This is a genomic window from Bartonella sp. PS7NMGDW, assembly GCF_042193585.1.
Taxonomy (GTDB): domain Bacteria; phylum Pseudomonadota; class Alphaproteobacteria; order Rhizobiales; family Rhizobiaceae; genus Bartonella; species Bartonella grahamii.
This window is the reverse complement of the sequence record NZ_JBHILX010000002.1, coordinates 1-57,671: the sequence shown is the minus strand read 5'-3', so window position 1 is coordinate 57,671 and position 57,671 is coordinate 1. Positions and strand designations below refer to the sequence as shown.

The following is a 57,671-nucleotide window of genomic DNA, read 5'->3' as shown; positions in this document are numbered from 1 at the left end:
CTATACAATGGCCAAAATCATTGAAGAAACACAGCGTCCAGCTTTAATCTTAGCACCAAATAAAACTCTAGCAGCGCAGCTTTACGGAGAGTTTAAAAGTTTTTTTCCCCACAATGCCGTCGAATATTTTGTTTCCTATTATGACTATTATCAGCCAGAAGCCTACGTTGCACGCTCTGATACCTATATTGAAAAAGAATCCTCAATTAATGAACAAATCGACCGTATGCGCCATGCTGCAACACGTGCTGTCCTTGAACGTGATGACGTCATTATTGTCGCGTCTGTATCGTGTATTTACGGGATTGGTTCAGTAGAAACTTATACTGCTATGACCTTCAAAATAGAAAAAGGTGATAAACTCAATCAACGAAAACTCTTGGCTGATTTAGTCTCTCAACAGTATTATCGACAAGATATCAATTTCATTCGTGGTTCCTTTCGTGTTCGAGGGGATACAATCGAAATTTTCCCTGCCCACCTCGAAGATCGTGCTTGGCGTATTTCGCTCTTTGGCGATGAAGTGGAAACAATTACGGAATTTGATCCTCTAACGGGACAAAAAACAGGCGATCTTCAATCGATTAAAATTTATGCCAACTCACACTACGTAACACCACGCCCAACACTCAATCAAGCGATGAAATCGATCAAAATGGAACTCGCTCAACGCCTTGATGAATTGAACGCAGCTGGACGTCTTTTAGAAGCACAACGTTTAGAACAACGTACAATTTTTGATTTGGAAATGTTGGAAACCACCGGCTCATGCTCTGGAATCGAAAATTATTCACGCTATTTAACAGGACGAAAACCCGGAGAACCACCACCAACCTTGTTTGAATACATTCCAAACAATGCTCTTGTTTTTATCGATGAAAGTCACGTAACCATTCCCCAAATTGGAGGCATGTACCGAGGTGATTTTCGAAGAAAAGCAACCCTAGCAGAATATGGGTTTCGCCTACCTTCCTGTATGGACAATCGCCCTTTACGCTTTGAAGAATGGGATGCCATGCGCCCACAAACTATTGCCGTCTCTGCAACACCAGGACGCTGGGAAATAGAACAATCTCATGGCACTTTTGCAGAACAAATTATTCGTCCAACAGGGCTCATTGATCCGCCAACAGAGGTTCGTCCAGCCAGCAATCAAGTCGATGATGTTGTAAATGAAATTCGTAAAACAATTCAAAAAGGCTACCGTACATTGGTGACAGTTCTCACAAAGCGTATGGCCGAGGACTTAACTGAATATCTCCACGAACAAGATATTCGTGTACGCTATATGCATTCTGACATTGATACATTAGAACGCATTGAAATTCTACGCGATCTGCGGCTTGGCACCTTTGATGTCCTCATCGGTATCAACTTGCTCCGAGAAGGCTTAGATATTCCAGAATGTGGTTTTGTTGCCATTCTAGATGCTGATAAGGAGGGCTTTTTGCGCTCTGAAACTTCCCTCATACAAACAATCGGACGTGCTGCACGTAACGTAGATGGCCACGTTATCCTCTATGCAGATACAATCACAGGCTCCATAGAACGAGCCTTACAGGAGACACAAAGACGTCGACAAAAACAAATAGCCTATAATGAAGAACACCATATCACACCCAAAAGTATCAAAAAAAATATCGGAGATATTCTCAATTCAGGCTATGAAAACGACCATATTCGCACAATTACCCCTGATGTCATCGAGAAAAAAAATATGGTTGGCAACAATTTAGCATCTCATATTAAACACCTTGAAAAATTAATGCATGAAGCAGCTGCTGATCTCAACTTTGAAGAAGCAGCACGCCTTCGCGATGAAATCAAACAATTACAAAAGATAGAACTAGAAATCGCTGAGAACCCCTTAACTCATCATAGCGAACAATCTACCCTTGAGCCCGTATTACAACCAAGTCTTTTCTCCAAACCAGACCTTGCACACATGGGACCAACCATGGATACTGGTATTTTGGAAAATCGAAAAGGAAAATCTGGTAACCCCCCCCCTAATCAAGCAACAATAAAACGAAAAAAAACGCAACCAACAAAGGAGTAAGAAATTTCAAACCGCCTAAAATAATCTTCAGCTCTTCTAAAAAAACAACTAAAGCTCAAAAGCAAACAGCATTATCCGCAAAACAGACAACCTCAAACATCAAGGGAGCTCCAATTTATCTAAAACACCATGAGAGAGAACTTTTTACAAAAAATGCCTAAACTTTATTAACTTTTTAAGTAATTTTTCTTGTTAAACCGCGTTATAAAAAATTCTAAACTCTAAAAAAGCAGACAAATTTAAAGAGAATGTTTTATATATATCAAAAAATTACTTACAATATATTATCTTTATACAGTTATACTCTGATATCGAACTCAAATATTATTTAGACTCACAAGAGAATATTCAAATATTACACTGTACTATAACACAAATAAAGTAAAACAAGACTTTATCGTAGAACCATAAACTCATGATAAAAAATGATAACTTTTATTCATACTCCTATTATTCAATTTATATTGTATCAAGTGATGCAAAAAATATCCCTAAATAAAGAGTTTATATTCCATAGTAAAAAATCGGGTACTCTTACTACAAACTTATTAATTAACCTCAAGCATAGTACATTAATTGAAATCAAAATTCTGTCATTATTTTATTTTACTGTATCTGAGATGGGTTTAACTAAATGAATTTTCATTTGTTTTGCCACAATAAAGTCCAAAATTATTCAGGCTCTATTCAGTTTGAAACATGTAGGATGTGAAAAATACGAATTTACACAAGGAGCATCATTATGAAAAAGATGATCAGGTTAGCGGTATTATCAGCAATGTCAACTGCAACCGTTTTCATGCCGCTAAATACAACGCTTGCGGATATGGCATGGTATCAAATGAGTGAAATGAAGAGGGAGTCTGGTTTACCGTCTCGCAATTTTAGCTCCCATTCTTTTCATAGTAAACATCACTCTTTTGATGATCCCCACAAGCGTCATTATTTCAGCCAGACATGGAGAGAACAACAACATCATCATGTTGAAAGCAAAACATATCATTATGTCGAACGTAAAAAGACAAAACACAGTAATATTCAAGGAGATGCTTTAGCATTGGGCATTCTTGCTCTTGCAGCAGGTGCAGTTCTTAGTAAAGTTTTTAAAAAACCAGAACAGCCACAAATTGTCTATCAAGACGTACCACAAAATCAGGTGATTTATCAAGTGCAGCAAACGGTGGAATATGAGCCAGTACAACAATCATCAGAATCTGATTGGCTTCAATATTGCAAGAAAAAATACCGTTCCTTCAACCCTAAAACAGGTACTTTTCGAGGCCGTGATGGCTTAAATCATGTCTGCTATGCTCCAGTAAATTGAATTAACATTGAGAAAAGCCCGCTCTAAAGCGGGTTTTTGATGCCCTCCCCCTTAAATCTCTTGAAGAAAAGGATTATTTTTGGCGCTCATAGCCTATGCTACTTTTGGGACCATGCCCACAGATAAAACAAACATCATCGCCTAAGGGAAAAACTTTTTCTCGAAGGGATTGCATCAATTTTTCATGGAAGCAGAATGGGATGCCATGCGCCCCCACAAACTATTGCCGTCTCTGCAACACCAGGACGCTGAGAAATAGAACAATCTCATGGCACTTTTGCAGAACAAATTATTTGTCCAACAGGGCTCATTGATCCACCAACAGAGGTTCGTCCAGCCAGCAATCAAGTCGATGATGTTGTGAATGAAATTCGTAAAACAATTCAAAAAGGCTACAGCACATTGGTGACAGTTCTCACAAAGCGTATGGCCGATTAAGCAATTTTTCTTGTTAAACCGCGTTATAAAAAAATCCCTAAAAAAGTAAAAAACTTCTAAACTCTAAAAAAGCAGACAAATTTAAAGAAAATATCTTATATATATAAATTCCTAAAATATATTATATTTATACATTTATACTCTGATATCGAACTAAAATATTATTTATCCTCACAAGATAATATTAAAATAGGACGCTGTTCTATAATACAAATAAATTAAAATAAGACTTTATCATAGCACCATAAGCATATGATAAAAAATGATAACTTTTATTTATACACCTATTATTAAATTTATATTGTATCAAATGATACAAAAATTATCCCTAAATAAAGAGTTTATATTCCATAGTAAAAAATCGGGTGGGGTCAATAAAAACTTATTAATTAGCCTCAAGTAGAGTACATTAATTGAAATCAAAATTCTTTCATGATTTTATTTTACTGTACCTGCAATGGGTTTAACTAAATGAATTTTCTTTTGTTTTGTCACAATAAAGTCCAAAATTGTTCAGGCTCTATTCAGTTTGAAATGTGTAGGATGTGAAAAATACGAATTTACACAAGGAGCATCATTATGAAAAAGGTGATCAAGCTAGCGGTATTATCAGCAATGTCAACTGCAACCGTTTTCATGCCGCTAAATACAACGCTTGCGGATATGGCATGGGATGTTACTCACTCTATCACGAGAGAAATAGATGATATGATGAGGAAGATGCGTAAAGAAAGAGATGATGCGACAAGGGAAATGGATAAGGAAATTGATATGTGGCGTTCCAGTTTTTCTAGCTCCCGTTGTTCTGATAGCAAAAATGTCTGTCATTCTGATGATTTCCAAAAGTTTGTTGATGATTTCCGCAAGCGTTCTGAAGAAAACTCTAGAAGATTTGAAGCCAAACATAATAGGACAGAACAACAACATCATCATCATCATCATTATCATCATGTTGAAAACAAAACATATCATCACATTGAGCGCAAAAAGACAAAACACAGTAATATTCATATAGACAACTCAGGAGATGCTTTAGCAGTGGGTATTCTTGGTACAATTTTAAAAAAACCAGAACAGCCACAAGTGGTTTATCAAATAGTACCAAAAAATCAGGTGATTTATCAAAAAGTTCCGCAAAATCAAAGAGTTTATCAAGTGCAGCAAACGGTGGAATATGAGCCACTCCAGAAATCATTAGAATCTGATTGGCTTAACTATTGCAAGAAAAAATACCGTTCCTTCAACCCTAAAACAGGGACTTTTCGAGACCGTAATGGTTTGGAACACATTTGTTATGCCCCAATAAATTAACTTCTGTTCTACTAAAAAAGTCTTAAATGGCACAAAAAAACGCTTCAAAGCGTTTTTTTGTTTGCTCATATATTAAAATCTTGAAGAAAAGGATTATTTTGGCGCTCATAGCCTATGCTACTTTTAGGACCATGCCCACAGATAAAACAAACATCATCGCCTAAGGGTAAAACTTTTTCTCGAAGAGAGTGCATCAATTTTTCATGAGAACAGAAGGGGAAATCAGTGCGTCCAATAGAACCACGAAAGAGCACATCACCCAAGAGAGCTAAGCGTTCTTTTTCATTGAAATAAATAACATGACCAGGAGAATGTCCTGGGGTGTGAAAAACCTTAAACACATGTCCAGCAAAATGAACGCACTCACCATCTTCTAACCATTGGTCAGGAATACAGATGCATGCATCAGTGATGCCGTAATTTTTTGCGCTTTCGCTCACGGCATCCATCACAGGCTTATCATCGCAATGTGAACCGATAATTTTTACATTAAGCGCCTCTTTCGCTTGCATTGCTGCTCCCACATGATCAAAATGACCATGTGTTATCCAAATAGCCTCAACGATAACGCCATTCTTTTCGATTACGTCTTGAATCCGCGGCCAATCACCACCGGGATCAACGAGAACCCCCATTTTACATTCACTATCAAAAAGCAAAGTGCAATTTTGTTGGAATGTCGTAACTGGAATAATATGTATATTAAGACTACCCATAATATCCTTTTCAAAAATAACTTTTTTAAATTTATAAATAAAACTTTCTCTCCTTTAAGGTAAAGGTGCTGCTCGACAGCTTTATACAACTTATGTAAACTTGCATTTTGTGTAAACTAAATTTTTATCAAGGTTTTTAAGAATGTCCGATCATGTTCAAGTTTTGTGTGATGACGCACCTCACCTTCTTGTGATTGATGACGACACTCGTATCCGCAATCTTTTATTTCAGTTTCTCATTAAAAATGGATTTCGTGTTTCAGTTTCAGCCAATGCTAATGAAGCAAGACGACTGTTGGCAAGTTTAGATTTTGATCTTCTTATTGTTGATGTCATGATGCCTGGTGAAAACGGTATTGATCTTACTCATTCACTCCGGCAAACAAAGGATGTTCCTATCTTCATGCTAACAGCTTTATCAGAAATAGACAATCGTATCCATGGCTTAGAAGCGGGTGCAGATGATTATCTTGCTAAGCCTTTTGACCCTCGTGAACTTCTTCTTCGTATCAATGCCATTTTACGGCGTGGTTTTCCCCCTCACCAACCCAAAATTGAGCAGATCGTTTTTGGACCTTATATATTTTCAATTTCACGGCGCGAACTCAAAAAAGGGGGAGAAATTATTAAATTAACAGATAAAGAACAAGAAATGATGGTCATTTTTGCCGAAAATGCAGGCAATACAATTCCGCGCCATAAATTCGCGACCGATGACAGCAATATAAGTGAACGTACCATTGATGTACAAATCAACCGCCTTCGTCGTAAAATCGAAAAAAACCCACCACTGCCTATATGGCTCCAAACCGTGCGAGGAATAGGGTATAAACTCTCTATTGAATAGGCACAAGAATGATCAAACCTTTAAGATTTTTTCTTCGATGGTTAACGAAAAAAATGCCTAAACGGCTTTATGCCCGCTCTTTGATCATTATTATCGCTCCTATGGTGCTTCTGCAAACAGTCATTGCTTACGTTTTTATGGAACGCCATTGGCAAATGGTAACCGAGCGTCTTTCAATAGCTGTCGTGCATGACATTTCAGCTATTATCGATATCATTGAAACATATCCGCAACAAGATAACTATGAAGATATCAAGCGTATTGCACAACAACGCATGGGATTAAATATTTCTATCCTGCCCCCTTCCCCTCTTCCCCCTCCAGGACCTAAACCATTTTTCGCAATTCTTGATTATTTTCTGAGTGAAGAAATCACCCGCCAAATTAACCGCTCCTTCTGGATTGATACAGTAGGCGATTCTAATCTTGTTGAAATCCGTATCCACCTTGGTCACAACATCTTACGCGTCTTTGCTCCACGCAGCCAAGCCTACGCTTCCAATACTGCTATTTTTTTAAGCTGGATGGTAGGAACAGCGCTTGTTTTATTGCTGATAGCAATTTACTTTTTGCGCAACCAAATCAAACCCATTCAACAATTGGCTGAAGCAGCAGAAAGCTTTGGACGCGGTCGTCCTTTACCAAAAGGATTTCAACCACAAGGAGCTGATGAAGTCCGTCGTGCTGGCATTGCTTTTTTACGTATGCGAGAACGTATTGAACGCCAAATCGAACAACGCACCATGATGCTCTCAGGAGTAAGTCATGATTTAAGAACCATTCTTACACGCTTTAAACTTCAGCTAGCATTAGTAAATACTGACTTTGATATTAAACCGCTTGAGCAAGATGTAAGTGACATGCAAAATATGTTAGAAGATTATCTTGCTTTTGCTCGTGGTGAAGGAAGTGAAAGTGTCAAGACTTTTGATTTAAATGCTCTTATGCAAAAATTCTCCGCCGATGCTCATCTTCACAAACGTCAATTTTCTTACACCATTGAAGGTCCTACAGAAATACAAGTACGTCCCCGTGCTTTCATACGCTTGGTCAGCAATCTTGTATCAAATGCATTTTGTTATGGCACAACCGTTACACTAACAGCTAACTCTCAACAAGAATCTTTTATATTAATAATCGATGATAATGGACCTGGAATTCATGAAAATATGCGCACAGAAGTTTTTAAGCCATTCTTTCGACTTGATAAAGCGCGAAATCAAGATGCAAGTGGAACAGGACTTGGTCTTTCTATTGCTCAAGACATAGCACGCAGCCATGGTGGCAATATACAATTAGATGAGAGCCCACTCGGAGGATTACGCGCTATTCTTGATATCCCCCTATGAGCAATATTTCAGCAAACCATCTGTAAAAATAACAGACTGTGTATTTTAGGCATTCCCTACAGTTTCAAACAAAGTGTACTGCAGTGCCTTGTAAGCACTTTCTCCCGACAAAGCAACCATCTGAAATGCAACATAATGGCTTTCACAGACTTTAAGTGCATGTATCAACAATGTTTCAACCTGTATATGAGATGGATGCATCCCACCAGCCAAAAGAAGACCTTGCCGATAAATAACTGAACTATTCCTTTGCCAGTAATCAAAATGTCCCAACAACAACTTTTCATTAATTGCTAGCAATAAGCGCTGTATTTCAGCTGTTCGAGCATTTTTAATAAAAAGATCAAACGAACAAGCCAAATGAAGTGCTTCATGCTCTTCCATCCATGAAAAAGCAAGACGATAATTTGCGCGCTTTCCTTCCACACAAACGCTAATTTCATCTTGCGCATCCCGCTCAAACGACCAATCATATTCACAGGCAATCTGTTCGATAAAGTCAACAGGGTGCTCTTTTCTCTCTGTGGCCCAAAATGCAAGCCTCATCACAATCCTCAATCATCTTAAAAACATTGTCAACAGAATATAAACCGCCTAAACTGTAACAATATTTTGCTACAATCAGAACCTTTACACCAAACAAATACACATAAAAACATCGACAGTACACAAACACCCAGAACACAATCGCGCTGTTTAGGGCAACCTGATAGTCATAAAACGAATCATCAAGTCTTTTCAGTGTATTGATACAATTTCATAGCGCCAGCCCCCCTGATTCAAAAAAATGTATTTCACCCCAAAAAAAAATCAAAAATAAATAAATGCTCCGCTCTAACAGACTCAAGATTAAGCATTTTTTAGTTTCACGCATCATATTGAAAAACTGGGGATATTTTTTGAAGATTCTTTTTTTAAGAACCTATTGTACTTTTTTGTGTCTGCGTTCTTTTTCAATCATCTTTTTCTAAATCATCAAGGCGCCTTTTCAAATCAGCATTATCAGCATGGATTTTCAGCACCATCTCCTTAAAAGTCTCAAACTCTTCGCGAGAAACAAGATCAAGTTTGTTTGCTATCTTTTCAGCCTGCACACGAAAAGCTGTTCCAGCTTCACGTCGTATACCTTGCGCAACGTCAGCAGCATCTGTTGCTAATTTTGCTAATTCATCAAGAATACGATTTGATCCATTACGCATAACATTTTTCCTTAAATTTTAATTATTGACGCACGCATTATAGCGTATTCTCATAACATTTAGATACTGTAATTTGTTCCTTTTACCCTATATTTTATATACTGTGCCGATTTTTCATGACTATTTTGTTTAAGATTTTTTAATATTCCTTTTATCACCATATTTTTTTTACCGCGATAAACCAGTGGAAATCTATCCCCCTTTCTGACTAGCCTCCCTACTGACTTGACCATTGCGCATTCATCTGTCATTTCTGACCATCAGAGTCACTTCATATTCATCTCGTATAATGTAAGATGCTTAATTCATGAACAATCTTTCTTGTCCAGCCATTGCTTTTCCGTCTTTTCTTGATCCTGTCATTATCCAGCTAGGTCCCATAGCACTTCATTGGTATGGACTTGGTTACGTGGTGGGGATTCTTTTTGCTTGGTGGTATGCGCAAAAATTATTAAAAAAAACATCTCTATGGTATAGAGACCACCCTCCTATGGATAAAGAAAAGATCGGAGATTTTGTTGTCTGGTCTGCCATAAGTGTTGTTGTCGGAGGGCGTTTAGGACAAGTTCTTGTATGGGATCCCATTTACTATTTTAACCATCCAAGTGCTATCATTGCCGTATGGGATGGGGGAATGTCCTTTCATGGCGGACTTATTGGTATTATCATTGCTATGGTCTGGTTTGCCCGCAAAAATCATATTAACATACGAGCCATGTTTGATATCATTGCTGCAGGTGCTCCTATTGGTATCGGCATTGTACGAATTTGCAACTTCATTAACCAAGAGTTATGGGGCAATATTACTACACGTCCTTGGGCTGTTTGTTTTCCTCTCGATCCTCACTATCTACCGCGCCATCCAAGCCAACTTTACGAAGCTTTCATGGAAGGATTTCTTCTCTTCATCATCTTATGCCTTATCATTTTTGCCTTCAAGGCATTAAAGCGCCCTGGAGCTGTTGCAGGAACATTTATTATAGGCTACGCAGTAGCACGCAGCATTTCTGAAGTTTACCGTGCGCCTCAAGAAGATCCAGAATGGTTTTCGACTCTTTTCCATTCTACTGGTTTTACCTATGGCATGGCTTTATCTCTTCCCATGCTTCTTTTAGGGTTTTATCTTCTTCTCCACGCCTTTAAATATAAATCGACAGAAAATGACCAATCTAAAAGAAAAAATTAAAGAAATTATTGCCCTTAATGGACCAATCACTGTTAGCCAATATATGACGTTGGCACTTACCGATCCTCAATTTGGTTATTATCAAACACAAACACCTTTTGGACGTGCTGGTGATTTCATTACAGCACCCGAAATAAGCCAATTATTTGGAGAGATGATTGGGATTTGGACTCTCGCAAGCTGGAACGCTCATGGTTGTCCTCACCCTTTTATCCTCGCTGAAATAGGTCCAGGACGTGGAACTCTCATGGATGATGTTTTGCGTACCATTCAAAAATTATCTACGACAGCATTTAATGCAGCTGAGGTTTTTCTCCTTGAAATAAGTGAAAAACTCGCAAAAGAACAAAAAAAGCGCCTTTGCCCTTATCAAAAACAAATCCATAGCATTGAAAATTTTAATCAAATTCCTTCAAAACCTCTCTTCCTCATAGCTAATGAATTCTTCGATACACTCCCTATCAACCAATATATTAAAGTCAATGGAGAATGGAGAGAACGCTGCATCACAGTCAATCAAGATGGAGATTTCATCTTTATTGCTGCCCCACATAAACTTCCCTCTTCTTGTCTACAAACCTATTGTTCTAAAGGGCCTGACGGAACAATTTTTGAATATTCCCCCTTACGGCATCAATTCATGCAACAAATCAGCCACCATTTAGTACAAGTGACAGGTTCTGCTTTACTTATCGACTATGGTGCTGCTGATCTTGCATTTGGCGATACACTGCAAGCACTGTCAAAACATAGATTTCGTGATATTTTTGATGCCCCTGGTGAACATGATTTAACATCCCATGTTGATTTTTCTTTTTTAAAAAACACAGCCCTTGAACAAGGTTGTTTTGCTGAAATCTTCGAGCAAGGAGATTTTCTTTTAAAAATGGGGCTACTGGAGCGCGCAAAACAGCTTGGAGTTGGCAAAAGTGCTCCTTTGCAAGACAAAATCCGCCAGGACATCGAACGGCTTGCTGGTCAAGATCAAATGGGAAAATTATTTAAAGTTTTACATGTTTGTGATAAAAACATCTCCATACCTCCCCAATTTTGATGATCGGCGCTTTTGTCAATAAGCACATCAGTATCTGAAATATTCATTGACTAAAATAAACATCTCCACCCTCGCTTCCAATAATCTCCATAAGGAACTTTTATGAAATCTATCCCTCATCCCATTCTTGCAAAAAATCTTTCTACTTTACAAACCCATGGGATAGAACATGGTTTTTTTACTCGTCAAGGTGGTGTTTCAAAAAGCCTTTACCAAAGCCTTAATGTTGGCCAAAGCTCAAATGATCACCCTGAACATATTACACAAAACCGCACTTTGGTCGCTCATTATTTTGATGTTGAGGTACAAAATTTAGTCACTGTCAATCAAATACACTCTTGTGAAGTCGTTGTCGTTGATAAAGCTTTTATCGGCTCCCCTCCTAAAGCCGATGCTCTCGTTACCACCACACAAGAACTCGTAATCGGCATTCTTACAGCAGATTGCGGACCCATTCTGTTTGCTGATCCACAAGCAGGTGTCATCGCTGCAACTCATGCTGGCTGGCGCGGAAGCTTAAATGGAATTATCGAGAAAACAATTGCTGTTATGGAAAAACAAGGAGCCAAAAGACAATCAATAACAGCAGTCCTTGGACCTTGTATTGGTCCTTGCCACTATGAAGTAACAAGCGAATTTTACGACCAATTTATTGATTGCCACAGTAAATACCAAAAATATTTTATAAAAAAAGACAAAATAAATCACTTTTACTTTAATCTGTGGGCATTCATTATGCATCAACTCATAGAAGCAGGCGTTAATGCTTCTTGTGTAGAGCTTTGCACCTACAAAGATGAACAGCGTTTTTTCTCCTATCGCCGTGCAATACACCGTAGTGAACCTGATTACGGACGGCAAATTTCTACTATTATGCTAAAAAATAAAAGATGATCCCCTTTTATTTTTTAAAACAATACCAAAACTGCAAAACTAAACTTTTTACCCAAATGTAAAAATAAATCCTATTGTACTTTGCTTTGCTTTTTTTACAAAATCATTTACCAGCCCATAAAATATGATAGCATTTGCTCTGAATCATTTTCAATGTTTAGTTATAATGATTGAAAGCAAGATTATACTTCTTTGTTATTTACTCCCCTTCATTCATCTTAAATATGAAACATTCCCCATATTGAAAGCATTTTTTTATAAAGTAATAACCAAAAAGCTTAATCAATACGTATTTCTTTGTCGCATGGAGAAAAAACTTTGCTCTAAAAGCAACAAACTTTTGGAAAAAGAGAAAACATACCGCATAGCTCTTTAACAATAATCGATAAAATTGTAAGGCTTTTGTAATCGTTCTCTTGCAATTTAATAAAAAGAAATTAAAAACCGTGTCGCATTCCCACCATGATGATTTAGAGGTTCTACTATGAAACTTTTCTGCGGAAATTCTAATCCACGCCTAGCTGAAGATGTTGCAAATTATTTGAACATCCCCTTAGGAAAAGCCACCGTAAAACGTTTCGCTGATCAAGAGATTTTCGTAGAATTGCATGAAAATGTGCGTGGACAGGATGTGTTTGTTTTGCAATCTACATCCTATCCAGCCAATGATCACTTGATGGAATTACTCATCATGATTGATGCGCTTCGTCGTTCTTCGGCACGTCGCATCACAGCTGTTATCCCTTATTTTGGCTATGCACGCCAAGACCGTAAACCTGGTCCGCGTACTCCCATTTCCGCAAAACTTGTTGCCAACCTGATTACTGAAGCAGGAGCCCATCGTGTTTTAACATTAGACCTTCATGCAGGACAAATTCAAGGTTTTTTTGATATCCCTACGGATAATCTTTATGCTGTTCCCGTCATTTCTCGCGATGTCAAAGTGCATTATTCTCTTGAAAATGTTATTGTTGTTTCACCTGATGTGGGTGGTGTTGTACGCGCACGCTCGCTCGCCAAGCGTTTGAACAGCTTGCTTGCTATTGTAGATAAACGTCGTGAACGTCCCGGTGAATCAGAGGTTATGAATATCATTGGAGATGTATCGGGAAAAGATTGCCTTTTGCTTGATGATATTGTTGATTCAGGTGGAACTTTATGCAATGCAGCAAGTGCTCTGCTTAAACATGGTGCCAATAGTGTCACGGCTTATATCACGCACGGTGTTCTTTCTGGTAATGCAATCGAACGAATTACCAATTCAGAGATGAAAGAATTGGTTATTACAGATTCAATTATGCCAACACAAGCTATTGAGAACGCCCATAATATTCGTGTTTTGCCCATTGCCGACCTTATTGGGGAAGCAATAGCAAGGACAGCAGCAGAACAATCGGTTTCCAGCTTATTTGGTTAAAGTGGTTCCTTGGGGTCTCCGGGTGCTGTTTCAACACCAAGATCAGGAAATGCAACAATACGTTGACCACTAAAATGCGTGTGAATAACAATAAGTCCACGCTCTTCAAAGTAGGTTAAAAGTCGGCGTGCACGGCTTAAAGAATGAGTTCCATAAAGACGTGCTAAAAATGCATCCGATGGACATGGCTTTCCCCCTAATGCAGCCTGTGCTACATTCAAGAACACTCCTTGGACATCTTCTTCTAAACTTTCTGATATCTGCAAAATATGTTTCCAATGTTCACTGACAGCCGTTTGTTCATCAACAAAAGCCTGAGCAATAGCCAATTTACGCCGAAACTGTGAAAGATTAAAAGGAACCTTTGACATACCATGGATACGACAACGAACTGAAAAATCTTGATAAAGCACCGCTGTTGAACGATAAAAAGCCTCAGAATCTTCAAGAATTTCCCGAATAATATGTTCTGCTTGGCCGTCACGCTCAACATCAGAAAGTTCAGGAAATAAACTCGGGGTTTCTTCCAACAACTCTTGTTTTTTATGCACTACCTCCTCTAACATCTCGTGCATTGATTTTTCCCTCATCGGCTCTCGTATTTGTTTAAATGGCTTTAAAATTTCCTCTGGTGAAGCAGTAAAAACGAGCTCTTGCACATCATCCCGCTCTGTTGGAAGTGGCATTAATTTAGGGCTAGAAGAGCGTGCCAAAGTTTCAACAGAACCGATAATGATTGGTAAGGGACGTCGTGATAAAGCGGGACCTAAAGCTATAAAATTCCCCCGCTCAAGATCTCTAAACATTTCCGCTTGGCGGCGCTCCATTCCCAAAAGATCAGCAGCGCGCACCATATCAATATCTAAAAAAGTCCGCCCTATTAAAAAGTTTGAAGCTTCAGCAGCAACATTTTTGGCCAACTTAGCCAAACGTTGTGTCGCAATAACACCAGCAAGACCACGTTTACGCCCTCGACACATAAGATTGGTCATAGCACTAAGAGAAATCTTACGTGCTTCATCAGAAACTTCTCCTGCCGCAGTTGGAGCAAACAATTGTGCTTCATCGACAACGACAAGCATAGGATACCAATAATCACGTTCCACATCAAACAGTGCCCCAAGAAAAGCCCCTACAGCACGCATCTGTTGTTCAGTATCCAAACCTTCAAGATTAAATACCACTGAAACCCGATGTTGGCGAATGCGATGAGCAATACGAGTCAATTCTAATTCACTACGTTGAGCCTCTACAATAACATGACCGAATTTATCTGCCAAAGTTACAAAATCGCCTTCTGGATCAATTACACAATGCTGCACCCACTTAGCACTTTGCTCCAAAAGACGGCGTAAAAGATGTGATTTCCCTGAACCGGAATTACCTTGTACAAGAAGACGTGTCGCCAATAATTCTTCCAGATCAAGAAGTGCTGGCATCGATTTATGCAAAGCACGACTCTCTGACATCTCACCCAAGGCAATCTCAACCTTCATAACATCTCCAGTGTTTGATTTTGAACATATCAGTGCCAGCGCATATTGGTTGATTCTCCATCCACACCGTAATTTGTAACATTTCCTCCTTTTTAACGGTAGAAATCATCGATTTTTCCCACAACTCTTGCATCTATGAATAGTTTGAATTATAGAACAAGCTTCTGCGTAGACACCCTTGGAGGCAACGCAGAATGGAGCGATCGCTGTTGGTTAGCGCATATCTTCATATCCATGCAAAAACTATTATTGTTTTTGAAGGATCTCCAATCATGTAAAAAGGACTTAAATTATGAGCAAAAGCTACACTCTTAAGGCCGAAAAACGCGAGCGGGTTGGTAAGGGGTCCTCCCGTGAACTTCGCCGCAACGGTCTTATTCCTGCTGTCATTTATGGTGAAAAACAACCCCCTTTGGCAATAACAGTTCCCTATAAAGAAATTTTCTACAAAATTCATGCCGGTGGTTTTCGTACCACCATTGCAACGATTATTCTTGACAAGCAAAAAATTATGGTTTTGCCAAAAGATTATCAATTAGATCCCGTGCGTGACTTTCCCCTCCATGTAGATTTCTTACGCATTTCAGCAAAATCCGTTGTAGAAGTGAATATTCCTGTCCACTTCCTCAATGAAGATACAGCACCTGGACTTAAAAAGGGTGGTGTCCTCAATATTGTTCGGCACGAAATTGAATGTACTGCTCCAGCAAGTGCTATTCCTGAAGCTATTGAAATTGATCTCGCCAGCTACTCTATTGGTGATTCTATTCACATTTCAGCAGTGCAACTGCCAAAAGATGTGACTCCCATCATCCAAGATCGAGATTTTACCATTGCAACCATTTCAGCTCCTGCTGGCATGGATGTCAGTGATGAAACTTCTGAACAAGAAGACGATGAAGAAAACACGCAAACTTCATAAAACTCAAAAGGCGGGAATTTTTTCCGCCTTAATTTATGAGACATTATCTTACTCATACTTTGACTGAAGATGCACATGTGGCTTATTGCTGGTCTTGGCAATCCTGGTTTACAATATCAAAATAACCGCCATAATATCGGTTTTATGGCTGTTGATGCCATTTATCAGTCCTTCTCTTTTTCTCCATGGTCGAAGAAGTTTCAAGCAGAAATCTCCAATGGTTTCATAAATAATGAGAAAATTTTTCTTATAAAACCGCAAACTTTTATGAATCTTTCTGGTCAAGCTATCGGTGAAGCTTTGCGATTTTATAAATTAGATTTGAAGAATTTGATCATCATTTATGATGAGTTAGACCTGTCACCGGGAAAAGTTCGTATAAAAATTGGTGGAGGAAATAATGGGCATAATGGTATTAAGTCTATTGATGCCCATTGTGGTACTAACTATTGTCGTATACGCATAGGAATTGGTCATCCTGGAAAAAAAGAACTTGTTCATCAGCATGTTCTGGGAAATTTTACCAAATCTGATCAAGAATGGTTATCCCCTCTCTTAGAGGCAATTGCAAAAAATATCGCTCTCCTTATAAAAGATGATAAATCCCTCTTTATGAATGAAATTTCACAAACGATAAAAAACAATCAAAGCCATTGACTTGCGTATCACAGTCGCGTGAAGCATATGGATAAGAACTCTTGAAAAAAGAAAAAAATGCCTCTTATAAACTTTCTCAAAGGCAAAATCTGTTGGCAACGTGAGAAGCTAGAAAACAGAATAAGAATACAAGCTTATGTACACTTTTGAAAAAGAAAGGCTTATCTTCTCTTTTGAGAGAAAGAGAAGATTGAACAGCAAACCAAAAGATTCAAATGGCTCTCTCCAATCTTCTCCCCTAAATTAAAAAAATTCATTTGGCTGAATGGTCGACTGTAGCGGATCATAGCCATTTGATTGTTGACTATAAACTGTAGGAATACTCCTATTGTTTTGTAAGACCACAACACGCGAACCAACGGGAACACGATCATAAAGATCAATAATATCTTGATTAAGCAAACGAATACACCCACTTGAAATAGCACGCCCAATTGACCACGATTCGTGTGAGCCATGAATACGGAAAAGTGTATCTTTCCCATTTTTGAACAAATAAAGTGCCCGCGCACCTAATGGATTATCGGGTCCTGGTGGCATTCCTTTCCCAAGATGACCATAACGTTCTGGTTCTCGAGCCATCATAGCTGCAGTAGGAGCCCAATTTGGCCACCGACGCTTGCGCTGTACAACCCCTTCACCATCAAATGCTAAACCTTCCTTACCGACCCCAATCCCATAACGCAAAGCCTTTCCATTTTCACCAATAAGGTAAAGAAAACACTCTTGCGTATCGATAACCAATGTTCCAGGTGGATAAGATGTATAATAAATCACTTCTTGTCGCCAAAACTTTGGATCAATTGTCGCAAGATCAACAGCAGGTAACAAATAGGTCTCATTCGTTACAGGACCGTACAAAGCCTGTATTTCTGGTGGAATGTATCGAACTTGTTGAAAAGGAACCGATGACATATCTGACTGATGTGTAGCACATCCAGCTAAAGCCAAAAGTGCTGCAATTAAAAAGGCACAACGAGATAACACTCTTCTATTTTCTCCGATTAATTATTTATGCAGATTTGCATATCATGAAAAACTTAGCACATTATTAACATTAATTCGAAGTTTTCTTATCCTTGAGACTAAGGAGAGCATTAAGATAAGAAGAACTAAGGTAAAAAAGCAGATTATCTGTTACTTTAGACTTTTTTCTCACTTATCGCAACACAAAGACTATAACTCTTCTGAAAATATGCTATAAAAAAGAAGCTATCTTGACTATAAAATCAAAAGAAAAGAAAGACTCTCATGGGCTTTAAATGCGGTATTGTCGGATTACCTAATGTTGGGAAATCAACTCTTTTTAATGCATTAACAAAAACAGCCACTGCACAGGCTGCCAATTATCCTTTTTGTACCATTGAACCCAATACCGGTGAAGTTGCTGTTCCAGATTTACGAATGGAAAAAATTGCATCAATCGCTGGTTCAAAAGAAATAATTCCTACACGCATTAACTTCGTCGATATTGCGGGGCTTGTACGAGGAGCTTCAAAAGGCGAAGGTTTAGGAAACAAATTTTTAGCCAATATTCGCGAAGTCGATGCCATTGTCCACGTTTTACGATGTTTTCAAAATGAAGATATTACCCATGTAGAAGGGCGTATTGATCCTGTTTCTGATGCCACAACCGTTGAAACCGAACTCATGCTTGCCGATCTTGAGAGCCTTGAGCGAAGAATCGTACAAATCCGTAAACGTGCAACAGGAAAAGATAAAGAAGCTCTCACAATTTTACCCCTTATGGAAAAAGCATTAAACATACTGCAACAGGGAAACCCTGTCCGGTTATTACTCAAAGATATCTCTTCCGATGAACACCCCATTCTTAAGAGTTTGAATCTTTTAACCTCCAAGCCTGTACTTTATGTTTGTAACGTAAGCGAAAATGACGCCGCTCATGGAAATAGCTTTACCCAAACAGTTGAAAAAATGGCAACAGAGCAAAATGCGCAAAGCATTATCATTTCTGCTTCTATCGAAGCGGAAATCACACAACTGAGTGATGCTGAAGCATCAGAATATCTCAATGCTCTAGGACTCTTCGAACCAAGTTTAAATCGCCTTATTCGTGCTGGCTACTCTTTGCTTGATCTCATTACTTACTTCACCTGTGGGCCTAAGGAAACACGAGCATGGACAATTACGCGTGGTACAAAAGCTCCCCAAGCAGCTGGCGTTATTCACTCAGATTTTGAGCGCGGTTTCATTCGTGCCCAAACCATCAGTTACAATGACTATATTGCTCTGGGTGGAGAAAGTGGTGCAAAAGAAGCAGGAAAAGCCCGCGATGAAGGAAAAGAATACATTGTACAAGATGGCGATGTCATGTTATTTAAACATAATACTTAAATCTTCACTCTGTCTTAATAGTTTATCTTGAAAACTTTGTAATAGGTCCTTGGAATCTTGTAGCAAAAGCTGCCAAGAATTTTTTGAACAAAAAAATGTTGCTAGCATATTATTATGATAGCAACAGTTTTATCCATTAAAGAATGGACATATAAAATTAGCGCGCCCAACGCCCTTCGTATTTAAATGTTGGAGCGTCCTTTAAAGAATCCTTTGTCGCATTTGTAATGAGTTTCCATTTACCATAATCATTTGTCATCTGGATTGTTTCTGGAGAAACGACTACATAACTCTCGCCTATGCCAAGAAAACCACCAACAGCAACAACAAACCCTGCAATATTATTTTCACGCAAAATAATATCTTTTACTTCACCAATATTTTCATCTTCTATATTATAGACATTGGCGCCTATAAGGCTGGAAGCAACAAAATCCGTTGCTAAAGGTGTCACATAACGCACAGACTTATCTACCCCCACCTGTACAATACCCGTAGAAGAGATCATTTCAGGTTTTGAAGGCACTTCAAAAGACTGGGCGTAAGTACTAGAAACCATCAAAATTGACATAAGAGTAGTACATGCAATTTTTTTCATTTTAACATCTCCGTTTTTACTTTGCTTTTACTTTATAAAATCTCAATGCATCATAAACAGATTTGTTCCTTATGCTCTTTATACTCTATACTCTTTCAAGCCTTGTCGCTTTATCATTTTCTCTTTATTTCGTCTTTTGTTTCTTTCTCTAACTCTTCTTCTAAACCACACCAAATACGATTTTTTAAAATATAAACAAGCCCTGCAAAAATGATTAAAAATAAAATAACACGAAAACCGGTTTTTTTACGAATTTCCATATGAGGATCGGCAGCCCACATCAAAAAAGCAGAAACATCGCGCGCGTAATGTTCAATGATTTCTGGAGTTCCATCTTCATAAGCAACCATACCATCACTCAAAGGAGGAGCCATAGTTAAAGAATTCCCGCCAATAAAATAAGGATTATACCAATAACCATCCGCAACTTTTATCTCCTTCGGTGCCTTCTGATATCCTGTTAAAAGAGCTGTAATATAATCTGGACCAGCTGTATCATAATGAGTCAATGCATCAGTAATTAAAGCAGGAAAAGGCAAAGATACACTACGTGCACGTACCATCAATGACAAATCTGGAGGATAAGCACTATTCAAAATAAATCTTGCTTCTTCTTCATGCGCAAAGGGAGAAGGGAAATAATCCGTTGCAACCCCAGCACGTTTAAAAAATTTTCCTTCTCGATTAGGACCATCGCGCACTTCATATTGCCCCGCCAAAGCTTTAATCTGTTCTTGATCATACCCAAGAGCTTTTAAATTGCGAAAAGCCACATATTTTAGCCCATGGCAGCTGGAACAAACTTGTTTATAAACCTTTAACCCACGCCTCAATTGCGCCTTATCATAAAGCCCAAATGGACCTGAAAAACTCCATTCTTGTTTTTTAGGAATCCTTAAAGGAAAAGAAATAAATTCCTCCTCCTGATCAGAGGCATCTCTCGCTAAACTCTGAGCAGAAAAGCTCATAGCAACGATAACAATCAGTCCGACAAAAACATTTACCATAGTCTCTTTTTTTTCTGTTTTAAATCTTGCATAATTGAAGAAGGAAGAGAACAATTTTTTTCAAAGGCTGGCAAAGTAGGCAAAATAACCAAAAAGAATATAAAATAATAAACCGTAGCCAATTGCGTCCATAAAAGGATTTTGTCATTTATTTCTCTTGACCCCAACCAACCAAGGAAAACGACATCAATAACCAACGCCCAAAAGAAAATTTTATAAACAGGTCGATATCTTGCTGAACATATTTTAGAGCGGTCTAACCATGGCACAAAAATTAAAATGCAAATCGAACTGACGAATAAAACAAAGCCCACAAAAGTGGAAGGGAAAATACCAATATCAAAAGTTATAGCACGAAGTATCGCATAAAAAGGCAAAAAATACCATTCTGGAACCACACGAAGAGGTGCTTTTAAAGGATCTGCCACATTATAATTTTCAGCCTGCCCCATATAATCGGGCATATAAAACAAAAACCAGGCAAAGAAGATCAGAAAAACAGTAATAGCAAAAATATCTTTGATAAGCGCATAAGGTGAAAATGGAACCGTTTCCTTATCTGATTGTATAGCAAGACCCGTTGGATTGCCTTGCCCAACACAATGGATTGCCCAAATATGCAGCCCCACAAAAAGAAGCAAAACAAATGATAAAACATAATGGAAAACATAAAAACGATTCAACGTTGGTTGTCCTACGCCATAACCACCCAGAAGTGTCTCATGCAACCATGTCCCCACCAAAGGTATCGTTTTTAAAAGCCCTGCAATCACTGAAGCCGCTGAAATAGACATCATCCCCCAAACAAGCACATAACCAAAAAATGCTATTGCCATCATGATGATATAAATAAAAATACCTGTAACCCACACCATTTCTCGCATATTTTTATAAGAACCATAATAAAGTCCACGTGCCAAATGGATATAAACAGCAATAAAAAAAAACGAAGATCCTACAGAATGCCATGGACGAAAAAGCCAACCAAACTGCCCTTCACGCCGAAATCGTTCACTAGTTTCAAAAGCCAAATGAATATCTGGAACATAATGCATAGCCAAGACAATACCAGTCAAGAGCTGTGATAAAAGCATAATGGTCAAAATACCGCCAAATGTGTAAAAGTAATTAAGATTACGCGGAACAGGAAAAATTATAAATGTATTATAAAAAAAACGAGGAAGAGGAAAACGCTTATCAAACCAACGAGCAAGAGCATTTTTAGGACAATAAGGAGGAAAGCTTGTCATAACCTTATCCTATTTTGAGCAAAGTATCAGAAAGAAATTGGTAAGGTGGAATAGCCAAATTATAGTTAGCTGGACCTGACCGCACTCTTCCAGCAGTATCATAAACAGACCCATGACAAGGACACAACCATCCTCCAAATTTACCCGATTGCCCAAGTGTTACACAGCCTAGATGCGTACAAAGATTAATAACAATAAGCCAATTTTCACGTCCTTTACCTGCTGAACGCGCAAAATCTGTTGCTTCTTTTTCACCTTCAAGATTAGGATTTCGCGCTTGACGGTCTTTTAGAAGACTTAATTTAGTAGCGCGCGCATCAGCAATTTCTTTTGTCGTACGATTTCGAATAACAACAGGCTGTCCTCGCCACTTTACCGTCACCGACATCCCCTCTTCAATACCAGAAAGATCAACCTCAACAGAGGAAGATGCCAAAATAGCTTCATCTGGACGCAACTGACGGATAAAAGGCCACGCAACCGCTCCCATTCCAACTGCTCCTGCAACAGCTGTTACCAAAAACAGAAAATCCCGCCTCGTTTGCTCAACCATGGCCTTAACTTAAAGAGACTATTTGCTAAAACATTCTTCTACCATACCCTCTCCCATTGTACAATGCTTGATCACTGAGTTGCCTCAACCATAACAACATGCCTGTAAAAAACTTCTGCCATTTGTATGGTCTATACAAAAAACTGCTTTATAATGATAATTCATCGTTTTACAGAGTGAATGAAATACTGAAACACCGTAAACTTCTTTCATTTCAAACCTATTCATATTAATCAATCAAAATTACTCCCCCGCCTGTGAAAAATGGAGATAGCGTGTAAATAAACACTCCTAAAGAAAGAAACATAGTCTTGTTATGACCAGGTCTCAGTAAATAAGTTGAGCTTATCGATTATTTCTTTAACACATTTACAGCACCTCTCCCTCCCTCAATTCCAACTGGTTGAATGAGTATTTTTTCCGCTTCTGCTTTTGCATAAAAAGCATATTTTGTTGATTTTCATTAAAATGGATGATCTAACCTTATTAAATATCCCACTTTTCAACATAATGAGCCAATCCATTTCATGTATCGCTCAATATAAAGGAAGTCCCTAATAGGGAGATTCTCTCTTATCCCAAACAAACCTGTGTACATAACTTTTTCCCTGAAATTTAAAGTGAATAAAAATTAAACGTAAAAAAACATGTATTTCTCAAAGCATATTTTTCGAATAAATTGTGGCGCTTCTTTACAAAGTCGAAAGAAAAATCATATTACAGAGAACATGACACTTCATATAGCTCTTTTCCAACCTGATATCGCTGGTAATACTGGAACGATTTTACGTCTCAGCGCTTGTTTTGGTTTACATGTGCACATTATTGAACCCGCAGGCTTTAATCTGTCGGATCGTAATCTCAAACGCGCAGGATTGGATTATCTCGAATATGCTTCCTTAGAACGACACATCGATTGGCAACATTTTATAAGCTCCATGAAACACTTTAACCGCCGTCTGTTGCTTTTAAGTACAAAAGCAAAAACATGCTATACGCAGATATGCTATCAAAAAAATGATGTTTTACTTTTTGGTCGTGAAACAGCTGGGGTTCCCGATTATGTTCATGAAGCTGCCGATTACACATTGAAAATTCCCATGCAACCACAGGCACGCTCTCTAAATCTCGCCATGTGCGTAGCCATAACAACGGGAGAAGCATTACGACAAATTGGTTATCATGAAAGAAACTGTAATCTATAAAAACACAACAATTCCATTAAAATCTTTAGTAGAATATAATGAGTAATTAAAAGCGCATAAAGTTCAATAATACTTTTGGAATAACTTACAGAATGCCTATAAAAACCCATAAATTATCACGAAAACAATATACAACATATAAAGAACAGTTAGAGCGTATAACGCTTATCATTTTCCAACAATCAAGTGCTGATAAAATAAATATTTCTTAGTGCTCATCACATCCATTTCATATCACCACCTATGAATGATTAAATACTCCTCATAGTAAAAATCCATTGGACATCCCCCTCTTTATGCTCATACAAAGTGCAAACCGCTATCATTATTCTTTTTATCCGTTTTCACTTTCAAAATCCTTATCTTTGAAATGGTTCATACGAGACTTTTTTTCTCTCTGTAATCATTTTTCCTCACACGGATTTCCCCACTTGTAATGTGTAAGGCTATAATTTTGATTGATGTAATAAGAACAGGTTTGAAATAACCTTACAATATTCAGAGCTCTTGTTTCACATGACGAATAATGAATTATTATTATAAATCAATTTTTTCTAATAATACATGACGATCCATTAAAAATCCGCTTTCAACCCATATCATTTCTAACTCTTTAAGCTTTTTTCCTAAAAGCACACCTTTAGCAAAACCTTTCTTTATTAAATCGTTACCATTAATGGGAAAAGTTGGAATCTGCCATTTTTTGGCAAGTTGATGAAGCTTGACATAATCCTCTGCTTTTTGCAAAGCATCACTTTTTTCCAGATTATCGAGATGTGATGCAGCGACAGACAACGATAATTGATCTAAAACTGGCTGTCGTCCATGAAAATAAATCAGTTTTTGCACAAAATGATCAGAACTGTTTTGGTTTATTATTTCTAACTCTGCCCATTCTTTTAATCGCGTTCTTTCTTTATGGGAAAAATGCAAGCGCTGTGCCATTTCATGAAGACGTATGGGGTCAGGAGGAAGAAGGCTTTCTAGCCGTAACAATGGATCAACTTTCCAACCAAGAGCGTGTTCTGTCTTCACCAATGCGTGAATTGCATCAATACCCCATCGTTCTGTTTCAGGAAAAATGAGTGCCAAAATTCTGCTTTGTCGCATCCATAACAGAGCACGCGTTGGATCAAACGCCGTAAGAAGCTTTTTCATTTCTGCCCAAATACGTTCAGAAGAAAGTTTTTTTAAACCGTCTTTTAAACGAACACATGCCTTCAATCCTTGTACATCAGGTCGCCCTGCTCCATACCATGCAAAAAAGCGAAAAAAACGTAAAATACGCAAATAATCTTCGCAAATACGATCTTCTGCAATCCCAATAAAACGAACTGTTCGGCTAGCAATATCACTCAAACCTCCCACATCATCATAAAGATTGCCAGCAGCATCACAATAAAGCGCATTTATCGTAAAATCCCGCCGTTCAGCATCTTTTTTCCAATCACGACCAAATGCCACTTTTGCATGACGACCATCTGTTTCAATATCGCAGCGAAGCGTTGTAACCTCATAGGAACATGAATGAGCAACTACTGTTATTGTACCAAAAGTAATCCCTGTAGGAATAGCTTTAAATCCTGCTTCTTCTACACGTGCAATAACCTGTTGCGGCAAACAGGTTGTTGCAATATCAATATCACTAATAGGCTGCCCTAGCAGTTGATTGCGCACTGCTCCCCCTACAATACGCGCCTCTTCTCCCTCCAAAGACAAAACACGAAGAAGTGTTTGGATATCCCTTTGTTGTAACCACGCAACCTGTTTGAAGTCCTGTCTTATGTTCACCCTTTAACCTTTCAAAAAAGTTGTCTTCATTGCTTTAAAGAACTCTCTTCATACAACAAAATTTTTAAGACATCCCTTATAAAACACGTCTATTCCTTCCAAAAAACTTTTCTCTTCTTGTATACGAATATGAAAAAATGGCATATGATACTTCATTTCTTCTCATTTTCTGTTACAAACAATAAGATATCCATTATCATGCAGAGAAAATTACCATTTTTGCGACAAACGCCTTAAGGAAGAAATATGAGTCAACATGATCCATCATCCAATTCTGTAAAAAAGGTCAATATCAATCATGAGGCTCAAGTCATTATTGATGATATTGATACGGCACACAAAGAATTGGATATTTTACAACAAGAAATTGACAAAGTTATTTTTGGGCAAAATCAGGTAATCGAATATGCTTTAATCGCTATTTTTGCTGGTGGTCACGCCCTTCTTGTTGGTGCTCCAGGACTTGCAAAAACACGTCTTGTTGAAACATTGGGAACAGTCTTAGGGCTTGACGAAAAACGCATCCAATTTACTCCTGACTTAATGCCATCGGATATTATTGGTTCTGAAATTATGGATTCCGATAAAGACGGTAAACGTTCTTTTCGATACATTCAAGGTCCTATTTTCACGCAACTTCTCATGGCCGATGAAATCAATCGTGCTTCTCCACGGACACAGTCAGCCCTTTTACAAGCTATGCAAGAATATCATGTTACTGTTGCAGGGAACCGTTATGATTTGCCACAACCTTTTCATGTTCTTGCAACGCAAAATCCTCTCGAACAAGAAGGAACCTATCCACTTCCTGAAGCGCAACTAGATCGCTTTTTGATGCAAATCGATATTGACTATCCTGACCTCACAACAGAGCGACGGATCATTTTAGAAACAACAAAAGAAAAGAAATCAAATGCAAAACCAATTTTATCTGCCAAAAAATTGCAAAAAATTCAAAATATCGTTCGCAAAATGCCTCTTTCAGAAAATGTGATCGAAGCTATTTTAAAAATTGTCCGCTCAACTCGCCCTCATAAAGACAATAGCCTTGCTAATACTTATGTTTCTTGGGGACCTGGTCCACGGGCATCACAAGCCCTTTCACTTTGTGTTCGCGCCCGTGCTCTTTATTATGGACGCTTAGCCCCCTCACTTGATGATGTTGAAGCATTGGCCTATCCCGTATTACAACACCGCATGGCTCTTAATTTTTCTGCCCGTGCTGAAGATATAACCGTAAAAGATATTATCAATAATCTTGTGAAAGATGCTCTTTGAATGGCTATTGGCAAAAAAGTTTTACAAAAGCCTCCATTGTCGCTGGCAAATGAACTCCATAAGGATATTGGCAAAATGCCATATTTCCTTTTACAAGCGCGTCATATCGCTAATACACTGATAACCGGATGGCATGGACAACGTAAACGCGGTAATGGGGAAAACTTTTGGCAATTTCGTCCCTATATGGAAGGAGAATCCATTACCCGCATTGATTGGCGTCGCTCAGCGCGTGATGAAAATACGTATCTCCGCGAACACGAATGGCAAATGACACAAATCGTTTGGCTCTGTCCCGATCAGAGCGCATCAATGCATTACTGTTCGCGCTTTTCTAAAATCTCTAAAGGTAATCATGCCATTATTCTTACCCTTACCCTAGCATCACTTCTTGCTCGCAGTGGCGAACATATTGCTATTCCAAACTTAATGTCCCCCACAATGACATCAAATGTCGTAGAGCGAATAGCCTTTGCTTTAGAAAATCATTCAGATGAAAATTCATTTCCGGATTTTTCAACGATTACACGCTTTTCACATGTCGTTATAATGAGTGATTTTCTCGACTATCCTGAAAAAATCATCCAACATTTAACTGTTTTAACTACAAAACAGGTGACAGCTCATTTAATTGAAATTTCTGATCCCGCAGAAGAAAGCTTTCCCTACACAGGCCACACAGAATTTTTTGATCCTGAAACGAAAGAGAAACATGTTTCCACAAAAGCAGAAGATCTTCGTAAGAACTATTGTAAACTATATCACGCAAGGCGACAAGAATTGGCAAATTTTTGCGCACGCCAAGGATGGTCTTATCATGTTAGTACAACGGATCAACCTTTAACAGAGACCATTTTTTATCTTGCAAATACAATGGGCGGCTCTCCATTGCAAAAAAGGGGGACGCTTTGAGTTTTTCTGCTCCCTTTCTGTTACTAGGGCTTTTATTCCTACCGGTCATTTGGTGGCTGTTGCGGATAACTCCTCCATCTCCGCGTAAAGAGCTTTTCCCTCCGTTACGCTTCTTACCCAAACCGACTCATCAGCAAGAAACAGCAAAACATACACCTTGGTGGTTGCTCTTGTTGCGTTTAACCATAGCGGCACTTGTTATCATAGCTTTAGCACGCCCCACGTGGAATCAAAAACCAATCAGCTTTTCGGGATCTCAACCCCTTGCACTCATTATTGATAATGGTTGGGCTTCTGTAAAAGAATGGAAAAAGCGCATCTCTATCGCTGAAATGCTCCTTACACAGGCAGAAAAACAGCAAAAAAATATTTACCTTGTTGCAACGGCTGAAAATGATATCTCCAATATAGAGCCCCAACCAGCTAAGATTATAAAACAGCATTTAATGCATTTGCAACCGCGTCCTTGGTCTGTCAACCGTGTGCATGTCTTAAAAAAACTCAGAAAAATAACCAAAGGAAAACCTCTTGATATTGCTTATTTAAGTGATGGATTACAAACAAATGAAGATGAGCAAACTTTTGCTTTGCTTGAAGAATTAAAACCTGAAAAATTCTTATGGTATTTGGCGGATATTTCCGATTTAATCGGTATAACATCCGTAGAAAATAATGATGGAAGTATGGTCGCGCGTATTATCCGCTCAACAACACACGGCAAAACTTCCGCTACACTCAACCTCTACGATTCAAACAATCAACTTCTCGGTCAATTTACGAAAAATTTTTCTGAAGGAGAAACAACAGCTCTTGTCCCTTTTGATGTACCACTTGAACTACGCAATGACATCGCTTGGATAAAAATGAATAATCAAAACCATGCTGCTGCAACTTTCTTGGTAGACAGCCATAATAGGATAAGCCGTGTTGCTCTTCTATCACCCGATACCAATGAAATGGCACAGCCTTTACTTTCTCCATTTTATTACATTATCAAAGCATTACAGGAATATACACAGCTTATAACCGCCGGTGGAAGAGAGCTTTCAACGGATATTGATTATTTGCTTAAACAAAATCCATCTGTTTTCATTATGAGCGACATGGTTAACATGCCTGAAAAAGCAGAAAAAAAACTTTCTGATTTTGTGAATAAAGGGGGAACACTCATCCGCTTTGCAGGAGAAAAACTCAGTAGTGCAGAACATTATGATAGTCTCCTTCCGATACCGCTGCGTCAGGGTCAACGTTTCCTTGGAAGTATTATGTCTTGGACGAAACCACAAAAGCTTGCTCCTTTTGCAAAAAATAGTTTTTTCTTTGATCTCCCTTTTCCAGAAGATGTCTCTGTCTCGCGCCAAATCCTCGCAGAACCAGCCCCAGATCTTTTTGAAAAAACGTGGCTTAGCCTTGCGGATGGAACCCCTCTTATTACCGCAGCAAAACGTGGTAAAGGAACCCTCATTCTCATTCATGTTGCTCCTGACCCAACATGGTCTAATCTTCCTCTTTCTGGCTTTTTTGCACAAATGTTGCAAAAACTAATCACATTAGGGTCTCACGAAAACACCAACCTAACACATAGAGAAAAAAGAACAATGGTACAAAACCCGTGGCGAACCATAGCCGCTGACGGACAATTACAAGTACCGCCCTCTCATGTTGTTCCACTGGTCTTTGACTCTCAAAATCCACCCCATCCTTCCTATAATACTCCCCCAGGACTTTATGGTGTCAAAAGCGATTTTTATGCACTCAATCTCTTAACTCATTCGTCGCACTTGATGAAACAATCATCATTGCCAACTTCTCTTAATAAAAGCCCTTTATCTTACGATACAAAAGAAAAAAATCTTATCGGTCCACTTTTAGGATTAGCCATCTTATTATTCGCCTTTGACAATTTTCTCATTTTATGGATGGGAGATATTTTTTCTTTCATGAAACGGCGTAATATATTTCTCCTCCCTTTTATAAGTCTTATTGCCTTATTTTCATATGATCCAACACTTCATGCACAAACGAAAGAAAATCATCATGATAGTGTACAAGCTGCTGGTGCAACACATCTTGCCTATGTTATAACCAATAATCATGAAATTGATACAACGAGTAAAAGTGGTCTAGAAGCGTTAAGTCAATTTATCGCAGAACGTACAATGCTTACCCCAGGCTCTGTTACAGCACTTGATCTCGATAAAGATGAACTCTCTTTTTATCCTCTTATTTACTGGCCAATTGATGTTAAGAGTCCTATACCTACCCCCAAAAGTCTTGAAAAAATAAATAACTTTATGAAACATGGGGGAACAATTTTATTTGACACACGCGATCAGATAAAGAGTAATCTTAATCTTGAAGGAGATGCCACTCCAGAAACGCAACGATTACGAGATATCTTAAAAGAGTTAAATATTCCATCCATTGAGCCAGCATCAACGGATCATGTTGTTGCACGTTCTTTTTATATTATGCCAGATTTTCCTGGTCTCTACCGTGGTTCACCTTTATGGATTGAATCCTCATCAACAAACAAAAAAAATAAAAATTCTCTTGCTAGCGGTGATAATGTAAGTTCTCTTCTCATCACCGCCAATAACTTTGCCGGGGCTTGGGCACTCGATGAAAAAGGGACATGGAAATATCCCCTTGTTCCCAATGATCCAATGCAACGTCTATGGGCATTTCGTGCAGGTTTAAATATTGTCCTTTATGTTCTTACAGGAAACTATAAAGCGGACCAAGTTCATGTTCCAGCACTCTTGGAACGCTTTAAAAGAGAAAGAAGGCAATGATATCATTTTTCACTTTTCAGCCTTTTTTACCACTCATTTGGATTCTGTTCTTAAGTGGAATATCAATGCTTTTTGTCGTTGTTGGTCTTGTTACGCAACGTCAAGGTTCTTTATTTCGTCTGATGGCATTAAGCGCCCTCATCCTTGCTTTGCTCAATCCAATGATCATAAAAGAACAGCGCGAACCACTGAAAAGCACCGTAGGTATTGTTATTGACCGCAGCAAAAGCCAAACATTTGGAACACGTACAAACGACAGTGATGAAGCGCGCGCGCAATTAACGCAAGCATTAGCGCATTATCCACAATTTGAACCACGCTTTATTGAAGCTGGAAAACTTGCTGATAATCAGTATGCGCCCTCAACGAATTTGTTTGAGGCTTTAAAACAAGCAGTATCTGATGTACCGCCCTCTCGTTATGCAGGAACCATTTTTATCACCGATGGACAAGTGCATGACATTCCTGACCTATCAGACCTTCATCATGAAGCCCCTCTCAATGCCCTGATTACAGGGCACTCAGATGAATTTGATCGCCAAATCAAGTTTATTTCTCCTCCACGCTTTGCCCTTGTCAACAAACCACAAACGCTCTCCATTTTGGTAGAAGATAAAGGGCCAGCCCAAAAAACAATACCACAGAAAGCAAATATTACATTAAGCGTCAATGGGCAAGACATTGGCCATTATTCTGTAACTCCTGGCGTGATTTTTCAAACTGAAATTACCCTTCCTCATGCTGAAAAAAATATTATCCAAGTGATAACCGATCCACACAAAGGTGAACTAAGCTTTGAAAACAACCGCGCCATAACAATCATTGAAGGAATCAGAGAAAATTTACGCGTTCTTCTTATTTCAGGTGCTCCTTATAATGGAGAACGGACATGGCGAGACCTTTTGAAAGGTGACTCCAATATTGATCTTGTTCACTTTACTATTTTACGTCCTCCCACCAAAGCAGATAATACGCCCTTAAGCCAATTATCCTTGGTGGTCTTTCCGACAAGAAAACTCTTTGTTGAAGAGATTAATAACTTTGATCTCATCATCCTTGATGGCTACCAGCACTCTGCTGCTCTACCCTTAATCTATTATGATTATATCGCCCAATATGTACAAAAGGGGGGTGCATTGCTGATGGTAACAGGACCTGAATTTACAAAAAACAACTCACTTGCGAAAACACCTTTAATAAGCATTCTACCGGCATTGCCCAATGGAACTATTATTGAAAAGCCTTTTCGCCCCACATTAACCAAAGAAGGTGAGCGCCATCCTGTCACAAGGGGACTTGCAACACTTAACCTTCCAGCTTCTCAATGGGGGCAATGGTTGCGACAAATTGCTATTCAAAACATAAATAACGGAATCGCCCTCATGAAAGGAGCCGATGAACAACCACTTTTACTTCTCGCGCATGTTGATAAAGGACGTGTAGGCATGTTGCTCTCCGATGAAAGTTGGCTTTGGGCACGAGGTTTCGAAGGCGGCGGTCCTTATGCAGCTCTTTATCGTCGTATTGCCCATTGGCTCATGAAAGAACCAGAGCTTGAGGAAGAAAAATTAAGTGCAACCAGCAGCCATCATCATTTAACAATTCGCCGCCAAACTCTAAAAGACCATCCAGAACCCGCTGAAATAACCTTTCCTTCTGGAAAAAAAGAAAATATCACTCTCACCAAAGAGCAAGAAGGTCTCTTCAGCGCAACCGGGACCACTGATGAAACAGGAATTTTTACCATTAAAAATGGCGATTTAACAATACTTTCTTCTGTAGGGATACTCGATAATCTTGAATTGTTTGACTTAATTTCAACACAAGAAAAACTAGCTCCCATTATTAAGCACACCGGTGGTTACATCGGACGGTTACACCCTGAGGGAAAAGAAAACATTCATCTTCCTCCATTCAAGCTGATTCAATCAAAAATAAACCCGTCTTCTTCCCCAGCACATTCAATTGTTCTGAAAGAAGCGACAGAAACCCGTTTAATTAATACCTTTTATTTTTCGATATTTTCTGGTTTCTTGGCGCTGCTTGCTTGCCTTTTACTGTTGAGCAGCATGTGGTATCGTGAAAGCCGTTGAAAAATCTGAAATTTCATATAATAGTCTTAAAATTCAGCTTATTTTTTTGTGTATTTTCTTGTCTTTTACAATTAGATAAAAACATTGATCTATAATGATAATTTATCATTATTGTCATATTGAGTTATTATTCCCTGTAGGGTTTTTCTTTTTTGTAATACTTTCTATATTAAATTAATTAAAATCACTCGCTTGCACATCATTAAAAGAGATCTGTATGAATAAACACCATTGAAGAAAAGAGTAAAGTACCTCTTATGAATCCTCTTAAAGCAAGGATTTTCACAAAATTGGGAGGGAATAGTATGATGGTTTTACTTTGCACCTTGTATAAATGTAAAATGGTGGCGCATAATAAGCCTTATAAACGAGACTTTTCATAGAATTGAGAACTTTCGTGAAATGCGATCAAGCGCACTGGGAAATATCTCTTCAAAACAAATATATGAATGTACAACACAATGATATTTTATTTGGGATCTTCTTCTTGAATCGTTCTGTTTTGCGTGAAAAAATCTCCCGTTAAAAGCAATACATGGCAGCCAAAAACCGTAAAAATTCCTGATAAATACAATACATTCTTTTGCATTTTATACTGAATAATTAGATTTTTTATGATAATGTGTGGTCGTATGAAAGCTGTTTAAAAGTCTTAAAACTTTATGACCATCATTTTAAAGTCTATCCCATCATAGAAAAAACATATCGGCTACCAAGAATGATATGTTGTATTATGTTGTTCTTTTCATAAAAAATACAATACAGCGTTAATTCTTAAAAGAATTTTCTCATATTTTCAACAAGCTATTTTTCATTTTACAATCCTTCTTGCCTTTAAGTATCAACTTATCTTATGCTTATTATCTAAATCATTTTTAATACTCTACGAGCTTTTATGTTTTATCTTGCCCATATATCGGATGTACATCTTTCCCCTCTCCCGCAACCTTCCCTTTTTGAACTTTCTGGAAAGCGTCTTACCGGTTATCTGAATTGGCAAAGAAAACGTAAGAGTCAAATGGTAACAAATGTCCTAGAAACTTTAATAGATGTCTTGAACAAAAAAAAACCTGATCATCTTGTGATCTCTGGTGATCTTGTTAATCTTGCTCTAGATAAGGAATTTGAACAAGCACATCGTTGGCTACTTAACTTAGGACAACCTCAAGATATTTCCTTGACATTTGGAAATCATGACGCCTATGTCCGCGGTGCTTTCCAAAAAGCATGTACTCTTTTTAAACCTTGGATCACAGGTGATGTCCCTCAAAAAAGCGCCTTTCTTTTTCCTTATATGCGCATTCGCAAAAATGTCGCCATCATAGCAACTTCTTCAGCCATCGCGACACCACCTTTTCAAGCTTCTGGTTATTTTGGTAAAATGCAAGCGCAAACTTTACCGCTCTTTTTAAAGGAAGCAGCACAGCGTAACCTTTTTCGTGTCGTCATGATTCACCATCCCCCCTTTCCCAAGGCAACATCTTGGCATAAAAAACTACGAGATATAAAACGTTTTCTAGACGTTATCAAATATCACGGTTGCGAACTTATTCTTCACGGACATACTCATTTACCCACATTGAATTACATTGAAGGACCAATTAAAAAAATTCCTATTGTTGGTGTTCCTTCCGCATCACAAGCTTTTGGTGATAAAAAACCACCCGCAGGCTTTAATTTATTTTCCATTGAACACTTACAAAATCAATGGCACTGCCAATTGCAACGTTATAGCATTATCAACCCTCAAAACGAGATTGCATGTATTGAAACAATTAATCTTTAAACACCTTCATAGTTGCCAAAACAACCAAAAACGAAAATATTTTTATTTCATATCCCTTTGGAAATCATAATTCTTATTTCCCTTTTTCTCCTTAAAAGACAAAGTTTCACTTTCTCTGTCGATAAATTAATTTCTCTCAGAGAATTCTATCTGCTACCCCTCTTATATGACTGGCTTTACAAGCTCATCGGTCTACTTCCTTCCCGTCCTAAAGGACGAAAACTTCTACCACACCTGATCTATAAATAATCCAGATTCTTGTCGCACAGATTCCACCTGCTAATTGTGCATGTGATTGACTTCACAAAGTTCTACACACAAATCATGCCTTGAATTTTATCATACACTCCTCCAAAAGCATCTAATGCGCAAAATCCTTATACCACTACAGTGATGTATATTCTATAGAATAATAGAGAACCTCATTCAGATTCTATACCTGAAAATCAATAACTAAAGTATATAATTTCAATAACCAAACATACTTGTAGTTCATGAACAAATGATGTTGATTGATTTATCGTCAATACAGATTTATCGTAAATATATTTGAAATAATCCCCTACTATTTCATTCGACATTTATTATCGTACATTTAAAAGATTTATAAAAATAATAGATTCTATTTCTATAATAGGCATAGTTAATAATGTTTTTTATGTCTCGATAAATTCATAATTTGCTATCTATTTTTTCCTATAAATCACTTTATAATAATCTTTATAGATATTTTATTAATATAAATTATTATTATTAAGTTTTATTGCGGATGTAGTTTTACGTGCTTTAACGATTTTTTGTTATTAAATAAATATCTTACGACAATGAAAAACAGAAACGTCGATTGTATGAGAGGTATTTCAAATAAAACAAAACGCAATTAAGTTGCCAATTCATGTGTTTGTTTTAAAAAAGCATCTTTTAAAGCACCCAAATCCATTTCCCACAGCACCTATGAATAACGTAATGATAAGTCCATTTAGCAGCACCATCTTTACGTTTATGAAAAAGCCAGCTAGTATCAAAATCTCACACTTTGCCAAGTCCCAATGCAACGACAGCCTTTGGCACTTGAGAAGGTTCATAAGGAGTATTTTTATTCTTTCTTTCATGTTTTTTATCTCACGGCTCTCCCTCCTTTTGACGTGCAAAAGACATGGTTTTCACTGGTTCAACATGGTATAGGTTTAAAATGAGAAAATCTTATGATACTTAGGTCTCTCACTCAACATGAAAAAGTAAATTATATTTATAAATAAACGTATTGTTCGAATAAAATAGTAACTCTTTTGAGTGAAGGATATTTCACTGCACATATCTAAAAAATAAAAGCCTCATTCTAAAATGAGACTTTTGAATTTTTAATTCGGCAAAAACTAAAATTTATAAGCTACACCCACGCGGAAATCGTTTGTCTTGTAGCCCATTTCAAATTTATCATGCACGAACTTCTTCTTACCAAAATCTGAATAACGGTATTCTGCACGCACAATAACATTATCAGCCATTGCAAAATCAACACCACCTCCGAGGGTATAACCAATCATGGTCTTTTTTTCATCATGCAACCAATCAGAAAAATTAACTGCTCTGTTGTTGCTGTCAGCAACTAACCCAAAAATATTCTGAAGTTGCGTATAAGCAATCCCTCCAGAAACATAAGGCATTACACGCTCAATCGCAAAACCAACTCTCACCCGCGTAGCACCAGCCCATTTTTGTTTTAAAGTATGACGTACAGCTTCAATAGGTATTGTCGAATCCTCCTCATGAGAATCTCTTGTTAGATTTGCTTCTTCTGAAGAATTTTCTTCAGTTTGACTTTTTTTGGGTCGATTAATATCTTTTGTACCCTTTTTATCAGACCACATAATATCCGTATCAATACCTATAATAAAACCATTATCGATATCAATATTGGAACCTGCATAAACTCCCCCTATAAAACCAGAAAGTTTAGGTAAATCCTCCTTTCCAATTGGATTCCATATCCCCGTCTCATCTTTTAAATAACTTGCAGTTGTTTTACCTGAAAAGCTACCAATCTGTCCTCCAAGATAAAATCCTGTCCAAGAAAAAGCAGGAGCTGCAATAACAGGAACGGGCTGTTCAGGAGTAACCATATCCGCCGCCTGTACTACAGAAATTGAAATTAAAGAAAAGATAGATGTTGAGACTAAATACTTTGTAATCATAATTGCTCCCCTAAAAGCTAATGTGATACATAAATAATAGTAAATAGTTTCACAGTTTTTTTTTAAAATCTATAGCAAAAATGACACAGTTATAAAAAAATAAAATTAGTTTTAATAAATAATATTATAAAAAAATTTAAATATGCTTTATATTTCCATTAATTATTACATATTAGCTTTTATAGCTTCATATTAATCATGATTATACAAATAATTATAATATCAATTTTTTGAAAAAATGAGATATGTAATCAATAAAGATTTTTATCATATTGATTTTAATATTTTGGTATTATTAGTGTAATGAGACATAATCTCTATAAGTTTTTATATAAATATGTACGATAAAAACACTCTTGCATATATTTTTGTATTGAATATCCCTTAATTCATAAATGTATCTGATATACCGCTGCTTAATAAATGACCCATATGCTTTTATCATACACATGAGATAAGGCTCATAAAGAATATCATTCACTAAACTCGTCACTCATCGCTTTTTGTATAAAGAATGACACATCTAACAGAATTTTTTTTTCATCACACTTGAGAAACCAGTAGAGAACTTCACTCTAACCCTCTCAAGTGTGTAATGAAATAAAAGACAAAAATTAATATATAAAAACGGAATTAATAATTTTTATTATTCTTATAAAATTATTTTAATGTTTCATGATTTTTGTAAAAACTGAACAGACCAATTGCCCAGTTTCTGCAATTAGTTTTTCAACACGAAGCAAATCAGGTTCCCCAACACTATTTAACAAAAGGTCACTTAATCCAGGTGGCATATCATTGGGATCAAGAGAATCATTTAAGCAAAGCCGTATAATTTGACTCAAATTTGTATAAAGATGATAGGCATAATGTAAATCAGCAATACATGACTGATTAAGAAAACTGTCTGGTAAGTGATCTAAAATATCAGCTGTTGTTGCTCCAATTTGAAACTCAATGACATGCGTAATAAGAGAAAATTGAGCAATAAACTCCAAATCCATAATGCCACCAGACATCGTTTTTAAATCCCATTGATTTTTTGGCGGCTTTTCTTTTGCAATCAAGGAACGCATTTCACATACTTCTTTTGCAACTTCCTTCTTATCACGAGAAATAGCAATAATTGCACACACTTCATTTTCTAGCTTTTGTAAAAAATCAGGATCTCCTGCAATGCCTCGAGCCCTTGTTAAAGCAAGATATTCCCATATCCATGCTTCTTGGCGATAATACTTTTTAAAAAATGGAAAAGAAACAGCAACAGGTCCTTTATTGCCTAACGGCCGTAACCTTAAATCAACGACATAAAGAACACCTTGGCTTGTAAGAGTGGATAAAGCAGAAATGAGGCGCTGTGCTAAACGCGTATAATATTGAGAGATATAAAGAGGCTTTTCTCCATCAGATATTTCTGCATCATCATCGTGTTCATAAAGCAAAACGAGGTCAACATCGGAATCTGCTGTTAATTCGCGACTTCCAAGCTTCCCCATACCCAATATGCCAACACGCCCCCCTTTAATACTACCATGAAGACGAGAAAATTCCTCTTGAACGGCAGCAAATGTTTTTGTAATCATAAGATCAGCAAGCGCAGTAAAAGCAAAACCCGCTCTTTCTCCTGTAATTGCACCATTCAAAATTCGAATACCAATTAAAAAACGTTGTTCATCTGCAAAAATTCTTAAATGGTCGAGAATTTCCTCATAAGAAAGAATATTTTCAAGAAAATATTCAAGCCGTTTTTCTAAATACGCTTTTGTTGGTAATTCTGAAAGAATATTCGGATCTAACATTCCATCAAAAACATGGGATCTGCGTGTAATAATTTCTGCAAGACGTGGAGCAGCACCCATAATAAGGACAAGCATATCCAAAAGAGAGGGATTAGACTGTAAAAGACTAAAAAGCTGAATTCCTGAAGGTAAGCCCTGTAAAAAACTATCAAAACGCAACATCGCCTCATCAGCTCGTTTTGTCCCACCAAAAGCTTTCAAAAGAGCTGGTGTTAATTCCGTTAATCTCTCGCGTGCTTCGGCTGATTGCGTTGCTTTATAACGACCACAATGGAGAGTGCGCATAATACGACAAATATCACTTGCTCTTTCAAAGCCTAAACGGCTTAACGTTATTAATGTCTCCGGATCATCTTCTTCACCTGTAAAAACTAAATTACCAATTTCTAAACCAAGTTCTTGCTCATTCTCAAACAGTGCTGCATAATGTTTTTCAACAACCTGAAGTGTTTTTAATAAATCACGGATAAAACTGTTACTGTCTTGATAACCCATTAAATAGGCAACACTCGTGAATTGAGCAATATCATTTGGAAGAAGGTGTGTTTGTTCATCGAAAAGCATCTGAATCCGATGTTCCACATTTCGAAGAAAAGCATAACTTTTTATAAGACTATTTCTTGTTTTCTCACTAATCCAACCAAGCGTGTGAAGTTCTGCTAACATTGCAACTGTCTGACGTCCACGTAATTGAGGAAAACGCCCACCGGCAATAAGCTGTTGTGTCTGAACAAAAAACTCAATCTCACGAATACCACCACGACCTAACTTTATATTATGCCCATAAGCTGCAATTTGACCGTAATTTTTATGCGCATGAATTTGACGTTTGATCGAATGAATATCAGCAATAGCAGCGTAATCTAAATATTTCCGCCACACATAGGGAAAAAGCTCTTTAAGAAAGTTAAAACCTGCCCTCTTATCGCCAGCAACTGGACGTGCTTTAATCATGGCTGCTCGTTCCCAATTTTGTCCACGCCCTTCGTAATACCGCAAGGCAGTCCTTACTGGTAAGGCCAAAGGGGTTGATCCTGGATCTGGACGAAGCCGAAAATCAAGACGAAAAACATATCCTTCCGCAGTGCGTTCTTGAATGATACGGATTAATCGGCGTACCATTTTAGAAAATACGTCAACACTTTCAGAAAGATTACCAATATGAGGTGATGTTTCATCAATGAAAACAATAAGATCAATATCAGAAGAATAATTAAGTTCCCCTGCTCCTAATTTTCCCATCCCTAAAATAATTAAACCACAGTCTTTTTCTGGATTCTCACGGCTTAATAAATTGATCTTACCATGATCATGCGCTTCTCTTAATAGAAAACGCAGCGCTACACTTAATGCTGCTTCGCCCAAACGTGTCAACCAAGCACATGAAACTTCGTAAGTAAAAACACCACTCAAATCAGCTAAAGCAATGAGAACATGCGCTTCTCTTTTTTTGCGCCTTAAAGCAGCCATTAATGAAGTTTCATTTATAGATTCATCCTTATCAATAGCCGTAATATCATCTATAATTTCGCTCAGCCTTGTTTCTATATCAACATTTAATAAAGCACTAAGATATGATGGATTGGCAATTAAAACCTCACGCAAAAAAGGAGATAAGGTCATAACTGAACTGATAAAATCAATCTGCGTTCCACTCTCTAAGATAAGGGAAATAAGAGATTCTAAACCTTCTTCCCTTGCTTGTTCTTCCATGTCTTTTAACCATTGGGAACCACTTTTATCGAGAGGGCATAAAGGGAGAAGCTGTGTTTTTAAAAAAGCTTGTTTCGTCTGCGCTCCCTTGAAAAGCATTTTGCCTTCCTTTCTATTGCTTTATACTTTTAAAATAGTTGTTACGTATGAAAAGAGAAAAGTGAAGAAAAATATCTTTAAGGAAATAACAAAACAGCCCTAAGCCCTGGATTTGCATTTTCAAGTAACAACTCACCCCCGTGAAGCTTCATAACTGCTTTTGCTATACTTAAACCAATCCCAAACCCAGGTTGTGTGCGGCTTTCTTCAAGACGAACAAATCGTTCTGTCACTTTTTCAAGTTTATCCTCTGCTATTCCTGGTCCATTATCGCTCACAACAACTAATAAATGTTCATCACGATATTCCATTGATAAGCAAACCTCCGCTTTCCTTTCACCTTTAGACGCATATTTAATGGCATTATCTATAAGGTTAAAAATTGATTGTGCAACAAGCTCACGATTCAACTTAAGGTCTTTATTAAATATATTCCCCAACCGAAGTAAAACACCTGACTCTTCAGCAAAAGGTTCGTAAATCTCAACAGCATCTTCAAGGATCAGTTTCATATTCATCATTTCAAGATGCTCAATTGCATTGCTGGCCTCAATACGTGAAATCATTAAAATCGCATTGAACGTACAAATAAGTTGATCTGATTCTGCAATAACCCTATCAAGGACCTGACGATATTCAAGCTTTGTCTTATTTCCTGAAAGCGCCTCTTCAGCGCGATTTCTAAGACGCGTTAACGGCGTTTTCAGATCATGAGCAATGTTATCTGATACTTGACGTAAACCAATATTTAACTCTTCAATGCGGTCTAACATAACATTAAGATTAGCTGACAATCGATCAAACTCATCCCCTACTCCAGAGACAGGTAAACGCCCACTGAAATCACCATCCATCAAGCGCTGTGATGCAGCCGTTACATGATCAATCCTTTGTAAAGCTCTCCTGCCAACAAAAAACCATATGAGTAAAGCGCCTCCAACCATTGCAGCAAGTGCAATGACCACAGCTTTACGAATAACCACTGCAAAACGTTCTGGCTCATCCAAATCGCGTCCTATAAGAATCTTCATAGCATTAGGTAAATCAACAATAACCGCCAAAGCGCGATGTTCACTTGTTTTGCCATGTTCTCCAAAACGGGAGTATAAAAAAGAGGTAGAAATAAAACCACTCTGATTCAAAAGACCTAATTCAATACGTGCTACATTTCCTGCTAAAATACGCCCCATAGAATCCGTGACAAGATAAAGAAATGCTCCTGGTTGTCTTGAACGATAATCAATAGTGCGCATTAATAAGGATAATCCCCCATAATTATAAGCATTTTCAATATACTTTAATTCTTCATGTAAAGCCTGTTCAGTTTGCTCTGTTAACAATGAAGCAGAAAATGCCGTCATATAAATAGAAAGCCCTGTTGCCACCAATCCAAACAATAAAATGTAAAGTGCTGAAAGCCTTAGCGCCGTCGTGCGCATTATATTAATCAAACGATTCATGCTTTGTTATCTGGTGCTTTCAGCATATATCCAGCTCCACGCACGGTATGGAGAAGGGGAACATCAAAATCTTTTTCAATTTTGGCTCTCAAACGGGAGATATGGACATCAATGACATTCGTTTGTGGATCAAAATGGTAATCCCAAACATTTTCCAAAAGCATAGTGCGTGTAACAACCTGCCCCGCATAGCGCATCAAATATTCAAGTAAACGAAACTCTCGTGGTTGCAATAGAATGTTTCTATCACCCCGTTTTACCGTATGTGCTAGCCGATCAAGCTCAAGATTACCTACACAATAAACAGTTTCTGCTTCTTTAGGATTTTTCCGCCGTTGTAAAACTTCAACACGCGCAAGAAGTTCAGAAAAAGCATAAGGCTTTGTCAAATAATCATCTCCCCCTGCACGCAACCCCGTTACACGATCATTGACTTGCCCTAAAGCAGACAGAATAAGAACCGGTGTTTCATTGCCTTTAGCGCGCAATTCAGCAATAATAGAAAGACCATCACGATGCAAAAGCATTCGATCAACAACCATAACGTCATAATTTTCCGTGGTCGCTAAAGCGTATCCCGTATCCCCATCATAAGCAACATCAACGGAATGCCCTACTTCCAAAAAAGCCTTTTCGAGATAATGCCCCGTCTCATGATCATCTTCAATAACGAGTATCTTCATAAAACGTATCTCCATTACTTTATTATGTTGTAGGACAAATGTTTAATAAACATTTGTCCTACAACTAAAGCCTTATTTTTTCAAAATTGGTAGAGCAACAAAACGATTTTGATCATTTGTTCGCACTTGTAAGAGTATAGCCTTTCGTCCTAACTGCTGAGCATTTTTGATTGTACTAACAATATCAGAGACTCGTTTAACCGGTTTATTATTTACTGTCACAATGATATCACCAGGACGTATCCCTTTATCTGCAGCATCTGAATCGGTATCGACCTCCGTTACGACAACCCCTACACCATCATCAGAGGGTATAACAATCAGACCATAATCTTCCAATGTTTCATCTAAATCACCCCGTTCATTTGAATATTTTGAAGCCTCTTTCTTACTTTCATCTTCAGACATTGAAGCGAGCTTAACCTTGATACTCTCCTCCTTACCTGATCTCCAAATCCCTATAGTTACCGTTTCTCCTGGTTTAATATTTGCAATACGTTTCGCCAGCTCACGTGTATCAGCAACCTTTTCATTATTCACTGAAATAATTACATCACCCGCTTTAATACCAGCCTTTTCTGCCGGTCCTTTTAACGGATCAGTAACCAAAGCACCTTTGGCTTCTTTCAAACCTATTGAATCGGAAATCTCCTTTGTTACCGGCTGAATCTGAACACCTAACCAACCACGTTGAACTGAACCTTTTTCAATAAGTTGTTGTACAACCTGTTTTACAGTCGCTGCCGGAATAGCAAAAGCAATCCCAACATTTCCTCCAGAAGGAGAAAAAATTGCTGTATTAACCCCAACAACCTTTCCATTAAGATCAAACGTTGGACCACCAGAGTTTCCTCTATTAACAGCAGCATCAATCTGAATAAAATCATCGTACACACCAGTGCCAATATCACGTCCACGTGCAGAAACAATACCTGCTGTCACAGTTCCACCAAGGCCAAATGGGTTCCCAATGGCAACAACCCAATCCCCAACACGAAGCTTTGAATCATCACCAAAATCAACATAGGAAAATTTTCTTTTATCACTCACTTTTAATACGGCAAGGTCGGTTTTGGGGTCTTTCCCAATGAGCTTTGCATTCAATTCTGTACCATCATCAAGAACAACAGTATAACTTGTTCCATCAGAAATCACATGATCATTGGTCACGATGTACCCATCAGACGAAATAAAAAAACCCGATCCAAAAGCAACAGGACGGAGTCTTTGCGATTGGTGGGGAAATTTATTTTTAGGTTTATCAAAATCATAAAACTCTTTAAAAAATCTTTTTAAAGGATGCTGGTCTGGTAATTGATCAAGTCCTGGACCACTAAAAAAGTTGCTAAAGAACCTATCTTCTTTCTTTTTATTGCTCTTTACTTGTACTGCTACAACGGCTGGTTTCACTTGAGCAACAATATCGGCAAATCCCTGTTGTTGTATTAACGAAGTAAATACAGAACTTGCATGAGCCTTTGTTATCCACAAGCTTGATGTACATCCACTAAAAAACAGTGCACTTTCCAATATCGCAGAAAAACTCACTGCGACAAATGTTTTAAAGAAAGCCTTTTTAACCATTTACTCTATGCTCCTATTCAATCATACCTTTATTCCAATTTCGATCACTTATAAAACACCAGACCTTACCATTTTCTGTCTAAATTATTAAAGTTTTGTAAGGTTTCAGTATTCCCTAATATAATTACAATAAGATTGTATGCTCATTGCAGATGATCTGATTTTTTTCTTTTATATAACATCTTTTTTAATGCAATGGCATTTTTGGCTGTTCTTCTTCATTCACATAACTCATTATTTTCTCATGATTGTTCCGTTTGAAGTGGAAAAATATGATACTTGCGCCAATGATGATAATGATCAAAGGCGAAAACCATAAAAACCAAGTTATTTTATTCAATGGTGGCTTCAAGAGAATAAATTCACCATATCGCTCAACAAGAAAGTCAGTGACTTGCTGATTACTATAGCCCATTTTTAGCCTTTCCCGAATTAAAAGCCGTAAATCACGTGCTAAAGCAGCATCTGAATCATCAATTGATTGATTTTGACAAACCGGACAACGTAAATGCGATGAAATATGGCGTGCTCGCGCTTCAAGAATCTTATCCTTTAAAATCTCATCCGGCTCTACTGCTATTGCTAATTGAAAAGGAAACGTTGCAATTAAAAAAAATACAATCCAAAGAATTTTTTTCATCTCAATGTCTTTTCCAAAAATTTAAAGCAGGCATTACCCTATTGTACATACCAATGCGAAACCAATACCCCAGAAGAGAAAGACATCCCCCCATAGCCATCATGAATGCCCCTAACCAAATACATATTACATAAGGCTTCCACCATACATGCACAACAAGACCCCGATTATCGATATGTCCTGGTACAATATATAGCTGCGATAAGCCATGATTTTTCAGACCAACTTCTGTTGTTGATGTATTTTGGCTCGAGTAAAATCGCTTTGAGGCTGTTACATGACCCACAATGTTTTTATTTTCATATATTTTAAAATAAAACTCCATTGCCGAATAATTCGAACCAACATCATCATACACTGCATCAAAATGAAGCGTTTTATCCGCTATCGTCACCCTATCCCCTACGTTCATGATTAAAATACGTTCTTGCCCAAAACTTGCCACACAAACAATACCAAATAATGTAACACCTAATCCCATATGTGCTATTGCTGCACCAAAAGTAGACCATGGCAATCCAAGAAATCTCTTAACGCGTACTGAAAAAGCTCTCTTGCCATATCCACTCTTTCCCCATAGATCCGCTAAACTGCCTAAAAAAACAAACGCTGAAAGCCCAATCCCTAAAACGGCAAAAATATCACGCACAGATGTCGCATAAAATATTACAAAACAGACGATACCAACCAATACAAAAACAAACCATAACCGTTCAAAAACTGCAAGAAAATCACCGCGTTTCCATGCCATCATTGTCCCAAACGGAACAAACAACAACAGCAAAACCATTAGCGGTCCACAGGTAAGGTTAAAAAAAGCAGCCCCTACAGAAATTTTTTGTCCTGTTAATATCTCAATAAAATAAGGATAAAGCGTACCAATCAATACTGTTGCTGTTATTGTTGTTAGTAACAAGTTATTTAAAACAATAAACCCTTCACGTGAAATTGGTTGAAAAAAATTTCCTGTTTTTAAAATAGGGGTGCGCAAAGCAAAAAGAAGAAAAGCCGCTCCTGTAAAAAACAATAAAAGTGCAAGAATTGCTTGCCCCCGTGCTGGATCAACAGCAAAACTATGAACAGAAACTAAAAGCCCCGAACGCACAAGAAAAGTTCCCATCAGAGAAAGGGAAAAAGTAAGCAGCGCTAAAAACAAAGTCCAACTTTTCAATATTTCTCGTTTTTCGAGAACAAGAGCAGAATGTAAAAGAGCCGTTCCTGAAAGCCAAGGCATAAACGAAACATTTTCAACAGGATCCCAAAACCAATAGCCCCCCCATCCTAGCTCATAATAAGCCCAATAGGAGCCAACCATAATACCCAATGTCAAAAAACACCAAGAAAGTAAAAGCCATGGACGAATCCCACGCGCCCAAATTCTATCAACATGTCCCACAATCAATGCCGCAACGGCAAAAGAAAAACAAAGTGAAAAACCGACATAACCTAAATAAAGTAGCGGTGGATGAATTGCTAATGCGATATCTTGTAAAAGAGGATTGAGACCATTTCCCTGTAATGCTGGTGGATTCACACGTAAAAATGGGTTGGATACAAAAAGAATAAATAAAAGAAAAGCACTTGTAATCCAACTTTGGCAAATTAAAACAAGCGTCTTAAAATCTTCTGGAAAATGTTGGCTAAAAAAGGCCATCAATGCACTAAAAAAAGCAAGACTTAAAACCCATAACAACATAGAGCCTTCGTGGTTGCTCCAAACACCTATAATTTTATAGAGCATCGGTTTTTCTGAATGAGAATTTTCAACAACGTTCAAAACAGAAAAATCAGATACGACATAAGCATAAATTATCACTAAAAAAGATAAAAGTAGTAATGTAAAAGTGATATATGCTAGAGGAACAGCTGTTTGCATTAACAAACGCTCTCTCCACCAAACACCTAAAGCAGGTAAGAACGCCCCTAATAAGCTTACTGAAAATGCTGCAGCTAAAAAAATATGACCCAGTTCGACAAGCACAATCGAATTATTTCTCCATACTGTAATATTTTTTCAAACGATCAGCTGTTTCTTTAGGCATATAAGTTTCATCATGTTTTGCTAAAATACGCATCCCTATAAAAAAACCCTGTTTATCAAAATGCCCTTCTACAATCACTCCCTGACCTTCACGAAAAAGATCCGGTAAGGCACCGTTGAAAACTACTTTTTCATGTTTTTTGTTATCCGTTACAAAAAAAATAACGCCTCTCTCTCCAACATATTGAACGGTTCCCTTTTCAACAAAGCCACCCAAACGCAAAGGGCGCTCCGTTAAAATATCTTCTCTTGTAATTTCAGAGGGCATTCTAAAAAAACTGACCGCATGACGCATTGCATACACTATGAGACTTGCTGCAATTGTCATAACCAAACAACATAATAATATGATCAGTAAGCGCCTTTTTTTTCGCTGCTCTAAAATAACCTTCCATGAGGCAGAACTCTTTAAAGATTGACTGTTCATAGACACTCTGCGAAAAAAGTTTAAATACGTTATAATTAAGTATCAATATTTTATTTCTTAAGAGCTTTGCACATCTTCTACACAGGTGCAAGATTTCTTTTCTCTGTATGCTCACGCGATAAATCACGTAACTGAATCATCATTTTTTTAACACGTGATTGTCCTGAAAAATTTTCAGGCATTGTATCAAGAAAGCTTTGTAAAAATTGCACTGCCTGCGCAGTTTTTCCTGCTTGATGCAATGCATCGGCCAACAACAAACGTGGATAAAAATCTGTTGGCGCTAAATCTGCTGCTTTTTGAAAAGCATTTTGTGCTTCTTGTGTTATCACTCCCCCTTCATAACCAACCAATGCTAAACCATATCCTACAAGCCTTGGAGCTGTTTCTCCATTCAAACGAAGTGCGTCTAAATAAGTATTCACAGCCTCTTGAAAAAGGCTTTCTTCGAGATACCCTACCGCTAACGCATCTGCTAGCTTGCCATCATGAGGTGCACGGAAAAAAAGCACTTGTAAACGAATAAGCTTTTCTTGCTTACTAAGAGTTTTAGGATCCTTATCCATTAATTCGCTAAAAAAATAACTTTTCACTTCTGGACTGCCTGTCAGACCATAAATATTCCATGTCATAAGAAGAACAAATAAAATACTTAACGCCTTAAGAATATTTCTTTTTTTATAATGCATATAAAGCTTGTTAAACTCAATCGTATGCTTATGACTTCTATAACCATCCACGGTTTGAACTTTCCATTCTTTCTTTATATCATCGTCAAAACGTAGTGAAAGAAAAAGAATACTTGCCAGAAAAGTCAGAAAAAATGCTGCAAAAATTAATAAAAGCATATCATTTTTTTCCAATACGCACAGAGAATGACTCGCTTACATTTTACCATCTTCATGAGAAGAGTGATGTGAATTGATAAAAATTCATTTTTTCATGGAAAATATTATAAATATCTATCATATATATCAATTAAGCAAAGAAACTAAAAACAATGTTTCCCTACTCTTTATGTATTATCTGAAAATACTGCTTTACAAACTTTATAGACATTTCTTGCTTAAGGCGAAAATATGTTATTCTCCCATCTTAGGTAATAAAACTTTTGCATACAACCCACCCAAATCAGAACGTGATAAAAAGAGCTTGCCACCATATTCACTAACCATATCTGAAACAATTGCTAGCCCTAAACCTGCCCCTAGTTTACTTTCATTAAACCGCCGCCCTCTTTTTAATGCTTCCTCCATTTTGTCTTCTGTTAAACCAGGGCCATCATCTTCTACAAAGATACTAAAATATTCTGTTTCTTCAACATTTTCTTCTAAACAACAAGAGATCAAAACCTTTGCTCGAGACCACTGAGTAGCATTTTCAATCAAATTCCCTATAATTTCTTCTAAATCTTCCTTCTCTCCAGAAAAAACAATATCATCAACATCCATAATAAATTGAATTTGTTTTTCAGGATTAAGCTTTTTCATAACCCGCACTAAACGTTCAAGCACACTGCGAACAGACGTATGATAGACAATACTATCGCATTGTGCTGCAATCCGCGCACGCTGAAGATAATGATTGATTTGAGCTTGCATTATTTGCGTTTGCTCTCTCAACAAACAAGCCTTTTCTCCGCGCATCTTATCTGTCTCATTCATAATCACGGATAGAGGCGTTTTCAATGAATGAGCAAGATTACCAACCTGTGTGCGAAATCGCTCAATAATACGCTGATTATTATTAATGAGAGCATTCATCTCTTGTACAAGCGGCATTACTTCGCTTACTAAATCCGTATTCACATAGTGAACTTTTCCTTCGCGAATATCATTCAATGCGCGTCGAATAAGCTTCAACGGTTGAAAACTAAAGAAAATAATAGCAATATTAATAAGGACACTCCCGATACCAAAACTCCAAAGAAAAATTTGCAAAGTTCGCTTAAATTCCTTTACCTGGGCATGAGCTTCATCGATATTCCCAACAAGCCGAAAACGTGCAATATGATTTTCATTATCAAGAACAACATCACTCTCAATCACTTGTAGCTTTTGACCATTGTTCCCCTTTATCCGATAAGAGCGAAAGAACTTATTGTCAAAAGGTATATCAACATCACTTGGTGTAAATATCTCGCCTGTTCCCAATGAGGGGGATGTCAATCTTCCTTTTAAATTATGGGATATCGCAACAACTTCCCAATACCATCCTGTTGTTGGATCAGAATAACGAATATCATCAATCCCAGCCCCTCCTCTCAAAGTACCTTCCGATGACACCGTCACTGTTGCAATAAGACTGTAGAGTTGAGCAGAAAGAATACGCTCTAGGCTTTGTTCAGTTGAACGTTTATAAAATAAAATACTTACTGCAGAAATCGATAAAAGAGAAATAACAACCCATAATGTTGATAAGACCATAACACGTAAACTGAGAGATCGAGTAATTACAAAAAAGAACCTCCTACACCAATTATTCTCTTCGAAAGTATTCATTAATCACCTAGCGTTCTCACGCGATACCCCATTCCTCGAATAGTTTCAATCAAATCCACTCCAAGCTTTTTCCGTAACCGACCTACAAAGACTTCCACCGTATTCGAGTCCTTATCAAAATCCTGATCATAAAGATGTTCAGTAAGCTCTGTTCTTGAAATGACCCTATCACAATGATGCATGAGATACGAAAGTAGTCTGAATTCATAAGATGTTAGTTTAATCAACTGACCATCCACAAAAACACGAGACGTCTTCGTATCCAACAAAACATTTCCGCAACATAATGCACTTGTCGCATGTCCCGTAGCGCGACGAATTAATGCCCGTAAACGCGCCATCACTTCCTCCAAATGAAATGGCTTCACAACATAATCGTCAGCCCCAGCATCAATACCGTGCACCTTATCAGACCAACGGTCTCGCGCTGTTAGCATTAAAACAGGCATGGAGTGCCCTTCTTGACGCCATTTTTCAACAACACGAATACCATCAATCTGCGGTAAACCTATATCAAGTATCACCGCGTCGTAAGACTCTGTGCTACCTAAAAAATAAGCCTCTTCACCATCGAAAGCACTATCGGAAACATATCCTGCACGTCTTACAGCTTCTACTAATTGATGGTGAAGATTCCGATCATCTTCAACGATTAAGATACGCATCACAACACCATCTGCCAAAAACTAATCAGCAGGAACAAAAAACTCAACACGACGTAACTTTTCACCATTACGGGCTGGTACAACAACTACAATTGCACACATGTCCTTTCCGTCCTGAACTACCGATTTTGAACGGACGAGAACCCCGCTCTCTTGCGCGGCAACCTTCTTACCTACTTCAGCACACCCAGAAGCTAGAACAGAATCTGCTCCTAAAAAAGCTGCTATTATTACAAACAAGAATTTTTTTTTCATCATAAATATTTCAATAACCCATCTCTTCTTTTCCTTGATAAAGAATAAAAGAAATAATGTTTTTTTTGGGTCGACTTAAAAATCACAAATGGAAATAATTTATCCTCTATCTTACAGAAGAACACATTAATATTATTCCAAATTTTTAAAAACTCAAAATAAAATATTTTTAATAATGAGAATAAAATTTATTCAATAAAATAATAAAATCTTAATACACTATCTTACGAAAAATGAATAATTCTAAAATAAACTCTTTCTCTGTTAGCACTATAGCAAAAAAATACTTCTACTCCATATAATTATTGTAGATTTGTTTGGTTGTATTTCTTTGCCATAGGCTCTCTTTAAATGTTTGATTTTTTTAAAAAAAAGAAAAGGCAACATCGTAAGCCATTTCACAGTCCTGCTCTCATTGAATTAGACGCACGATTAGACACAGCGCTTTATCACATTCGTTCTGCTAACAGTTTTTTCTGGAAAAAGGCAAAAATCGTCTCACAAAATTTTCATCTTCAAGGATGGAAACGTTTTATCGTTGAAGTTCTCGATGAAATACTGACATTAGGGTTGATGGGATTTACTCTTTTCACTATTTTAGGCATTTCTATTTTTGAACTGACCAAAACAGATTGGTCTTCTCCTAAAAACTTTTCCATTCTTTTTCTAGATCGCTATGGAAATTCCATTGGGCACCGTGGTGCATTGCCAGCGATCTCTGTCCCCGTTGAAGAAATGCCTGACACTGTCATTAAAGCGGTTCTTGCTACAGAAGACCGTCGTTTTTTTGATCATTGGGGTATTGATTTTCAAGGACTTACACGGGCAATTTCACAAAATATGCAAGCTAACGGTGTGGTGCAAGGTGGCTCAACTCTCACACAACAATTGGCTAAAAATTTATTCTTAACAAACGAGAGAACCATAACACGTAAAATCAAAGAAGCTTATCTTGCTCTTTGGCTAGAAGCAAATTTTAGCAAAAAACAGATTTTACAACTTTATCTTGACCGGGCCTATATGGGAGGAAATAATTTTGGTATTGCCGCAGCGGCAAAATTTTATTTTGGAAAAAACATACGTCATATATCCTTAAGTGAATCTGCTATGTTAGCAGGACTCTTTAAAGCTCCAACAAAATATGCTCCTCATAGTCATCTCTTTGCGGCTCAAACACGTGCCAATGTAGTCCTTTCTAATCTTGTTAATAGTGGCTTTATGACGAAGAGCCAGATTATCAATGCGCATCGCCACCCTGCTAGGGCACTTCCCCAAATAGAAAATAATCAGGCTGATTATTTTCTTGATTGGGCATTCGAGGAAGTCAAAAAAATGCGTAATCAACTTCCAAGCCATAGTTTAATTATTCAAACGACCCTTGATCCGAATATTCAAAAAGCAGCAGAAGAATCAATTGCATATCATTTACATCAATATGGTCAACAATATCGCGTAACACAAGCTGCCACTGTTATACTCGATAATAACGGTGCCGTATGCGCAATTGTTGGAGGACTAGATTATAAAAAGAGTCAATTTAACAGAGCAACACAAGGCGGACGGCAAACTGGTTCTTCATTCAAACCCTATGTTTACGCAACCGCACTGGAACACGGACTGTCTCCCTCAACAATCGTTCTAGATGCTCCCATCAATTGGGGGGGGTGGACACCAAAAAATAATTCTGGTCGTTATTTGGGGAAAATTGATTTAGCAACAGCTTTAGCTTTTTCCATTAATACAGTCCCTGTGTATCTCACCTATCAATATCTTCACCGCGATACCCAACCCATCATAGATCTCATCAAGAATATGGGGATTAACGCGCATATTTTATCACACAAAACGATGGTTCTTGGCACTTCCAACATGACCCCCATGGATCAAGCTACAGGCTTTAATGTCTTTGCGAATGGCGGGATAGCTGGTAATCGTCATGGGTTTACACAAATCAAAACAATTGATGGTCGTGTCGTGTGGGATCTCGAACATAACGGAAAAAAATTACACCGAGTTCTGAGTGAACAATCAACAGCTTATATGAACCAAATGATGGTGGGTGTCACAACACGAGGGTCTGGTAAGCGTGCTGCTCTGCCTATGACTCTTGTCGCTGGGAAAACTGGAACATCACAATCCTATCGTGATGCTTGGTTTGTTGGCTTTACTGGTAATTATACTGGAGCGGTATGGATGGGAAATGATAACTTTTCACCGATGAATCGTGCTTTTGGGGGTGGAGTCCCTGCCATGATATGGCAACGCATCATGCTTGCTGCACACCAAAATATTATGCTCAAACAACTCTATGGTGTTAAAGATTCTCTTCTTCCTTATCATCCCCCAATACTTTCCTCCCATGTAGATTCTGAATTTTTTCCCCCAACACCCTCTACGCTTTCTCCTGAAACATTGAATATTGTGCGATTGATTAACAAAGATCTGAAAAAACCATCTGCAATTTCTTTGAAGATGAAAACAACTGGAGATTCAACATTTTGAATTCAAGATATTCACTGATGTTTTTTAATATCACCATTTTCTTTTTTATCTTCGCTTTTTCTATTTTATGTGGAAAATTGAGTGTCGATTATGTGCTCAATTCCTTTCATCATTTTGGACTCTTTAGAATTGGAAAATGGAGTGCTTATCCACAAATGGGAACCGCCAATATGGATCCCTATACCCGCGCCCGCACCGCTAAACAAGGCATTGTTTCACTCGGACGTACTGAAGGTATACAATTCCAGATTTGGCAAGATAACCAAGGGCGTCCACTCCACCCTCGCTGTGATTATTTGCTCAAAGGCACCATTCCTGAAACCCGTCTTTTTACCCTTTATACAGCTGACAAATCCCTAAAGCCCTATACTTCATCCAAAGAAATACCTTTTGAACTCCACACGAACGCTATTACTTATGAGCATGATGGCTCATTGCGCATCAATATTTCACCTACACCGCAAGCCGGCAATTGGCTTGCAACAGTTAGTCAAAAAGAATTCGGGCTTATTCTTACCTTATACGATACCCCAATCATCTCTGCAACGGCATTACAAAAGCTTACAATGCCATCAATAGAACAAATTCCATCAGGACAAATAAATTGTGACTAGATTCATTTATATCGCACTTCTTGCAATCATTGGCGCTATTATCGTTCATATTTGCGTTCTCTTTCTCATCCCCTATTGGGCACAAAATAATATATGGACAGCACTTAAAAAATCCGGCGCCCCTTATCAATTTGTTGCTTTTACTCCCGATAATCCTATTCAACAATCTGCTGATCCACTCTTTCTTCTTAAAGTCTGCAGATTTAATCTTGAAAATGGACCTGTTCATTTAAAAGCTTTGAAAACACGACAATTTTGGTCACTCGCTGCTTACACACACAAAGGAATTATTTTCTATAGCCTTAATGACCGAACAGCCCCTGATAATACACTCGATCTTATTATTGGAAAACCAATACAAATAATAGAACTCAAAAAATCAAAACCTAAAATAAATGCTAATTCAGTTTTGGTTGCTAAAAATTTGAATGAAGGTTTTGTCATTTTACGTATTTTTGCCCCTTCTTCACTTGCAAAAAAGGAAAGTGAAGCTTTCCTTTCATCTGCGACCTGCCGCATATTTTATGAATAAAAACGGACTAATCTCTCATTTGTACAACACCTTACTTTCTATACAAAATCAACAAAGCATATAAAAATGGTTATCTTTTTTCTCTATTAATCGAATACTCGAATTCAAGTTTGTCTGATTGTAGATCCCTCAATTTTTTATTGAGGTAGAATGAAATCTCTATTGCACATCATCATATCCTATTTGATACGCATTATCTGACAGAAAAAACTCCCCGCAATCAGAAGAGAAAAATCAAGAGTAAAGTTCTAGAAAAATATGCTGTTAACGACTGTAAGCTTGCTATTTGAATTTATTTCTTTTTATTTACAAACGTTTCCATAAAGTTCGCATCAATGACATGATAAACTATAGAAGAAATACTGATTACCTTCCATGAAGTGCGAAAATAATCGCTGGAAACTTATAAGACATTATGCATCCTTGACCTCAAAAATAAGTGCTTTATTTTTCTCTTATAAGCAGAAGCTTTTTGTAAGATAGGCACTCTGAAAAAACTTGGCTTATAGTTTACAATTGAGGGGAAAAAACTTCATGAAGAAGAGATATGTTCGGTTCGTTTCAAGAGCAGCAGTATGGTCCCCTCGATTTGGTGGATTAGCGTTCTTTATTTTATTATTTTCAGTCATTTTACAACGTTTTTCCGTCATTAACGTAACCGACTTCATAATTTTGATCGGAATCTCTACCGGCTGTGTGATTATTTCTCTTTTTCTTGCTTTAAAAGCACTTTACAGCTTATGGGTCTATGGAGCCCTAGGGGGAATGAAAGCTTTAAAAGGGATCATTTATTCACTCATAACGGCTACACCACTGATGTTATTTTTTGGACTTTGGTTTACCTTACCGGCTCTTTACGATATTTCTACCGATACACAAAGCCCGCCGGCTTTTTTTCGCACAATACGTCCCAGCGATGCTTTACCGCTCAAAAGTGTTTTGACTGAACAAGAAACATTACAGATGTCACAATGGCCAGAACTATCGGGGCGCCGTTATGATGGTTCACCTGACCGTATTCGCGAATCTGTTCTTAATGTTTTAGCAGCCTATGATTGGCCTGTTGTGGCTCAACGAGAGTTTAAAGGTGAAGAAAATGCGCTTTATATTGAAACGAGAGCAAAAACTTTTTACCTTGGGTTTATTTCGGATATCGTGATACGCTTAACTGATGAAGGGGATACCACTTTTGTTGATATGCGTTCTGCTTCTCGTTATTTGCCAAGAGATTTGGGGACAAATGCTGCTTTTATTATCGATTTTATGGATGCACTTGATACGGAAATCGCGTCACTTCCTCTTTCTCAAGATGATGGATAAAAATCAAGAGAGATAAGGCACTTTATTTCATAAAAATTGCTTATTTTTCAATAAATATGACACATAAGAAGAGAATCACTTTTCAAAAACTATAAACTGACAATGCTTATACAAAAGACAATAATCTCAAAACTACTCATTCTTTAAATAATTAAAAAGATTCAAAAATAGGAAATAAAAAACAGAACTCTTGATGACAATACTGATTTAAAGTATCTATCCCAATGTAATCAGTAAAAATTTTTTAAAGATAAATATTATATAAAAATAATAACTTATTTTTTATAAATAACTCTACAAATAACACCTTATAATTATATTTTAAAATAATATAACAAATTGATTTTATATTATTTTAAAATTCCCATATATTTAACTAATAAACTTCCAGAATAATATATTATAAAAAATATAATTGTTGATAATATTATTCTTTTTATACTCCAGTTCTCACCTTTAAATCTATTGAAAAAAAACATGAAAAATCCAAATGCAATTGCTGTCACTAAGGAACTAATAAAAGTATACATAACAAAGAATCCAAAATAAAATATCTATTATCATAAACAAAAATATCCCTGAAATCAGTTTAGCCATAGCTTTAAAGTATGTTTACAATATCACTGATCTCAGAAATATCTTACTAGCTATTTTCTAAATAAATTAGAAACAGCCTCCCTCTACTTTACGGATGACATTGTTTGTACTTATCTATCAAACCGTTAGCAGTTCCTCCTAATCCGCCTCCTACTGCTCTAGGTAGACCAGCTACTGCACCAGCCCCTCCTCCTAATTACGGGCTCCCACGAGACCGTCTGTGCCTACTGTTGAGCATAAGAGCCTGCGCTACAATCATCTTCTTCTGGAAAAGCCAACTGTTTGGATGTGAGTTACTACTTTAATCATTTGATAAGCATGCTATTTAGCAAAAAATCAAATATAATTTGTAAAAATATATAAATTATAATAAATAATAAAATAATGATAATAACGTAATTCTATATTATTTTAAAATTCCTATATATTTAACTAATAAAATTCCAAAATAATATAATATAAAAAACGTAATTGTTGATAATATTTTCCTTTTTATACTCCAGTTCTTACCTTTAGATCTATTGTAAAAAAAAATTGAAAATCCATATATAAACGTTACCAATAAGGCGCCAGTAAAATTATTCATAACAAAAAAATCCAAAATAAAATATCTATTGTCTTAAACAAAAATATTCCTGAAATCAATTACCATAGCTTTAAAGTATGTTTACAATATCACTGATCTCAGAAATATCTTTATCGTTATTTTCTAAATAAATTAGAAACAGTGTTCTTCCACTTTACGGATGGCATTGATTGTACTTATCTATCAAACCGATAGCAGCTCCTAATAATCCGCCTCCTACTACTCTAGGTAGACCAGCTACTGCACCAGCAATACCTCCTATTACTTCTCCTATGATGCCGCCTGCACCTGCTGCTTGGGCATGAGCGCCTGCGCTACAATCATCTTCTTCTGGAAAAAGCAAACTTTTTGGATGTGAGTTACTAATTGAATCATGTGATGAGCATGCTATTTAGCAAAAAATAAACTATAATTTGTAAAAATACATAAATTATAATAAATAATAAAATACTGATAATAACTTTATTTTATGTTATTTTAAAATTCCCATATATTCAATTAATAAATTTGCAGCATAATATAATATAAAAAACCTAATTGTTGATAATATTTCCATTTTTATACTACAGTTCTTACCTTTAAATCTATTGTAAGAAAACATTAAAAATCCATATATAAACGTTGCCAATAAGGAGCCAGTAAAAGTATGCATAACAAAAAATCCAGACTGAAATTTCATCTACTTTATGAATGATTTAAGAGAGAGAGCAATAGAGTATAATTCAAATAATTATAATTCTATATATAAATAATTTTTATAAAATTCCCATATATTTAACTAATAAATTTCCAGAATAATATAATATAAAAAACATAATTGTTGATAATATTGTCCTTTTTATACTCCAGTTCTCACCTTTAAATCTATTGTAAAAAAACATGCAAAATCCAAATCCAATTGCTGTTACTAAGGAGCGAGTAAAAGTATTCATAACAAAAAAATCCAAAATAAAATATCTATTATCA

The 57,671-nt window shown here is 37.3% G+C and carries 46 protein-coding genes and 2 pseudogenes (1 of these 48 running past the window's edge); 23 read left to right on the top strand and 25 right to left on the bottom strand.

Going from position 1 to position 57,671, the window contains the following annotated elements; genetic code table 11:
* Together uvrB and ACFIKJ_RS01475 are read left to right on the top strand one after the other, a co-directional pair.
* Positions 1 to 2,059, top strand: partial view of an excinuclease ABC subunit UvrB gene (uvrB, locus tag ACFIKJ_RS01480; protein ID WP_375670174.1) — the 3' portion only. Its footprint begins 260 nt before the window's first position; 2,059 of the gene's 2,319 nt are visible here — the last part of the coding sequence; the start codon falls outside the window, past its left edge; it ends in the stop codon at positions 2,057 to 2,059.
* A gap of 742 nt (positions 2,060 to 2,801) precedes the next feature.
* A complete protein-coding gene (locus ACFIKJ_RS01475) occupies positions 2,802 to 3,383 on the top strand; it encodes a BA14K family protein (RefSeq protein ID WP_375625802.1) in 582 nt (193 codons plus the stop codon).
* A gap of 51 nt (positions 3,384 to 3,434) precedes the next feature.
* Here the strand turns inward: ACFIKJ_RS01475 and ACFIKJ_RS01470 are convergent.
* Positions 3,435 to 3,588: pseudogene (locus ACFIKJ_RS01470) on the bottom strand (MBL fold metallo-hydrolase); the annotation flags it as partial.
* Here ACFIKJ_RS01470 and ACFIKJ_RS01465 point away from each other — a divergent pair.
* Positions 3,577 to 3,818 (top strand): annotated as a pseudogene (locus tag ACFIKJ_RS01465) (excinuclease ABC subunit UvrB); the annotation flags it as partial. The pseudogenes ACFIKJ_RS01470 and ACFIKJ_RS01465 overlap by 12 nt on opposite strands.
* A 582-nt stretch (positions 3,819 to 4,400) precedes the next feature.
* The gene (locus tag ACFIKJ_RS01460) at positions 4,401 to 5,132 is read left to right on the top strand and encodes a BA14K family protein (RefSeq protein ID WP_375670173.1); all 732 of its coding nucleotides are present in this window, start codon (positions 4,401 to 4,403) and stop codon (positions 5,130 to 5,132) included.
* Between the two features lie 65 nt (positions 5,133 to 5,197).
* Here the strand turns inward: ACFIKJ_RS01460 and ACFIKJ_RS01455 are convergent, their stop codons facing one another.
* Positions 5,198 to 5,848, bottom strand: a complete 651-nt coding sequence (locus ACFIKJ_RS01455; protein ID WP_375670172.1) for an MBL fold metallo-hydrolase — start codon at positions 5,846 to 5,848, stop codon at positions 5,198 to 5,200.
* A gap of 142 nt (positions 5,849 to 5,990) precedes the next feature.
* On the opposite strand from ACFIKJ_RS01455, the gene ACFIKJ_RS01450 reads away from it, so the two are divergent.
* Positions 5,991 to 6,695: a response regulator gene (locus ACFIKJ_RS01450; RefSeq protein ID WP_375625796.1), complete on the top strand. Its 705-nt coding sequence runs from the start codon at positions 5,991 to 5,993 to the stop codon at positions 6,693 to 6,695.
* Positions 6,696 to 6,703: 8 nt separating this feature from the next.
* Positions 6,704 to 8,044 (top strand): ATP-binding protein, encoded by a 1,341-nt coding sequence (locus ACFIKJ_RS01445; protein WP_375625794.1) that lies wholly within the window; start codon positions 6,704 to 6,706, stop codon positions 8,042 to 8,044.
* Positions 8,045 to 8,089: 45 nt separating this feature from the next.
* Here the strand turns inward: ACFIKJ_RS01445 and ACFIKJ_RS01440 are convergent, their stop codons facing one another.
* Positions 8,090 to 8,590, bottom strand: a complete 501-nt coding sequence (locus tag ACFIKJ_RS01440) for a YbjN domain-containing protein (protein ID WP_375653250.1) — start codon at positions 8,588 to 8,590, stop codon at positions 8,090 to 8,092.
* 407 nt (positions 8,591 to 8,997) lie between these two features.
* Positions 8,998 to 9,243, bottom strand: a complete 246-nt coding sequence (locus tag ACFIKJ_RS01435) for an accessory factor UbiK family protein (RefSeq protein WP_273724124.1) — start codon at positions 9,241 to 9,243, stop codon at positions 8,998 to 9,000.
* A gap of 307 nt (positions 9,244 to 9,550) precedes the next feature.
* Here ACFIKJ_RS01435 and lgt point away from each other — a divergent pair, with 307 nt between their 5' ends.
* From lgt to ACFIKJ_RS01415, 4 genes are all read left to right on the top strand, one after another.
* Positions 9,551 to 10,429, top strand: coding sequence for a prolipoprotein diacylglyceryl transferase (lgt, locus tag ACFIKJ_RS01430; protein ID WP_375625788.1), 879 nt, complete (start codon positions 9,551 to 9,553; stop codon positions 10,427 to 10,429).
* Positions 10,404 to 11,483 carry a class I SAM-dependent methyltransferase gene (locus ACFIKJ_RS01425; RefSeq protein WP_375670171.1) on the top strand — a complete coding sequence of 360 codons (1,080 nt, stop codon included), beginning with the start codon at positions 10,404 to 10,406 and terminating at the stop codon, positions 11,481 to 11,483. The genes lgt and ACFIKJ_RS01425 overlap by 26 nt, the downstream gene beginning before the upstream one ends.
* Before the next feature lie 102 nt (positions 11,484 to 11,585).
* Positions 11,586 to 12,377, top strand: a complete 792-nt coding sequence (pgeF, locus tag ACFIKJ_RS01420; protein WP_375670170.1) for a peptidoglycan editing factor PgeF — start codon at positions 11,586 to 11,588, stop codon at positions 12,375 to 12,377.
* A gap of 484 nt (positions 12,378 to 12,861) precedes the next feature.
* The gene (locus ACFIKJ_RS01415) at positions 12,862 to 13,794 is read left to right on the top strand and encodes a ribose-phosphate pyrophosphokinase (protein WP_375648326.1); all 933 of its coding nucleotides are present in this window, start codon (positions 12,862 to 12,864) and stop codon (positions 13,792 to 13,794) included.
* Here ACFIKJ_RS01415 and ACFIKJ_RS01410 read toward each other — a convergent pair.
* Entirely contained in the window at positions 13,791 to 15,290 is a 1,500-nt protein-coding gene (locus ACFIKJ_RS01410) for a helicase HerA domain-containing protein (protein WP_375625076.1), read from the bottom strand. The two genes, ACFIKJ_RS01415 and ACFIKJ_RS01410, sit on opposite strands and share 4 nt — an antisense overlap.
* A gap of 292 nt (positions 15,291 to 15,582) precedes the next feature.
* On the opposite strand from ACFIKJ_RS01410, the gene ACFIKJ_RS01405 reads away from it, so the two are divergent.
* Both ACFIKJ_RS01405 and pth read left to right on the top strand, forming a co-directional pair.
* Positions 15,583 to 16,212 carry a 50S ribosomal protein L25/general stress protein Ctc gene (locus ACFIKJ_RS01405; protein WP_375653241.1) on the top strand — a complete coding sequence of 210 codons (630 nt, stop codon included), beginning with the start codon at positions 15,583 to 15,585 and terminating at the stop codon, positions 16,210 to 16,212.
* Between the two features lie 75 nt (positions 16,213 to 16,287).
* Entirely contained in the window at positions 16,288 to 16,869 is a 582-nt protein-coding gene (gene pth / locus ACFIKJ_RS01400) for an aminoacyl-tRNA hydrolase (protein WP_375653239.1), read from the top strand.
* A gap of 243 nt (positions 16,870 to 17,112) precedes the next feature.
* Here pth and ACFIKJ_RS01395 read toward each other — a convergent pair whose 3' ends face one another.
* Positions 17,113 to 17,856: a L,D-transpeptidase gene (locus ACFIKJ_RS01395; protein WP_375648323.1), complete on the bottom strand. Its 744-nt coding sequence runs from the start codon at positions 17,854 to 17,856 to the stop codon at positions 17,113 to 17,115.
* Positions 17,857 to 18,120: 264 nt separating this feature from the next.
* Here ACFIKJ_RS01395 and ychF point away from each other — a divergent pair, with 264 nt between their 5' ends.
* The gene (gene ychF / locus ACFIKJ_RS01390) at positions 18,121 to 19,224 is read left to right on the top strand and encodes a redox-regulated ATPase YchF (RefSeq protein WP_375648322.1); all 1,104 of its coding nucleotides are present in this window, start codon (positions 18,121 to 18,123) and stop codon (positions 19,222 to 19,224) included.
* A gap of 157 nt (positions 19,225 to 19,381) precedes the next feature.
* On the opposite strand, the gene ACFIKJ_RS01385 is transcribed toward ychF, so the two are convergent.
* The 4 genes from ACFIKJ_RS01385 to petA form a co-directional block, all read right to left on the bottom strand.
* The gene (locus ACFIKJ_RS01385; protein WP_375625080.1) at positions 19,382 to 19,822 is read right to left on the bottom strand and encodes a PRC-barrel domain-containing protein; all 441 of its coding nucleotides are present in this window, start codon (positions 19,820 to 19,822) and stop codon (positions 19,382 to 19,384) included.
* Between the two features lie 113 nt (positions 19,823 to 19,935).
* The gene (locus ACFIKJ_RS01380) at positions 19,936 to 20,829 is read right to left on the bottom strand and encodes a cytochrome c1 (protein ID WP_375651566.1); all 894 of its coding nucleotides are present in this window, start codon (positions 20,827 to 20,829) and stop codon (positions 19,936 to 19,938) included.
* Positions 20,823 to 22,079, bottom strand: a complete 1,257-nt coding sequence (locus tag ACFIKJ_RS01375; RefSeq protein ID WP_375625773.1) for a cytochrome bc complex cytochrome b subunit — start codon at positions 22,077 to 22,079, stop codon at positions 20,823 to 20,825. Before ACFIKJ_RS01375 ends, ACFIKJ_RS01380 begins: the two co-directional genes overlap by 7 nt.
* Before the next feature lie 4 nt (positions 22,080 to 22,083).
* Positions 22,084 to 22,632, bottom strand: coding sequence for a ubiquinol-cytochrome c reductase iron-sulfur subunit (gene petA, locus ACFIKJ_RS01370; protein WP_375625083.1), 549 nt, complete (start codon positions 22,630 to 22,632; stop codon positions 22,084 to 22,086).
* 728 nt (positions 22,633 to 23,360) lie between these two features.
* Between petA and ACFIKJ_RS01365 the strand changes: the two genes are divergently transcribed.
* Positions 23,361 to 23,837, top strand: coding sequence for a tRNA (cytidine(34)-2'-O)-methyltransferase (locus tag ACFIKJ_RS01365; RefSeq protein ID WP_012754878.1), 477 nt, complete (start codon positions 23,361 to 23,363; stop codon positions 23,835 to 23,837).
* Between the two features lie 537 nt (positions 23,838 to 24,374).
* Here the strand turns inward: ACFIKJ_RS01365 and ACFIKJ_RS01360 are convergent.
* Positions 24,375 to 25,628: a CCA tRNA nucleotidyltransferase gene (locus tag ACFIKJ_RS01360; protein ID WP_375625770.1), complete on the bottom strand. Its 1,254-nt coding sequence runs from the start codon at positions 25,626 to 25,628 to the stop codon at positions 24,375 to 24,377.
* 246 nt (positions 25,629 to 25,874) lie between these two features.
* Here ACFIKJ_RS01360 and ACFIKJ_RS01355 point away from each other — a divergent pair, with 246 nt between their 5' ends.
* The 5 genes from ACFIKJ_RS01355 (at position 25,875) to ACFIKJ_RS01335 (ending at position 34,492) form a co-directional block, all read left to right on the top strand.
* On the top strand, positions 25,875 to 26,906 hold the full coding sequence (locus ACFIKJ_RS01355) for an AAA family ATPase (RefSeq protein WP_375625768.1): 1,032 nt from the start codon (positions 25,875 to 25,877) through the stop codon (positions 26,904 to 26,906).
* Positions 26,907 to 27,818, top strand: a complete 912-nt coding sequence (locus ACFIKJ_RS01350) for a DUF58 domain-containing protein (protein ID WP_375670169.1) — start codon at positions 26,907 to 26,909, stop codon at positions 27,816 to 27,818.
* Positions 27,815 to 30,613: a DUF4159 domain-containing protein gene (locus tag ACFIKJ_RS01345; protein WP_375625764.1), complete on the top strand. Its 2,799-nt coding sequence runs from the start codon at positions 27,815 to 27,817 to the stop codon at positions 30,611 to 30,613. The genes ACFIKJ_RS01350 and ACFIKJ_RS01345 overlap by 4 nt, the downstream gene beginning before the upstream one ends.
* On the top strand, positions 30,610 to 32,706 hold the full coding sequence (locus ACFIKJ_RS01340; protein WP_375625762.1) for a glutamine amidotransferase: 2,097 nt from the start codon (positions 30,610 to 30,612) through the stop codon (positions 32,704 to 32,706). Before ACFIKJ_RS01345 ends, ACFIKJ_RS01340 begins: the two co-directional genes overlap by 4 nt.
* Before the next feature lie 895 nt (positions 32,707 to 33,601).
* Positions 33,602 to 34,492, top strand: a complete 891-nt coding sequence (locus ACFIKJ_RS01335; RefSeq protein WP_375625089.1) for a metallophosphoesterase family protein — start codon at positions 33,602 to 33,604, stop codon at positions 34,490 to 34,492.
* A gap of 1,376 nt (positions 34,493 to 35,868) precedes the next feature.
* Here ACFIKJ_RS01335 and ACFIKJ_RS01330 read toward each other — a convergent pair.
* From ACFIKJ_RS01330 to ACFIKJ_RS01275, 12 genes are all read right to left on the bottom strand, one after another.
* Positions 35,869 to 36,687 (bottom strand): outer membrane protein, encoded by an 819-nt coding sequence (locus tag ACFIKJ_RS01330; protein ID WP_375670168.1) that lies wholly within the window; start codon positions 36,685 to 36,687, stop codon positions 35,869 to 35,871.
* Between the two features lie 665 nt (positions 36,688 to 37,352).
* On the bottom strand, positions 37,353 to 40,298 hold the full coding sequence (locus tag ACFIKJ_RS01325) for a bifunctional [glutamine synthetase] adenylyltransferase/[glutamine synthetase]-adenylyl-L-tyrosine phosphorylase (protein ID WP_375625091.1): 2,946 nt from the start codon (positions 40,296 to 40,298) through the stop codon (positions 37,353 to 37,355).
* 77 nt (positions 40,299 to 40,375) lie between these two features.
* On the bottom strand, positions 40,376 to 41,758 hold the full coding sequence (locus ACFIKJ_RS01320) for an ATP-binding protein (protein WP_375625757.1): 1,383 nt from the start codon (positions 41,756 to 41,758) through the stop codon (positions 40,376 to 40,378).
* Entirely contained in the window at positions 41,755 to 42,441 is a 687-nt protein-coding gene (locus ACFIKJ_RS01315; protein WP_012754868.1) for a response regulator transcription factor, read from the bottom strand. The genes ACFIKJ_RS01320 and ACFIKJ_RS01315 overlap by 4 nt, the downstream gene beginning before the upstream one ends.
* Positions 42,442 to 42,513: 72 nt before the next feature.
* The gene (locus ACFIKJ_RS01310) at positions 42,514 to 44,025 is read right to left on the bottom strand and encodes a Do family serine endopeptidase (RefSeq protein WP_375625755.1); all 1,512 of its coding nucleotides are present in this window, start codon (positions 44,023 to 44,025) and stop codon (positions 42,514 to 42,516) included.
* Between the two features lie 187 nt (positions 44,026 to 44,212).
* Complete coding sequence (locus ACFIKJ_RS01305; protein WP_375625753.1) at positions 44,213 to 44,665, bottom strand: cytochrome c-type biogenesis protein CcmH; 453 nt, start codon at positions 44,663 to 44,665, stop codon at positions 44,213 to 44,215.
* 1 nt (position 44,666) lies between these two features.
* On the bottom strand, positions 44,667 to 46,646 hold the full coding sequence (locus ACFIKJ_RS01300; protein ID WP_375625751.1) for a heme lyase CcmF/NrfE family subunit: 1,980 nt from the start codon (positions 46,644 to 46,646) through the stop codon (positions 44,667 to 44,669).
* Between the two features lie 7 nt (positions 46,647 to 46,653).
* Positions 46,654 to 47,133 carry a cytochrome c maturation protein CcmE gene (gene ccmE / locus ACFIKJ_RS01295; RefSeq protein ID WP_375625097.1) on the bottom strand — a complete coding sequence of 160 codons (480 nt, stop codon included), beginning with the start codon at positions 47,131 to 47,133 and terminating at the stop codon, positions 46,654 to 46,656.
* Positions 47,134 to 47,210: 77 nt separating this feature from the next.
* Entirely contained in the window at positions 47,211 to 47,981 is a 771-nt protein-coding gene (locus tag ACFIKJ_RS01290; protein ID WP_375625749.1) for a tetratricopeptide repeat protein, read from the bottom strand.
* Between the two features lie 234 nt (positions 47,982 to 48,215).
* Positions 48,216 to 49,634: an ATP-binding protein gene (locus tag ACFIKJ_RS01285; RefSeq protein WP_375625099.1), complete on the bottom strand. Its 1,419-nt coding sequence runs from the start codon at positions 49,632 to 49,634 to the stop codon at positions 48,216 to 48,218.
* Positions 49,634 to 50,299 (bottom strand): response regulator transcription factor, encoded by a 666-nt coding sequence (locus ACFIKJ_RS01280; protein ID WP_375653230.1) that lies wholly within the window; start codon positions 50,297 to 50,299, stop codon positions 49,634 to 49,636. The genes ACFIKJ_RS01285 and ACFIKJ_RS01280 overlap by 1 nt, the downstream gene beginning before the upstream one ends.
* Before the next feature lie 21 nt (positions 50,300 to 50,320).
* Positions 50,321 to 50,557, bottom strand: a complete 237-nt coding sequence (locus ACFIKJ_RS01275) for a hypothetical protein (RefSeq protein ID WP_375625100.1) — start codon at positions 50,555 to 50,557, stop codon at positions 50,321 to 50,323.
* Between the two features lie 348 nt (positions 50,558 to 50,905).
* On the opposite strand from ACFIKJ_RS01275, the gene ACFIKJ_RS01270 reads away from it, so the two are divergent.
* The 4 genes from ACFIKJ_RS01270 (at position 50,906) to ACFIKJ_RS01255 (ending at position 55,522) form a co-directional block, all read left to right on the top strand.
* Positions 50,906 to 53,056 (top strand): transglycosylase domain-containing protein, encoded by a 2,151-nt coding sequence (locus ACFIKJ_RS01270; RefSeq protein ID WP_375625746.1) that lies wholly within the window; start codon positions 50,906 to 50,908, stop codon positions 53,054 to 53,056.
* A 17-nt stretch (positions 53,057 to 53,073) separates the two neighbouring features.
* Positions 53,074 to 53,670, top strand: coding sequence for a DUF1214 domain-containing protein (locus ACFIKJ_RS01265; protein WP_375651574.1), 597 nt, complete (start codon positions 53,074 to 53,076; stop codon positions 53,668 to 53,670).
* A complete protein-coding gene (locus ACFIKJ_RS01260) occupies positions 53,663 to 54,202 on the top strand; it encodes a hypothetical protein (protein WP_375670167.1) in 540 nt (179 codons plus the stop codon). The genes ACFIKJ_RS01265 and ACFIKJ_RS01260 overlap by 8 nt, the downstream gene beginning before the upstream one ends.
* 534 nt (positions 54,203 to 54,736) lie before the next feature.
* Entirely contained in the window at positions 54,737 to 55,522 is a 786-nt protein-coding gene (locus ACFIKJ_RS01255; RefSeq protein WP_375670166.1) for a DUF1499 domain-containing protein, read from the top strand.
* A 1,337-nt stretch (positions 55,523 to 56,859) separates the two neighbouring features.
* On the opposite strand, the gene ACFIKJ_RS01250 is transcribed toward ACFIKJ_RS01255, so the two are convergent.
* Both ACFIKJ_RS01250 and ACFIKJ_RS01245 read right to left on the bottom strand, forming a co-directional pair.
* A complete protein-coding gene (locus ACFIKJ_RS01250) occupies positions 56,860 to 57,048 on the bottom strand; it encodes a hypothetical protein (protein WP_375670165.1) in 189 nt (62 codons plus the stop codon).
* Between the two features lie 412 nt (positions 57,049 to 57,460).
* Positions 57,461 to 57,671 (bottom strand): hypothetical protein (locus ACFIKJ_RS01245; protein WP_375670164.1); only part of this gene is annotated, 211 nt, incomplete at its 5' end.

Coding starts and splice junctions, on each gene's coding strand:
- ACFIKJ_RS01475 (WP_375625802.1), top strand. CDS start 2,802: ATGAAAAAGATGATCAGGTTAGCGGTATTATCAGCAATGTCAACTGCA.
- ACFIKJ_RS01460 (WP_375670173.1), top strand. CDS start 4,401: ATGAAAAAGGTGATCAAGCTAGCGGTATTATCAGCAATGTCAACTGCA.
- ACFIKJ_RS01455 (WP_375670172.1), bottom strand. CDS start 5,848: ATGGGTAGTCTTAATATACATATTATTCCAGTTACGACATTCCAACAA.
- ACFIKJ_RS01450 (WP_375625796.1), top strand. CDS start 5,991: ATGTCCGATCATGTTCAAGTTTTGTGTGATGACGCACCTCACCTTCTT.
- ACFIKJ_RS01445 (WP_375625794.1), top strand. CDS start 6,704: ATGATCAAACCTTTAAGATTTTTTCTTCGATGGTTAACGAAAAAAATG.
- ACFIKJ_RS01440 (WP_375653250.1), bottom strand. CDS start 8,590: ATGAGGCTTGCATTTTGGGCCACAGAGAGAAAAGAGCACCCTGTTGAC.
- ACFIKJ_RS01435 (WP_273724124.1), bottom strand. CDS start 9,243: ATGCGTAATGGATCAAATCGTATTCTTGATGAATTAGCAAAATTAGCA.
- lgt (WP_375625788.1), top strand. CDS start 9,551: ATGAACAATCTTTCTTGTCCAGCCATTGCTTTTCCGTCTTTTCTTGAT.
- ACFIKJ_RS01425 (WP_375670171.1), top strand. CDS start 10,404: ATGACCAATCTAAAAGAAAAAATTAAAGAAATTATTGCCCTTAATGGA.
- pgeF (WP_375670170.1), top strand. CDS start 11,586: ATGAAATCTATCCCTCATCCCATTCTTGCAAAAAATCTTTCTACTTTA.
- ACFIKJ_RS01415 (WP_375648326.1), top strand. CDS start 12,862: ATGAAACTTTTCTGCGGAAATTCTAATCCACGCCTAGCTGAAGATGTT.
- ACFIKJ_RS01410 (WP_375625076.1), bottom strand. CDS start 15,290: ATGAAGGTTGAGATTGCCTTGGGTGAGATGTCAGAGAGTCGTGCTTTG.
- ACFIKJ_RS01405 (WP_375653241.1), top strand. CDS start 15,583: ATGAGCAAAAGCTACACTCTTAAGGCCGAAAAACGCGAGCGGGTTGGT.
- pth (WP_375653239.1), top strand. CDS start 16,288: ATGTGGCTTATTGCTGGTCTTGGCAATCCTGGTTTACAATATCAAAAT.
- ychF (WP_375648322.1), top strand. CDS start 18,121: ATGGGCTTTAAATGCGGTATTGTCGGATTACCTAATGTTGGGAAATCA.
- ACFIKJ_RS01385 (WP_375625080.1), bottom strand. CDS start 19,822: ATGAAAAAAATTGCATGTACTACTCTTATGTCAATTTTGATGGTTTCT.
- ACFIKJ_RS01380 (WP_375651566.1), bottom strand. CDS start 20,829: ATGGTAAATGTTTTTGTCGGACTGATTGTTATCGTTGCTATGAGCTTT.
- ACFIKJ_RS01375 (WP_375625773.1), bottom strand. CDS start 22,079: ATGACAAGCTTTCCTCCTTATTGTCCTAAAAATGCTCTTGCTCGTTGG.
- petA (WP_375625083.1), bottom strand. CDS start 22,632: ATGGTTGAGCAAACGAGGCGGGATTTTCTGTTTTTGGTAACAGCTGTT.
- ACFIKJ_RS01365 (WP_012754878.1), top strand. CDS start 23,361: ATGACACTTCATATAGCTCTTTTCCAACCTGATATCGCTGGTAATACT.
- ACFIKJ_RS01355 (WP_375625768.1), top strand. CDS start 25,875: ATGAGTCAACATGATCCATCATCCAATTCTGTAAAAAAGGTCAATATC.
- ACFIKJ_RS01350 (WP_375670169.1), top strand. CDS start 26,907: ATGGCTATTGGCAAAAAAGTTTTACAAAAGCCTCCATTGTCGCTGGCA.
- ACFIKJ_RS01340 (WP_375625762.1), top strand. CDS start 30,610: ATGATATCATTTTTCACTTTTCAGCCTTTTTTACCACTCATTTGGATT.
- ACFIKJ_RS01335 (WP_375625089.1), top strand. CDS start 33,602: ATGTTTTATCTTGCCCATATATCGGATGTACATCTTTCCCCTCTCCCG.
- ACFIKJ_RS01330 (WP_375670168.1), bottom strand. CDS start 36,687: ATGATTACAAAGTATTTAGTCTCAACATCTATCTTTTCTTTAATTTCA.
- ACFIKJ_RS01325 (WP_375625091.1), bottom strand. CDS start 40,298: ATGCTTTTCAAGGGAGCGCAGACGAAACAAGCTTTTTTAAAAACACAG.
- ACFIKJ_RS01320 (WP_375625757.1), bottom strand. CDS start 41,758: ATGAATCGTTTGATTAATATAATGCGCACGACGGCGCTAAGGCTTTCA.
- ACFIKJ_RS01315 (WP_012754868.1), bottom strand. CDS start 42,441: ATGAAGATACTCGTTATTGAAGATGATCATGAGACGGGGCATTATCTC.
- ACFIKJ_RS01310 (WP_375625755.1), bottom strand. CDS start 44,025: ATGGTTAAAAAGGCTTTCTTTAAAACATTTGTCGCAGTGAGTTTTTCT.
- ACFIKJ_RS01305 (WP_375625753.1), bottom strand. CDS start 44,665: ATGAAAAAAATTCTTTGGATTGTATTTTTTTTAATTGCAACGTTTCCT.
- ccmE (WP_375625097.1), bottom strand. CDS start 47,133: ATGAACAGTCAATCTTTAAAGAGTTCTGCCTCATGGAAGGTTATTTTA.
- ACFIKJ_RS01290 (WP_375625749.1), bottom strand. CDS start 47,981: ATGCTTTTATTAATTTTTGCAGCATTTTTTCTGACTTTTCTGGCAAGT.
- ACFIKJ_RS01285 (WP_375625099.1), bottom strand. CDS start 49,634: ATGAATACTTTCGAAGAGAATAATTGGTGTAGGAGGTTCTTTTTTGTA.
- ACFIKJ_RS01280 (WP_375653230.1), bottom strand. CDS start 50,299: ATGCGTATCTTAATCGTTGAAGATGATCGGAATCTTCACCATCAATTA.
- ACFIKJ_RS01275 (WP_375625100.1), bottom strand. CDS start 50,557: ATGATGAAAAAAAAATTCTTGTTTGTAATAATAGCAGCTTTTTTAGGA.
- ACFIKJ_RS01270 (WP_375625746.1), top strand. CDS start 50,906: ATGTTTGATTTTTTTAAAAAAAAGAAAAGGCAACATCGTAAGCCATTT.
- ACFIKJ_RS01265 (WP_375651574.1), top strand. CDS start 53,074: ATGTTTTTTAATATCACCATTTTCTTTTTTATCTTCGCTTTTTCTATT.
- ACFIKJ_RS01255 (WP_375670166.1), top strand. CDS start 54,737: ATGAAGAAGAGATATGTTCGGTTCGTTTCAAGAGCAGCAGTATGGTCC.